This is a genomic window from Gemmobacter sp. (assembly GCF_046292685.1).
In the GTDB taxonomy this organism is placed as follows: Bacteria; Pseudomonadota; Alphaproteobacteria; order Rhodobacterales; family Rhodobacteraceae; genus Wagnerdoeblera.
Window position 1 is genome coordinate 37,782 of the sequence record NZ_JBKBQM010000004.1, and the last position, 55,310, is coordinate 93,091.

53 protein-coding genes and 1 pseudogene are annotated in these 55,310 nt (G+C 70.7%); 27 read left to right on the top strand and 27 right to left on the bottom strand.

What is annotated here, in order from left to right; genetic code table 11:
• Positions 1–241: 241 nt before the first annotated feature.
• The gene (locus ACK4S2_RS01960) at positions 242–1,159 is read right to left on the bottom strand and encodes a LysR family transcriptional regulator (protein WP_409619788.1); all 918 of its coding nucleotides are present in this window, start codon (positions 1,157–1,159) and stop codon (positions 242–244) included.
• 91 nt (positions 1,160–1,250) lie between these two features.
• Between ACK4S2_RS01960 and ACK4S2_RS01965 the strand changes: the two genes are divergently transcribed.
• The 11 genes and pseudogenes from ACK4S2_RS01965 to ACK4S2_RS02015 all read left to right on the top strand — a co-directional run bounded on the left by ACK4S2_RS01965 (position 1,251) and on the right by ACK4S2_RS02015 (position 11,399).
• On the top strand, positions 1,251–3,320 hold the full coding sequence (locus tag ACK4S2_RS01965) for a xanthine dehydrogenase family protein molybdopterin-binding subunit (protein ID WP_409619790.1): 2,070 nt from the start codon (positions 1,251–1,253) through the stop codon (positions 3,318–3,320).
• On the top strand, positions 3,317–4,273 hold the full coding sequence (locus ACK4S2_RS01970) for a dihydrodipicolinate synthase family protein (RefSeq protein WP_409619792.1): 957 nt from the start codon (positions 3,317–3,319) through the stop codon (positions 4,271–4,273). The genes ACK4S2_RS01965 and ACK4S2_RS01970 overlap by 4 nt, the downstream gene beginning before the upstream one ends.
• Positions 4,274–4,293: 20 nt before the next feature.
• Positions 4,294–4,842 carry a 3-hydroxyanthranilate 3,4-dioxygenase gene (locus ACK4S2_RS01975; protein WP_409619794.1) on the top strand — a complete coding sequence of 183 codons (549 nt, stop codon included), beginning with the start codon at positions 4,294–4,296 and terminating at the stop codon, positions 4,840–4,842.
• Positions 4,843–5,024: 182 nt separating this feature from the next.
• The gene (locus ACK4S2_RS01980; protein ID WP_409619796.1) at positions 5,025–6,179 is read left to right on the top strand and encodes an ABC transporter substrate-binding protein; all 1,155 of its coding nucleotides are present in this window, start codon (positions 5,025–5,027) and stop codon (positions 6,177–6,179) included.
• A 135-nt stretch (positions 6,180–6,314) separates the two neighbouring features.
• Positions 6,315–7,229, top strand: a complete 915-nt coding sequence (locus ACK4S2_RS01985) for a branched-chain amino acid ABC transporter permease (RefSeq protein WP_409619798.1) — start codon at positions 6,315–6,317, stop codon at positions 7,227–7,229.
• Between the two features lie 3 nt (positions 7,230–7,232).
• Positions 7,233–8,228 carry a branched-chain amino acid ABC transporter permease gene (locus ACK4S2_RS01990; RefSeq protein ID WP_409619800.1) on the top strand — a complete coding sequence of 332 codons (996 nt, stop codon included), beginning with the start codon at positions 7,233–7,235 and terminating at the stop codon, positions 8,226–8,228.
• Positions 8,229–8,263: 35 nt separating this feature from the next.
• Positions 8,264–8,743: pseudogene (locus ACK4S2_RS01995) on the top strand (ABC transporter ATP-binding protein); the annotation flags it as partial.
• Between the two features lie 99 nt (positions 8,744–8,842).
• The gene (locus ACK4S2_RS02000) at positions 8,843–8,983 is read left to right on the top strand and encodes a hypothetical protein (RefSeq protein WP_409619894.1); all 141 of its coding nucleotides are present in this window, start codon (positions 8,843–8,845) and stop codon (positions 8,981–8,983) included.
• Positions 8,977–9,678 (top strand): ABC transporter ATP-binding protein, encoded by a 702-nt coding sequence (locus ACK4S2_RS02005; RefSeq protein WP_409619802.1) that lies wholly within the window; start codon positions 8,977–8,979, stop codon positions 9,676–9,678. The genes ACK4S2_RS02000 and ACK4S2_RS02005 overlap by 7 nt, the downstream gene beginning before the upstream one ends.
• A gap of 75 nt (positions 9,679–9,753) precedes the next feature.
• Positions 9,754–10,533, top strand: a complete 780-nt coding sequence (locus ACK4S2_RS02010) for an aspartate dehydrogenase (protein ID WP_409619804.1) — start codon at positions 9,754–9,756, stop codon at positions 10,531–10,533.
• Positions 10,533–11,399 (top strand): alpha/beta hydrolase, encoded by an 867-nt coding sequence (locus ACK4S2_RS02015; RefSeq protein ID WP_409619806.1) that lies wholly within the window; start codon positions 10,533–10,535, stop codon positions 11,397–11,399. Before ACK4S2_RS02010 ends, ACK4S2_RS02015 begins: the two co-directional genes overlap by 1 nt.
• Here the strand turns inward: ACK4S2_RS02015 and zapE are convergent.
• From zapE to mutY, 8 genes are all read right to left on the bottom strand, one after another.
• On the bottom strand, positions 11,388–12,479 hold the full coding sequence (zapE, locus tag ACK4S2_RS02020) for a cell division protein ZapE (RefSeq protein ID WP_409619808.1): 1,092 nt from the start codon (positions 12,477–12,479) through the stop codon (positions 11,388–11,390). The two genes, ACK4S2_RS02015 and zapE, sit on opposite strands and share 12 nt — an antisense overlap.
• A gap of 47 nt (positions 12,480–12,526) precedes the next feature.
• Complete coding sequence (locus tag ACK4S2_RS02025; protein WP_409619810.1) at positions 12,527–13,699, bottom strand: HlyD family type I secretion periplasmic adaptor subunit; 1,173 nt, start codon at positions 13,697–13,699, stop codon at positions 12,527–12,529.
• Entirely contained in the window at positions 13,696–15,951 is a 2,256-nt protein-coding gene (locus ACK4S2_RS02030; protein WP_409619896.1) for an ATP-binding cassette domain-containing protein, read from the bottom strand. Before ACK4S2_RS02030 ends, ACK4S2_RS02025 begins: the two co-directional genes overlap by 4 nt.
• Positions 15,952–16,064: 113 nt before the next feature.
• A complete protein-coding gene (locus tag ACK4S2_RS02035) occupies positions 16,065–17,387 on the bottom strand; it encodes a TolC family protein (RefSeq protein WP_409619812.1) in 1,323 nt (440 codons plus the stop codon).
• A 76-nt stretch (positions 17,388–17,463) separates the two neighbouring features.
• Positions 17,464–21,201 carry an Ig-like domain-containing protein gene (locus tag ACK4S2_RS02040; RefSeq protein ID WP_409619814.1) on the bottom strand — a complete coding sequence of 1,246 codons (3,738 nt, stop codon included), beginning with the start codon at positions 21,199–21,201 and terminating at the stop codon, positions 17,464–17,466.
• Positions 21,202–21,270: 69 nt separating this feature from the next.
• Positions 21,271–21,609 (bottom strand): BapA/Bap/LapF family prefix-like domain-containing protein, encoded by a 339-nt coding sequence (locus ACK4S2_RS02045; protein ID WP_409619816.1) that lies wholly within the window; start codon positions 21,607–21,609, stop codon positions 21,271–21,273.
• A gap of 341 nt (positions 21,610–21,950) precedes the next feature.
• A complete protein-coding gene (locus tag ACK4S2_RS02050) occupies positions 21,951–23,108 on the bottom strand; it encodes an alkane 1-monooxygenase (protein WP_409619817.1) in 1,158 nt (385 codons plus the stop codon).
• A 71-nt stretch (positions 23,109–23,179) separates the two neighbouring features.
• A complete protein-coding gene (gene mutY, locus ACK4S2_RS02055; RefSeq protein ID WP_409619819.1) occupies positions 23,180–24,220 on the bottom strand; it encodes an A/G-specific adenine glycosylase in 1,041 nt (346 codons plus the stop codon).
• Positions 24,221–24,317: 97 nt separating this feature from the next.
• Between mutY and ACK4S2_RS02060 the strand changes: the two genes are divergently transcribed.
• The 3 genes from ACK4S2_RS02060 to ACK4S2_RS02070 are packed head-to-tail and all read left to right on the top strand — an operon-like array spanning position 24,318 to position 26,614.
• The gene (locus ACK4S2_RS02060) at positions 24,318–24,851 is read left to right on the top strand and encodes a DUF721 domain-containing protein (RefSeq protein WP_409619820.1); all 534 of its coding nucleotides are present in this window, start codon (positions 24,318–24,320) and stop codon (positions 24,849–24,851) included.
• Between the two features lie 30 nt (positions 24,852–24,881).
• A complete protein-coding gene (locus ACK4S2_RS02065) occupies positions 24,882–25,490 on the top strand; it encodes a DsbA family protein (RefSeq protein WP_409619822.1) in 609 nt (202 codons plus the stop codon).
• Entirely contained in the window at positions 25,487–26,614 is a 1,128-nt protein-coding gene (locus ACK4S2_RS02070) for a CaiB/BaiF CoA transferase family protein (RefSeq protein ID WP_409619824.1), read from the top strand. Before ACK4S2_RS02065 ends, ACK4S2_RS02070 begins: the two co-directional genes overlap by 4 nt.
• An 87-nt stretch (positions 26,615–26,701) precedes the next feature.
• Here the strand turns inward: ACK4S2_RS02070 and aroC are convergent, their stop codons facing one another.
• Positions 26,702–27,802, bottom strand: a complete 1,101-nt coding sequence (gene aroC, locus ACK4S2_RS02075) for a chorismate synthase (RefSeq protein ID WP_409619826.1) — start codon at positions 27,800–27,802, stop codon at positions 26,702–26,704.
• Between the two features lie 123 nt (positions 27,803–27,925).
• Between aroC and ACK4S2_RS02080 the strand changes: the two genes are divergently transcribed.
• The 4 genes from ACK4S2_RS02080 (at position 27,926) to uvrC (ending at position 31,662) form a co-directional block, all read left to right on the top strand.
• Complete coding sequence (locus ACK4S2_RS02080) at positions 27,926–28,735, top strand: S49 family peptidase (RefSeq protein ID WP_409619828.1); 810 nt, start codon at positions 27,926–27,928, stop codon at positions 28,733–28,735.
• Positions 28,732–28,914, top strand: coding sequence for a hypothetical protein (locus ACK4S2_RS02085; RefSeq protein ID WP_409619830.1), 183 nt, complete (start codon positions 28,732–28,734; stop codon positions 28,912–28,914). The genes ACK4S2_RS02080 and ACK4S2_RS02085 overlap by 4 nt, the downstream gene beginning before the upstream one ends.
• Positions 28,911–29,471, top strand: a complete 561-nt coding sequence (locus tag ACK4S2_RS02090; protein WP_409619832.1) for a Rossmann fold domain-containing protein — start codon at positions 28,911–28,913, stop codon at positions 29,469–29,471. The genes ACK4S2_RS02085 and ACK4S2_RS02090 overlap by 4 nt, the downstream gene beginning before the upstream one ends.
• Before the next feature lie 304 nt (positions 29,472–29,775).
• Complete coding sequence (gene uvrC / locus ACK4S2_RS02095; RefSeq protein ID WP_409619834.1) at positions 29,776–31,662, top strand: excinuclease ABC subunit UvrC; 1,887 nt, start codon at positions 29,776–29,778, stop codon at positions 31,660–31,662.
• Positions 31,663–31,763: 101 nt separating this feature from the next.
• Here uvrC and ACK4S2_RS02100 read toward each other — a convergent pair whose 3' ends face one another.
• The 9 genes from ACK4S2_RS02100 to ACK4S2_RS02140 form a co-directional block, all read right to left on the bottom strand.
• Entirely contained in the window at positions 31,764–32,435 is a 672-nt protein-coding gene (locus ACK4S2_RS02100; protein ID WP_409619836.1) for an RluA family pseudouridine synthase, read from the bottom strand.
• Between the two features lie 67 nt (positions 32,436–32,502).
• A complete protein-coding gene (locus ACK4S2_RS02105) occupies positions 32,503–33,396 on the bottom strand; it encodes a homocysteine S-methyltransferase family protein (protein ID WP_409619838.1) in 894 nt (297 codons plus the stop codon).
• Entirely contained in the window at positions 33,397–34,020 is a 624-nt protein-coding gene (locus ACK4S2_RS02110; RefSeq protein WP_409619840.1) for a LysE family translocator, read from the bottom strand.
• 82 nt (positions 34,021–34,102) lie between these two features.
• Entirely contained in the window at positions 34,103–36,724 is a 2,622-nt protein-coding gene (locus ACK4S2_RS02115; RefSeq protein ID WP_409619842.1) for a chromosome segregation protein SMC, read from the bottom strand.
• Positions 36,721–37,833, bottom strand: coding sequence for an exonuclease SbcCD subunit D (locus ACK4S2_RS02120; RefSeq protein ID WP_409619844.1), 1,113 nt, complete (start codon positions 37,831–37,833; stop codon positions 36,721–36,723). Before ACK4S2_RS02120 ends, ACK4S2_RS02115 begins: the two co-directional genes overlap by 4 nt.
• Before the next feature lie 65 nt (positions 37,834–37,898).
• Positions 37,899–40,571 carry an HAD-IC family P-type ATPase gene (locus ACK4S2_RS02125; RefSeq protein ID WP_409619846.1) on the bottom strand — a complete coding sequence of 891 codons (2,673 nt, stop codon included), beginning with the start codon at positions 40,569–40,571 and terminating at the stop codon, positions 37,899–37,901.
• Between the two features lie 88 nt (positions 40,572–40,659).
• Entirely contained in the window at positions 40,660–42,015 is a 1,356-nt protein-coding gene (locus ACK4S2_RS02130; RefSeq protein ID WP_409619848.1) for an MATE family efflux transporter, read from the bottom strand.
• 94 nt (positions 42,016–42,109) lie between these two features.
• Positions 42,110–42,310 (bottom strand): hypothetical protein, encoded by a 201-nt coding sequence (locus ACK4S2_RS02135; RefSeq protein WP_409619850.1) that lies wholly within the window; start codon positions 42,308–42,310, stop codon positions 42,110–42,112.
• Positions 42,311–42,533: 223 nt separating this feature from the next.
• Positions 42,534–42,929 carry an ArsR/SmtB family transcription factor gene (locus ACK4S2_RS02140; RefSeq protein WP_409619851.1) on the bottom strand — a complete coding sequence of 132 codons (396 nt, stop codon included), beginning with the start codon at positions 42,927–42,929 and terminating at the stop codon, positions 42,534–42,536.
• A 338-nt stretch (positions 42,930–43,267) separates the two neighbouring features.
• Between ACK4S2_RS02140 and ACK4S2_RS02145 the strand changes: the two genes are divergently transcribed.
• The 5 genes from ACK4S2_RS02145 (at position 43,268) to ACK4S2_RS02165 (ending at position 45,780) form a co-directional block, all read left to right on the top strand.
• Positions 43,268–43,594, top strand: coding sequence for an AtpZ/AtpI family protein (locus ACK4S2_RS02145; protein ID WP_409619853.1), 327 nt, complete (start codon positions 43,268–43,270; stop codon positions 43,592–43,594).
• 2 nt (positions 43,595–43,596) lie between these two features.
• Positions 43,597–44,340, top strand: coding sequence for a F0F1 ATP synthase subunit A (locus ACK4S2_RS02150; RefSeq protein ID WP_409619854.1), 744 nt, complete (start codon positions 43,597–43,599; stop codon positions 44,338–44,340).
• 44 nt (positions 44,341–44,384) lie between these two features.
• Positions 44,385–44,621, top strand: coding sequence for a F0F1 ATP synthase subunit C (locus ACK4S2_RS02155; RefSeq protein ID WP_409619856.1), 237 nt, complete (start codon positions 44,385–44,387; stop codon positions 44,619–44,621).
• Between the two features lie 65 nt (positions 44,622–44,686).
• Positions 44,687–45,220, top strand: coding sequence for a F0F1 ATP synthase subunit B' (locus ACK4S2_RS02160; protein WP_409619858.1), 534 nt, complete (start codon positions 44,687–44,689; stop codon positions 45,218–45,220).
• Positions 45,221–45,225: 5 nt separating this feature from the next.
• On the top strand, positions 45,226–45,780 hold the full coding sequence (locus ACK4S2_RS02165) for an ATP F0F1 synthase subunit B (RefSeq protein ID WP_409619860.1): 555 nt from the start codon (positions 45,226–45,228) through the stop codon (positions 45,778–45,780).
• 55 nt (positions 45,781–45,835) lie between these two features.
• Here the strand turns inward: ACK4S2_RS02165 and ACK4S2_RS02170 are convergent, their stop codons facing one another.
• Positions 45,836–46,402 carry a TlpA family protein disulfide reductase gene (locus ACK4S2_RS02170; RefSeq protein ID WP_409619862.1) on the bottom strand — a complete coding sequence of 189 codons (567 nt, stop codon included), beginning with the start codon at positions 46,400–46,402 and terminating at the stop codon, positions 45,836–45,838.
• On the opposite strand from ACK4S2_RS02170, the gene argH reads away from it, so the two are divergent.
• Genes argH through ACK4S2_RS02185 form a run of 3 tightly spaced genes read left to right on the top strand, consistent with a single transcriptional unit; the run spans position 46,401 to position 48,124 of the window.
• On the top strand, positions 46,401–47,810 hold the full coding sequence (gene argH / locus ACK4S2_RS02175) for an argininosuccinate lyase (protein WP_409619864.1): 1,410 nt from the start codon (positions 46,401–46,403) through the stop codon (positions 47,808–47,810). The two genes, ACK4S2_RS02170 and argH, sit on opposite strands and share 2 nt — an antisense overlap.
• Positions 47,807–47,959 (top strand): hypothetical protein, encoded by a 153-nt coding sequence (locus tag ACK4S2_RS02180; RefSeq protein ID WP_409619866.1) that lies wholly within the window; start codon positions 47,807–47,809, stop codon positions 47,957–47,959. The genes argH and ACK4S2_RS02180 overlap by 4 nt, the downstream gene beginning before the upstream one ends.
• A 12-nt stretch (positions 47,960–47,971) precedes the next feature.
• Positions 47,972–48,124: a hypothetical protein gene (locus ACK4S2_RS02185; protein WP_409619868.1), complete on the top strand. Its 153-nt coding sequence runs from the start codon at positions 47,972–47,974 to the stop codon at positions 48,122–48,124.
• A 26-nt stretch (positions 48,125–48,150) separates the two neighbouring features.
• Here ACK4S2_RS02185 and ACK4S2_RS02190 read toward each other — a convergent pair whose 3' ends face one another.
• On the bottom strand, positions 48,151–48,771 hold the full coding sequence (locus tag ACK4S2_RS02190) for a thiamine phosphate synthase (RefSeq protein ID WP_409619870.1): 621 nt from the start codon (positions 48,769–48,771) through the stop codon (positions 48,151–48,153).
• A gap of 149 nt (positions 48,772–48,920) precedes the next feature.
• On the opposite strand from ACK4S2_RS02190, the gene ACK4S2_RS02195 reads away from it, so the two are divergent.
• Complete coding sequence (locus ACK4S2_RS02195; RefSeq protein ID WP_409619898.1) at positions 48,921–49,619, top strand: RNA methyltransferase; 699 nt, start codon at positions 48,921–48,923, stop codon at positions 49,617–49,619.
• 10 nt (positions 49,620–49,629) lie between these two features.
• Here ACK4S2_RS02195 and ACK4S2_RS02200 read toward each other — a convergent pair whose 3' ends face one another.
• The 6 genes from ACK4S2_RS02200 to rpsT form a co-directional block, all read right to left on the bottom strand.
• Positions 49,630–50,556: a bifunctional riboflavin kinase/FAD synthetase gene (locus tag ACK4S2_RS02200; protein ID WP_409619872.1), complete on the bottom strand. Its 927-nt coding sequence runs from the start codon at positions 50,554–50,556 to the stop codon at positions 49,630–49,632.
• Positions 50,557–50,586: 30 nt separating this feature from the next.
• Positions 50,587–51,030 carry a MaoC family dehydratase gene (locus tag ACK4S2_RS02205; protein WP_409619874.1) on the bottom strand — a complete coding sequence of 148 codons (444 nt, stop codon included), beginning with the start codon at positions 51,028–51,030 and terminating at the stop codon, positions 50,587–50,589.
• Between the two features lie 119 nt (positions 51,031–51,149).
• Positions 51,150–52,028 (bottom strand): TIGR01459 family HAD-type hydrolase, encoded by an 879-nt coding sequence (locus ACK4S2_RS02210; protein WP_409619876.1) that lies wholly within the window; start codon positions 52,026–52,028, stop codon positions 51,150–51,152.
• A gap of 88 nt (positions 52,029–52,116) precedes the next feature.
• Complete coding sequence (locus ACK4S2_RS02215; protein ID WP_409619878.1) at positions 52,117–53,037, bottom strand: manganese-dependent inorganic pyrophosphatase; 921 nt, start codon at positions 53,035–53,037, stop codon at positions 52,117–52,119.
• Between the two features lie 108 nt (positions 53,038–53,145).
• The gene (gene dnaA, locus ACK4S2_RS02220) at positions 53,146–54,501 is read right to left on the bottom strand and encodes a chromosomal replication initiator protein DnaA (RefSeq protein WP_409619880.1); all 1,356 of its coding nucleotides are present in this window, start codon (positions 54,499–54,501) and stop codon (positions 53,146–53,148) included.
• Positions 54,502–54,934: 433 nt separating this feature from the next.
• Positions 54,935–55,213, bottom strand: coding sequence for a 30S ribosomal protein S20 (gene rpsT, locus ACK4S2_RS02225; protein WP_409619881.1), 279 nt, complete (start codon positions 55,211–55,213; stop codon positions 54,935–54,937).
• Positions 55,214–55,310 lie beyond the last annotated feature (97 nt).

A 55,310-nucleotide genomic window follows, 5' to 3' on the forward strand; every position in this document is an offset into this window, starting at 1 on the left:
CTCTGCTGCGCGCGCGGGCGGCGGGGCGGGGGGGGGGGGGGGCGGGGGGGGGGGGGGGGGCCCGCCGGTGCCGGGGGCATCGAACCCCCGGCACCGGCGCTGGCGCGGGATGGCGCGGACAGGGGCGGCCTGCGGCAAGGGACGGCCTGCGGCAAGGGACGGCCTGCGGCAAGGGACGGCCTGCGGCAGGCGGGCGGCCTGCGGCAAGGGGCGGCTTGCGGCAGGCGGGCGGCGCAAGCCGTCAGGCCGGGGCGCCGGCGGCGGTGCCGCGCAAGGCGCGTGTCAGCGTTTCCAGAAACGCGGCCAGTGCGGGCGGTGGGCTGCGGTCGCGCGGGGTCAGGGCCGAGATCTGGCGCACGATCGCCGGGCCGGGCAGCGGCCGCGCGACCAGCCCGGCGGCCTGCGGCGCGATGCGGGCATAGCCCGGCAGCACCGCCACGCCGAACCCGGCCGCAACCAGCGCCAGCGCGGTGAAGATCTGCCCGACCTCCTGCGCCGGGCGCAAGGGGAAGCCGGCGGCGTCGAAGGCCATGTCGGCCAGCAGGCGCAGGCCGCTTTCGCGCCCCAGCGCAACGATGGGCGTCTGGGCCAGCGCGGCCCAGCCGGGCGGATCGGCGGCGGCGGCCAGCGGGTGGTGCGGCGGGGCGAACAGCATCAGCGCATCGCGGAACAGCGGGCGCGCGTCGAGGTCGGGCAGGCCGGGGGGAAAGGTGCCGATGCCGGCATCGACCCGACCGTCGCGCAGGCGCGCGACGATGTCGTCCGTGGGCAGGTCGGCCAGGGTCAGCGCGATGCCGGGGTGGCGCGCGGCGAATGCGGCCATGACCTGCGGCAAGAGCCCCGCCGCCAGCAAGGGCGGGGCTGCAAGGCGCAGGCTGCCGGCCTCGAGCCGGGCGAGGCCGCGCGCCTCGGCCTCGGCCCGGTCGAGCTCGGCCAGGCCCGCCGCCGCGCGGGTGGCGAAGGCGGCCCCGGCCGGGGTCAGCGCCACGCGGCGGGTGGTCCGGTCTACCAGGCGCAGGCCGAGCTGGGCCTCGAGGTCGCGGATCTGCGCGCTGAGCGCGGGTTGGCTGAGCCCCAGGCGTTCGGCCGCGCGGGAAAACCCGCCGGTGTCGCGGATGGCAAGCAGGCAATCGATCTGGCGCAGGGTGGGGCGGGTCATTGATTGGAAATCCTGATGAATTGATAACACGCGGGGTGCTGGACGGATAGATGCCGCCTGTGGTCTGCTGTGCAGGGCAAGCGGGGGCAGCATGGACGGGCAAGCGGCAGGCAAGGGCTGGATCGGGCAAGGCATGGCGCGGCGCGAGGATGCGCGGCTCTTGACCGGGCGCGGGCGTTTCGTGGCCGATCTGGTGCCGCAAGGGGCCTTGTGGGTGGAGTTCCTGCGCAGCCCCTATGCGGCCGGCGCCATCGCCGCACTGGATGTCTCCGACGCGCTGGCCGCCCCCGATGTGGTCGCCGTGCTGACCGGGGCGGATTGCGCGGGGCTGGGGCCGGCGGCGGTGAACCCGCTGCTGCCGGGGGCGGCGCTGTTTCCGATGCAGCCGATGGCGGTGGGCCGTGTGGCCGCACCCGGGCAGCCGGTGGCGGCCGTGGTGGCCCGCAGCGCGCTGGCCGCCCGCGATGCGGTGGAACGCATCGTGCTGGAGGTGGCGGAGGACGCGCCCGAGCCCGACCCGGTGCTGGACCTCTCGACCGGCGCCTTGCCCGAGGGGCCGGGCGTGACCGCGCGGGTGGATCATGCGCTGGTGGCGCCCTTGGCGCTGGAGCCGCGCGCGAGCCTGGCCGAATGGGATGGCGCGCGGCTGACCTGCCACCTGTCCACCCAGACCCCGCAGCGCTGCCGCGACGATCTGGCGGCGATGCTGGGGCTGGAGGATGTGCGCGTGGTGGCCCCCGACGTGGGCGGCGCCTTCGGCGGCAAGGCCAGCCTGATGCCCGAGGATGCGGTGGTGGCGCTGGCCGCGCTGCGGCTGGGCGGTGCGGTTGCCTGGCAAGGCACGCGGTCCGAGGAGTTCCTGGCCGCCACCCGCGGCCGCGGCATGGCAACGACGGGGCGGCTGTTGCTGGAGGGCGACCGGATTGCCGGGATCGAAGGGCGGTTCGAGGTGCCCCTGGGCCACTGGATGCCCTATTCGGCGCTGGCCCCCTTGCGCAACGCCAGCCGGATGTTGCCGGGCCCCTATCGCGGCGTGGGGGTGGCGCAGGTCAGCGCCCGGCGCACGGCCGAGGCGGCGGTGAACATCTATCGCGGTGCCGGCCGGCCCGAGGCGGTGATCCTGACCGAACGGCTGGTGGACAAGGCGGCGCGGGCGCTGGGCCTCGACCCGCTGGAGTTCCGGCGCCGCAACGCGCTGACGCCGGATGAGCTGCCTGCGCGGCACGGCCCCTGTTCGGGCGATTTTCCCGGGCTGCTGGAGGCGATTGCGCCGCATTGGGCGGCTGCGCAGGCGCGCAAGGCGCAAGGGGCCATCGCCGGGGCGGGGCTGGCGCTTTATACCGAGCCTTGCGGGCAGGGGTGGGAATCCGCCGCGCTGCGGCTGCAACCCGATGGCACGGTGCTGGCGCTGACCGGGTCCAGCGCCCAAGGCCAGGGCCGCGAAACCGCGCTGGCGCAGCTGGTGGCCGAGGTGCTGGGCATCGCGCCTGCGCAGGTGATCGTGGCGCAAGGCGACACCGATCTTGTGCCGCAAGGCATCGGGGCGCTGGCCAGCCGGTCCACCGCCATCGGCGGCAGCGCCATGCTGGAAGCGGCGCGTGCATTCCGCGCAAGGCTCGATGCCCACCGCACCAACGATCTGGCCGCCCTGGCCGCCCGCCTGCCCGAACCGTTGGAGGTGCGCACCACCTTTGCCGCCCCGGCCGAGGCCTGGGCCTCGGGCGTGGTGCTGGCCGAGATCTGCCTCGACCCCGACACCGGCGCCACCACGATTGCCCGCGTCACCTGGGTGGACGACGCCGGCACGGTGCTGAACCCCCTGCTGGTCGAAGGCCAGATGATCGGCGGGGCGGCGCAAGGCATCGGGGCGGCGCTGATGGAACGGCTGGTGACAACCGACGGCCAGTTGCAGACCGGCAGCCTGATGGATTACGCCGTGCCCCGCGCCGCCGACATGCCCCCCCTGCACCTGATTTCCCGCCCCACGCCCACGCCCGCCAACCCGCTTGGCGCCCGCGGCGTGGGCGAGGCCGGCTGCATCGGCATTCCCGCCGCGATCCTGAACGCGGTGATGGATGCCCTGCCTGCGGACACCCCCGACCTTTCGCTGCCGCTGACATCCGAAACGGTGTGGCGTGCCCTCAACGGACTGGAGCCATGAAATACACCCGCAAGGATGCCAAATCCCACGCCTTTGCCCATATGCGCGGCATCTGGGCCGCCGCGCTCATGCCCTTCCGCGATGACCTGAGCATCGACGAGGACGGGTTCCGCGCCAACATGGACCACTGGATCACCGACCTGGGGATCGACGGGTTCTTCATCGCCGGCAAGCAGGGCGAGTTCTTTTCCATGTCGGTCGACGAACGCAAGCGCAGCTTCGACCTGGCGGTGCAGGCGGCGGATGGCCGGGCACAGACGATCATGTCCTGTTCGGATCAGAACATGGATGTGGTGATCGACCTGGCGAAACACGCGCAGGCCTGCGGGGCGGATTACATCGTCGTCCACGCCCCCATCCTGCATTTCTTCAAGGCGCAGGACGAAACCCTGATCCGATACTACGAAACCATCGCCGCGGCGGTGGACATCGGCATCGCGCTGTGGAGCCACCCCGATTCGGGCTATCTGATGAGCCCCGCGCTGTGCAACCGGCTGGCCGACATCGATAACGTGGTGGCGATCAAGTATTCGGTGCCGCGCCCGATGTATGCCGAACTGACCCGGCTGGCGGGCGACCGGATCATCGTCTCGACCGCGTCCGAGGAGGAGTGGCTGGACAACATCCTGGAACTGGACTGGCGGCTTTACCTCTGTTCCTCGCCGCCCTACCTGATCCAGACGGCGGCCGACCGGCGGATGCGGCGATACACCGACCTGGCCTTTGCCGGGCGCGCGGACGAGGCCCGCGCCATCCGCGACAGCCTGGACCCGGTGCGCCGCGCGCTGCGCGAAACCCGGCCGCCCGAAAAGCCGCACGCCCACCAGAAATACTGGCAGACCCTGCTGGGGCAAACCGGCGGCCGCGTGCGCCCGCCCTGCCTGGAACTGACCCACGCGGAACGCGAAGCCACGCGCAAGGCGTTTGACGCCTGCGGCCTTCGCACCGCATGATGACCGGAGAGGAGATTCCCATGGCCCGCCTGCACGCCTTCAACTTTCAGAAGTGGATCGACGAACACAAGCACCTGCTCAAGCCCCCGGTGGGCAACCAGATGGTGTGGAAGGACAGCGCCCTGATGGTCACCGTGGTCGGCGGCCCGAACCAGCGCACCGATTACCACGACGACCCGGTCGAGGAATTCTTCTACCAGCTGAAAGGCGACATGCTGCTGAAGCTGCACGACACCGGCACCGGCGAATTCTACGACGTGCCGATCCGCGAAGGCGACATCTTCCTGTTGCCCGCCCATATCCGCCATTCGCCGCAGCGCCCGCAGGAAGGCTCCATCGGCCTTGTGATCGAACCGGCGCGGCCCGAAGGCGCGCTGGACGCGATCGAGTGGTATTGCTTCAACTGCAACGCCCGGGTGCACCGCGCCGAGGTCGATCTGGAATCCATCGTCGATGACCTGCCGCCGATCTATGCGGCGTTCTACGCCGACGAAAAGGCGCGCACCTGCCCGCAATGCGGCACCGTCCATCCGGGCAAGCAGGCGCCCGAAGGATGGGTGAAGCTGTGAGGGATTTGCCCTTGATCCGGCCCCGGACGTGCGGCAGGGTCGAGGGCAGGGCCTGATTTTCGAAAATGCGGCTGGAAACAATTTCAAGCTCGAATTATTCCGGCTTGAAATAAATCCGGCCTCAGGATACCGTATGCAGAAATCATCAGCGCCGACCAAGGCGCGACCACAGGGAGACGACCATGAAGAAACTGCTTGCAGCCGCCAGCATCCTTGCGCTGTCCACGCTGCCCGGCTGGGCCGAGGCCGTGAAGATCGGCGTCATCACCACGCTGTCGGGCCCGCCCGGCTACATCGGCGAACAGATCCGCGATGCGATGGCGCTGGCGGTGGAACAGGGCGGCGGCAAGCTGGGCGGAGTCGAGGTGGAGCTGGTCGTCGAGGATGACGGCCTGAACCCCGGCAACGGCCGCCAGATCGCCGAAAAGTTCGTCAACGACCAGGGCATCAAGCTGGTCACCGGCATCGTGTTCTCCAACGTCGCGGGCGCCGTGGTGCCCGACGTGGTGGACAACGGCGCCTTCTACATCTCGCCCAACGCCGGGCCGTCGAACCTGGCCGGGGCGGGCTGCAACGAAAACTACTTCGTCGTCAGCTGGCAGAACGACAGCCTGCACGAGGCCACCGGCGCCGCCGCGAAATCGCTGGGCTATAAAAAGGCCGTGGCGCTGGCCCCCAACTATCAGGCCGGCAAGGATGCCATCGCCGGCTTCAAGCGGCTGTTCGAAGGCGAGGTCGAGGAAATCTATACCCAGCTGGACCAGACCGACTTCGCGTCCGAAATGGCCCGCATCCGCGCTGCCAACCCCGAAGTGGTGTTCCAGTTCCACCCCGGCGGTCTGGGCATCGCGTTCCTCAAGCAGTATCAGCAGGCCGGCCTTCTGGGGCAGATCCCGATGGTGCTGTCGGAACCCTCGATCGACGGCGTGATCCTGAACGCGGTGGGCGAAGCCGCCATCGGCATCAAGGGCACCACCCACTGGAACGAGGATTTCGACAACGAGGCCTCCAAGGCCTTCGTCGCCGCCTGGCGCGCCAGGCACGGCGACCGGCCTATCACCTACTACGCCCAGCAGGCCTATGATACCGCGCTGCTGATCGGCTCGGCCCTGGCCAAGGCGACGCCCGACAACGCCGATGCCTTCCGCGAGGCGCTGCGCGCCGCCGATTTCGCCAGCACCCGCGGCGCCTTTGCCTGGGGCCCGAACCAGCACCCGGTGCAGAACTGGTACATGGTCGACATCGTCGCCGGCGACGGCGGCAAGCCCAAGGCGGTGACCGGCCCGCTGCTGCGCGAAATGGTGGGCGACATCTACGCCGAGCAGTGCAAGATGTGATCCGGCTTCGGGGGTGGCGGCCCGGCTGCCGCCTCCGGCTGCGGTTGCCGCCTTCACCTTGACCCAAATATCCCCGCCGGAGGCATCCGACCTTTCCGCAGGCGCCTCCGCCGGGCCATTTGTCGCGCCGGTGCCATGATCCTTGTGCTCGAACAACTGCTGAACGGCCTGCAATACGGCGTGATGCTGTTTCTGCTGGCAGCCGGGTTGACCCTGATCTTCGGGATCATGGGGGTCATCAACCTGGCGCACGGGTCGCTTTACATGATCGGGGCCTATGCCGGCACGCTGGCGGCCGCGGCGACCGGCAATTTCTGGCTGGGCATCCCGGTGGCGCTGGTCGCCGCCGGCGCTGCGGGGCTGGCGATCGAGGCGCTGGTGATCCGCAGGCTCTATGCCCGCGACCACCTCGATCAGGTGCTGGCCACCTTCGGGCTGATCCTGGTGTTCAACCAGCTCATCACGCTGACGGTCGGCCGCCAGCCGGTGTTCGTGGCCATTCCCGAAAGCCTGGCGGCCCCGGTCGAACTGTTGCCGGGGCTGTTCTACCCGCCCTACCGTCTGGTCATCATCGTTGCGGGGTTGCTGGTGGCCTTCGGGCTGTATCTGCTCATCAACCGCACCCGCATCGGCATGCTGGTGCGCGCCGGTGCCACCAACCGCGACATGGTGCGCGCGCTGGGGGTGGATATCCGGCTGCTCTACACGGTCGTTTTCGGGCTGGGTGCGCTGCTGGCGGGGTTTGCGGGCTATGTCTCGGGCCCGATCAGCGCGGTGCAGGTCGGCATGGGCGAACAGATCCTGCTGGCCACCTTTGTCGTGGTGGTGGTGGGGGGCGTCGGCTCGATCAAGGGGGCCTTCGTGGCGGGGTTGCTGCTGGGCATCGTGGACACGATGCTGCGCGCCTTTCTGCCGGGGCTCCTGCGCGGGGTGATGCCGGCGTCCGAGGCCGATGCGCTGGGCATCGGCATTGCCTCGATGGGCATCTACCTGTTGATGGCGCTGGTGTTGCTGGTCCGGCCCAAGGGCCTGTTTGCGGCGGGGGCATGAGGCATGGCCAATCCTGAAACCCGGGCCCTGTGGCGCAAGGTCGGCATCGTGGTGCTGGCGGCGCTGTTGCTGGCGGTGCCGATGCTGGCCGACGGGTCCACCCTGTCGCTGGTCACGCGCATCCTGATCTATTCCATCGCGGCGGCCAGCCTGAACCTGGTGCTGGGCTATGGCGGCATGGTCAGCTTTGGCCATGCCGCATTCTTCGGCATCGGCGGCTATGTCGTGGGGATGCTTTTCGTGCACCATGCCGAAGGTTCGCCGCTGCTGGGGTTCATTCCGGGGTCCAACCAACTGCTGGTCACCGTGCCGGCGGCGATCCTGGTTTCGGGCCTGCTGGCGGCGGCCATCGGGGCGCTGAGCCTGCGCACCGGCGGGGTGCAGTTCATCATGATAACCCTGGCCTTTGCGCAGATGATCTTCTTCCTGTTCGTCAGCCTCAAGGCCTATGGCGGCGAGGACGGCATCATCATCCGGCGCACCAACGAGTTCCTTGGCCTGAACATGCGCGACCGGGTGACGCTGTATTACGTGATGCTCGGGTTCTGGGCGCTGTTCATGCTGGCCTTTTGGCGGGTCATCCATTCCAGCTTCGGCACCGTGCTGCGCGGGATGAAGCAGAACGAGCGGCGCATGGCGGCGCTGGGCTATGCGCCTTACCGCTACAAGCTTTATGCCTTCGTGCTGTCGGGCATGGGCGCGGGGCTGGCGGGCGCCCTGATGGCCAACTTCCTGCGCTTTGCCAGCCCCGACATGCTGCACTGGTCGAAATCGGGCGCGCTGATGATGATGGTGATCCTAGGCGGGGTGGGCACCTATCTGGGCCCGATCTTCGGCACGGCGGCCTATCTGGTGCTGGAAACCTGGCTGGCGGCGAAAACCGAATACTGGCAGCTTTACCTGGGCCTGATCCTGCTGGCGGTGGTGCTGGGCACAAAGGGCGGCATCAGCGCCGGTCTGGCCTGGGTCGTGGCGCGCGTGACGGGGAGGCGGAAATGACCGGGCCGGTGCTGGAGGTTCGCGGGCTGGTCAAGCGCTTTGGCGGCTTGACGGCCACCGACCATGTATCGCTGACCGTGGAGCCGGGCGAGGTGCATGCCCTGATCGGCCCGAACGGGGCGGGGAAATCCACGCTCATCAACCAGCTGTGCGGCGAACTGGTGCCCGACGAAGGCTCGGTCCGGCTGGGTGGGGCGGATGTGACCGGCCTGCCGGTGCCCGACCGGGTGGCGCTTGGGCTGGGGCGCACGTTCCAGATCACCAACCTACTGGGCGAGATGAGCGTGCGCGAGAACATCGCCCTGGCCGTGCAGGCGCGCGAGGGGCACAACTTCCGCATCTGGGATGCGGTGGCGCGCCGCCGCAGCGTCTGGGCGCAAACCGATGCCTTGCTGGCCGGCACCGCGCTGGACCACCGCGCCCATGTGCCGGTGGCCGGCCTGAGCCACGGCGAAAAGAAGCAGCTGGAACTGCTGGTCGCGCTGGCGCGGCGCCCGCGCATCCTGCTGCTGGACGAACCGATGGCGGGCCTTGGTGCCGCCGAAAGCCATGACATGATCGGCCGCCTGCGCGAGGTGGCGCAAGCCACGCCGATGCTGCTGGTGGAACACGACATGGAGGCGGTGTTCGCGCTGGCCACGCGGATTTCGGTGCTGGTTTACGGGCGCATCATCGCCTCGGGTTCGGTCGAGGACATCCGCGCCAACCCCGAGGTGCGCGAAGCCTATCTGGGCGCGGAGGACGAGCTGTGCTGAACGTATCCGGGCTTTCGGCCGCCTATGGCGCCAGTCAGGTGCTGTTCGACGTGTCGCTGGACATCGCCGAAGGCGAGGTGGTGACCTTGCTGGGCCGCAACGGCATGGGCAAGACCACCACGGTGCGTTCGATCATGGGGCTTGTGGCGCCGCGCGGCGGTCAGGTGCAGTTCGAAGGCCGCAGCGTGGCCGGCCTGTCGCCCGAACGCATCGCGCGCATGGGGGCGGGGCTGGTGCCCGAAGGCCGGCAGGTGTTCCCGACGCTGACGGTGCGCGAAAACCTGGTGGCGACGGCGGCCAACCGGCTGGGCCGGGCCAACCCCTGGACCCTGGCGCGGGTTTACGAGCTGTTCCCGCGGCTGGGCGAACGCGCGGGGCAACTGGCGGGCACGCTGTCGGGGGGCGAACAGCAGATGCTGGCCGTGGGCCGCGCGCTGATGACCAACCCGCGGCTGCTGATCCTGGACGAGGCGACCGAGGGGCTGGCGCCGGTGATCCGCACCGAAATCTGGCATGTGATCGAGCGGTTGAAGGCGCAGGGGCAGTCGATCCTGCTGATCGACAAGAACCTCGGGGTGCTGAAGCGGCTGGCCGACCGGCATTTCATCATCGAAAAGGGGCGCACCGTCTGGTCCGGCACACGCGCGGATCTGGAGCGGGATGCGGCGATCGTGCAGGGGTATGTCGGGCTCTGACCCTGCGGCGCGGCGTGGTGCGGCCGGGGGCCGGCGACCCGCGGGATCGGGTGTTTCAAGGCAAGGGGCAAGGCGATGCGGCTGGTTCTGGTAGGCTGGGGGGCCATTGCGCAGCGGGTGGCGGGGATGCTGCCGGCCGGCGTGGTGCTGGCCGGCGTCGGCCTGCGGCCCGGGTCGGGCGCGGTGCTGCCGGCGGGGGTCGCGCGGGTCGAGGCGCCCGAGGGGCTGGCCGCGCTGGCGCCCGGGCTGGTGATCGAGGCCGCGGGCCGCGCGGCGGTGGCGCCCTGGGGCATGGCCGCGCTGGCGGCGGGGGCGGATTATGCGCCGGTTTCCACCTCGGCGCTGACCGATGCGGCGTTGCTGGCGGGGCTGGTGGCGGCCGCGCGGGCGGCGGGGCGGCAGGTGCTGATCCCGCCCGGGGCGCTGGGGGGCATCGACGCGCTGGCCGCGGCGGCGCGGCTGCCGCTGGCGCGCGTGCGCCACGAGATCGTCAAGCCGCCGGCCGCCTGGCGCGGCACCGAGGCCGAGGCGCTGTGCGACCTGGGCGCGCTGGCGGCGCCGGTGACCTTCTGGCAGGGGCCGGCCGCCGAGGCCGCGGCGCGGTTTCCGCAGAATGCCAATGTGGCGGCGATTTCGGCGCTGGCCGGGCTGGGGATGGCGGGCACCGAGGTGGCGCTGGTGGCCGACCCGGGGGCCGCGCGCAACGCGCACCGGCTGACCGCCACGGGCGATTTCGGCGCGCTGTCGGTGGTGCTGGAAAACCGCCCGATGGCCACGAACCCCAAGACCTCGGAACTGACCGCGCTGAGCCTGGTGCGGCTGATTGCAAACCGTATCGACCCCCTGGCGATCTGATGAACCTTGCTGCCGAAGCCGCCTGGCCCCGCGACCGCCTGGATGCCGATTACACCGCGCGCCTGACCTGTTCCGAGGCCGATTTCCACCGCATCGTCGGCGATTATGCCCGCCTGTCGGCGGCGGCGCTGGCGCTGCCCGGCGCGCGCAGCGGGCTGGTCTACGACCCGGTGTCGGGCGAGGCGCTGGACCTGTTCGGCACCGTTCCGGGCGAGGCGCGGCCGTGCTTCGTGTTCATCCACGGCGGTTACTGGCGGGCGCTGTCGCGCGGGGCTTCGGCCTTCATGGCGCCGATGCTGGCGGCGCGGGGCATCGCCTGTGCCGTGCCCGATTACACCCTGGCCCCGGCGGTAAGCCTGACCGAGATCACCCGCCAGTGCCGCGCGGCGCTGGCCTGGCTGTGGCAGAACGCCGACAGCCTCGGCATCGACCGGGGGCGCATCGTGGTCGGCGGGTCCAGCGCCGGGGGGCATCTGGCGGCGGCGGTGGCCGCCGGGGGCTGGCAAGCCGCCGCCGGCCTGCCGCCCCAGCCCCTGCACGGGCTGATGCCGGTGTCGGGGTTGTTCGAGCTGGCACCGCTGGCGTCGAGCCATGTGCAGGACTGGATGCGCCTTACCCCCGCCGAGGTCGCGGGCCTGAGCCCGCTGCGGCATCTGCCCGCCGCCCCGCTGCCGGCCGTGGTGGCCCTGGCCGAAGCCGAGACCCCGGGCTTTCACCGCCAGAGCGCGGCCTATGCCGCCGCGATCGGCGCGCCGGTGCTGGAGGTGCCGGGGCGCAACCACTTCGATGTGATCCTGGACTGGACCGACCCTGACAGCGCGATGTCGCGCCGCCTGCTGGCGCTGTTGCAGGCGTCAGTCGCCTGAGCCTGCACCCCAGTCGGCGCCCTGCATCTCGCGCAGGCGGCTGGCGGTGCGTTCGAACTCGAAGGCGCCGGCGCCTTCGAGATAGAGCCGTTCGGGCACATCGGCGGCGCTGGCAATCAGCCGCACGCGGCCTTCGTAAAGCGCGTCGATCAGGGTGACGAAGCGCTTGGCCTCGTTGTAGTTGGTGGCCGAAAGGCGGGGAATGTCCTCGACCATCAGCACGCGCACGGCGCCGGCGATGGCCAGATAGTCGGCCGGGCCCAGCGGGCGGCCGCAGAGATCCCAGAACGAGGCGCGGGCGACACCGTTCTGCACATGATCCAGCACCAGATCGCGGCCGTTGACGACCAGCCGCAAGGGCGCGCCCGGGCCGCCGCCGGTCAGATCGTGCCACATCGCGGTCATGGCGGCGTGGGCGGCGGCATCGGCCGGGGTGAAATAGACCTGCGCCCCCTGCAGGCGGTGCTGGCGGTAATCGGTCGGGCTTTCCAGGTGAACGACCTGCATGCGGCTGTTCAGGAAGTCGATGAAGGGCAGGAACAGCGCGCGGTTCAGCCCGTTCTTGTAAAGGTCTTCGGGCGGGCGGTTCGAGGTGGTGACGATCACCACCCCCGCATCGGTCAGCAACTGAAAGAGCCGCCCCACGATCATCGCATCGGTGATGTCGGTGATCTGCATTTCGTCGAAGGCCAGGCAGCGCAGGTCGCGCGCCACGGCGGCGGCCACGGGGGCCAGCGCATCATCGACCCCGGTCTTGCGCACCTCGTGCATGGCGCGGTGGATTTCCTGCATGAAGGCGTGGAAATGCACCCGCCGCTTGCCCGGGATGCCGAGGTTTTCGGTGAACAGGTCCATCAGCATCGACTTGCCGCGCCCGACCCCGCCCCACAGGTAAAGCCCGCGCGGCACCGCCGGCGCCTTGCGCAGAAAGCCCGCCAGCAGCCCGCGCGGGCGGGTGGGGTTGGCCTCGAGCCAGAGGCGCAACTCCTCCAGCAGCGGCAGCACCGCGTGCTGTGCCGGATCGGGGCGCAGGGTGCCGGCGGCAACGCGGGCGTCGTAAAGGGCGGGCAGGCTGGTCATGCCCGCGGCTTAGCGCGGCGCGGCGCCAAGGAAAAGGGGCTGCCGGCCTAGCGTTCGCGCAGCGCCTCGCGCGATTTGTATAGCGGCTTGAGCAGATAGTGCAGCACGGTCTTGGACCCGGTGTGCAGTTCCACCGCGGCCTGCATCCCGGGGCGGATTTCCAGGTTGCGTTGCCGGTCGGTCAGGTGAGACAGGTCCACCGACAGGGTCACGCGGTAATGCGGGTCGCCATCCTTGGCGCGTTCGTCCTTGAACGTGTCGGCCGAAACGAAGCTGACCGCGCCCTTGAGCGAGCCGTAGATGGTATAGTCGTAGGCCGACAGCTTGATCGTGGCGGCCTGGCCGACCTTGACGTTGGCGATGTCTTCGGGGCGCACGCGGGCCTCGATGAACAGTTCCTCGTCCAGGGGGATGATCTGGAGGATCTCCTCGCCGGGGCGCACGACGCCGCCGATGGTGGTGACCTTGAGCGCGTTCACCACCCCGCGCATGGGCGAGGACAGCACGGTGCGGTCCAGCTGGTCTTGCGCGGCCTTCAGCGTCTGGCGCAAGGACGCCAGTTCCTTGAGCGTGTCGGAAAGTGCGCCGGCGCGTTCCAGCCCGGTCTGGGTGACCACCTCCTTGTGGCGGTTTTCGGCATCGGAATGGGCCTTGCGCGCGCGTGTCACCTCGATCAGCGACACGATTTCCTTTTTATGAAGGTCTTCCAGCAGCTTGCGTTCGCGGGCGGCCTCGTCCAGCACGCGTTTGGTGCCGTCGCGGCGGCTTTCGTAATCGGCCTGGCGCGCGGCCAGCAGCGCGCGTTCCGAGGCGACCATCGCCGGCACCCGTTCGGCCAGCGCGGGCGGCACCGCAAAATTGCGGGCGCCTTCGATTTCGGCCTCCAGCCGCAGGCGGCGCACCTCGAGCGTGGCGATCTGCTGGCTCAGGTCGTCGACCTGGCTTTGGAATTGCGTGCCGTAAAGCCGGGCCAGCACATCGCCGGGGTTCACCACATCGCCTTCGCGGACGTGCAGTTCGGCCAGGATGCCGCCTTCGAGGTTCTGGATGATCTGCGGCCGCGAGGACGAGACGATCTCGCCTTGCCCGCGCACGATTTCCTCGACCGTGGCAAAGGCGGCCCAGCCGATGAACAGCACCACGACCGCCGCCACCAGCCGGATGACAAGGCTGGGGCCGCGGCTCTGGTCGTCCAGTTCCTGATCGTAGGCGATGGTCATGCGCGGCGGGCCTCGGTGCCCGGGGCCTTGGGCGCGGGGCCCTTGCCGTTCATCAGATGGGCCAGCACGGCTTCGCGCGGGCCGTCCACCGTCAGCCGGCCGTTCTGCAGGATCAGCACCCGGTCGGTCAGCGCGAGGATGGGCACGCGGTGGGTGGCGATCACCGCGGTGCGCCCGGCCAGCCAGTCGCCCAGGCGGCTGACCACCGTGGCCTCCAGCGTCTGGTCCAGCGCGGCGGTGGGTTCGTCCAGCAGCACCACGCGCGGATCCTGCAACCAGATGCGCGCCCAGCCGATGCTTTGGCGCTGGCCGACCGAAAGCCCTTCGCCGCCGTCGCGGATGGGCATGTCCAGCCCCTTGGGGTGGCCTTTGACAAAGGGGGCAAGGCCCGCGAATTCCAGCGCCCGGAACAGGCGGTCCTCGTCGCGTTCCAGCTGCGTCAGGTTCAGGTTGTCGCGCAGGGTGCCGGCGAACAGGCGCACCTCCTGCCCCAGATAGCCGACGTTGCGGCGCAGGTCGCGCGGGTGGATCTGGGCCATTTCCACACCGTCGAGCATCAGCCGCCCGGCTTCGGGCGCATAAAGCCCGGCCAGCAGCTTGAGAAAGGTGGATTTGCCCGACCCGTTCGGCCCAAGCACCGCGATGCGCTGCCCGGCGGTGATCGCCAGGCCCGGAATGTCCAGGGTGGCGGCGCCGTCGGGGTCGTAGCGGAAGGTCACGCCCTTCAGCTCCCAGCCGCCGGCGATGGTCTTGCGGCGCAGATACTGGCGGTCGGCCGCTTCGACCTGGTCGGCCCTGGCAATGGCATCCAGCCCCTGCAGCGCGGTCTTGACGTTGGACCAGCGCGCCAGCGTGGCCGACAGTTGCGACAGCGGCGCCAGCGTGCGCCCGGTGAGGATGCCGACGGCGATGATGGTGCCCACGGTGAATTCGCCGGCAAACACCATGTAGGCGCCGATCACCACGCAGACGATGTAGGTGGCCTGCTGCACGCCTTGCGCCCAGTAGGTCAGTGCCGAGGCCATGCGGCGCTGGTCCGAGGATTTCATCGAGGTCAGCGCCGACAGTTCGGCCCAGAGCCGTTTCACCCGGTCCTCGCCGCGCTGGGTGCGCAGGGTTTCGGCCTCGAAGATCGTTTCGTGCAGCAGCCGGGCGGTGTTGGCGCCGGCGCCGTGAGTTTCCTGCGTCAGGCGCATCATCCGGTCCTGCATCAGCAGACCGGGCACCACCATCAGCACGCCGCCCAGCACCAGCACCCAGACGATCGACCCGCCGATCGACCAGACCAGCACCAGAAACAGCAGGATGAACGGCAGGTCCACCACCGTGCCCACGGTCGAGGCGGTAAAGAATTCGCGCACCGAGCCGAATTCGCGCATCGACTGGAACAGCGACGAAGGCGTGGGGCCGCCGGGCGTGCGCTTCATGCCCAGCAGGCGGTCCATCAGCCGGCGCTGCACCGACAGTTCGATCCGCCGGCCGGCGCTGTCCATCAGGCGGGCGCGGGCGACCTCGAGAAACGCCTCCATCGTCAGCGCCAGCGCGGCCCCCAGCGCCAGAACCCACAGCGTCGCCTCGGACTGATGCGGGATCACCCGGTCGTAGACCTGCAGCGAGAACAGCGCCACCGCCACCGCCAGCACATTGGCCACGAACGAACCCAAGGCCACCTCGGCAAAGGCGCGGCGGTGGTGGCGGAATTCGCCCCAGAACCAATGCGGCGGTTTGCCGGTGCCGGCATGGGCGGCGGTCAGTTGCGCCAGCGAAGGCCGGGCGCGCAGGATCTGCCCGGCGAAATAGGGCTGAAACTCCGACAGGCCCACCTCGGCGCGCCGGTCGGGCAGGGTCGGGTCGTAGATCGTCAGCCGGGCGCCGTCCTGAGCCAGCACCAGCACCAGTTGCCCGCTGGTCATCTGCGCCAGCGCCGGCCACAGGTCGGCGGCGGGGGCAGGGGCCGCGACGGTTTCGGCCTGCATGCCTTGCGCGCGCAGGGCCTGGGCCAGTTCGGGCAGGCCGATGGCGGCATCAACGCCATGCGTCCGCGCCAGATGTTCGGTCAGGTCGGGCAGCGCCAGGTCGCGCCCGACCCATCCGGCCAGCACCACGGCCAGTTCCGCCCGCGCCCGGGCGCGCGGCGACAGGCCGGCCGGCGCCGGTTCGGCCGCCTTCGGGGCGCCCGGTGCGGGCTCTGGCCGGGCCGTGGCGGGCGCGGCCGCGGGGGCGGCGGTGGCGGTGGCGGCAGCCGCAGGCATGGGCACCACCTCCGGCGCCTCGGGCGGGCGACTGCCGGGCCGGCGCACTGCCGTGATCGAGGGGGTGCGCGCCTTGGCGGCTGCGTTCATGTCGAAGGAAAGGATCTTTTCGCTCACAGTCCTGCCCCGTCTGCCAGAAGTCCCAGGTCGCGTGCGATGTCCAGCCGGGCGCGGGCGCGCTCGTGGCGCATGTTCACCAGGTCGCGCTCCATCGCGGCCAGCGCCTCGTGCTGGGTCACCAGGTCCATCAGCGGGCGCACGCCAGCCTTGTACTGGTCTTCGAACCGCCGGAGGTTGGCGCGGGTCTGCGCGGCGAGTTCCTGTTGCGCGGCCTCCTGCCGGTCGAGTGCGGCGATGCGCAGTTCCAGCGCCTGCCGGCGGCGGGCGGCCTCTTGCCCGGCCTGGATCACGCGCGCGGCGGCGGCGTCGGCGCCGGCGGTCACCGCCTCCAGCGCGGCGGCACGGCCCGGGCGCAGGCCGTTGCCGAAGCCGCCGGTCACCCCGATCGCGCCGCCGTTGGTCAGGTTCGAGCTGGCGCTGACCCCCGGCATGTACCCGGCGCGGATCATCTTCAGCTCGGCCACGGTGCGTTCCTTTTCCGCCTCGGCCCGATGCACGGCCAGCGGGGTGACGGCCGGCATGCTGCCCGGCAACTGCGTGAGCCCCGCCGAAGCCGAAACCGGCGCCCCGGCCATGGAATCGAGTTCCGCCGCCGCCAGCATCGCCGCGTCGCGGTCGGCTTGCAGGGCGGCCTGCATTTCGATCAGCTTCTGGCGCAGCACGGTCTGTTCGGCCATGTTCGACACGCCGCCTTGCACGCGCAGCGCCATGATGCGGTCGAAGTCGGCGAGGCGCCGCAACGCCGCCTCGGCCACCGCGGCACGGCCGCGGGCGGCCTCGGCATCCACATACAGCGTCAGCGCCTGATGCACGCGGCGGTTGCCTTCGACCGCAAGGTTGACGGCGGCGACCTCGACATCGGCGACGGCGAATTCGCGTTCGGCCTTGCGACGGCCGTTGTCGAACAGCGCCTGTTCCAGCAGCAGCGAGGTGGCCAGCGTGCCCAGCGAGGAAAGGTTGACCGAGGGCCCGAGCGACGGCAGCCAGTTCTTGGACCGCGCCTCGGCCTGCAACTGCTTGACACGCAGTTCGCTGCGCGCGCTGCCGCTGTCGGCGGCGATCACCGCGCGGGCGATCCGGTCGTAGCTGGACCCGGGCGGCACGATGCTGCGTCGTGCCGCAAGCTCGGCGATCACGGCCGAGCCTTCGACCTTGCGTTCGGGGCGCGCCGCCAGCAGTTCGGCGCCCGGGCGGTCGGCCGCCTTGGTGGCCTCGGCCGCTTTCGGCGTGGCAAGGGTGCAGCCCGACAGCGCCAGCGCTGCCAGCATCGCCAAAGATGCGCCCCGCAACGGGGCTGGTCCCTGTGGGCCGGTCATGGCCTCTCCTCTGCCTCGGACGTCGCGCGTCTTGCTGTTGCCGGGCGGCAGGCTGGCCGCCGCCCGGAAGACCGCGTCAGTGCAACGCGGTGTGCACGGTCACGTCCTCGCCCACGATCAGCGAGGCCCCGGCATCGCCCAGGGTATAGACGTGGTAGCCGTGGCCATCGATCTCGACCCGTTCGCCGGTATCGACCGCGCCATAGGCCGTGACGGTGTCCTGCGCATCGCCATGCACGACCAGCGCATCGGTGCCGGCCGACAGTTCGCGCAGTTGCGCCTCGGTGATGACCAGGTTCGCCTCGGGGGCGAAGTTCAGGTCGATCTCGGCAATCTGGAACCCGTCCAGATCCACCCGGGCGAGGTCCAGCGTCAGCTGCCCGTCGTCGCCGATCAGCACCAGGGTATCGGTGCGGTTGCCGGCCTCGTCGGACTGGCCCACGACCAGCAGGCTGCCATCGGGCAAGGGCTGGTCGAAGAAGTGCATGTGCCCGGCGGTGGGGTGGGCGCAGGCCGTGGTGTCCAGCAGGGTCGCCCCGGCGCCCCCGACCAGCGAGAGCGAGACATCGGCGCTGTCGGTGCCCAGCCCCAGCAGGCCGGTAGGCCCGTGCAGCGCCGCGGTGATGCCTGCCGCCTCGGGGGCGACGGTATCGACCACGATCATCGCGCAGGCGCTGGCGCGGTTGCCGGCGGCATCCGTCACCGTCACCGTCGCGGCCGAGCGGAAGTCGCCGCCCGCGATCTCGCCCGGGCCGAAGGCAACCGACCAGGTGCCGTCGGGGTTGACGGTGGCGGCGCGCCGCACGCCTTCGTAATGCACCGTCACCGCTTGCGCGCCGGGTTCGGCGCTGCCGGTCAGCACGAAGCCGTTTTCGATTTCGACCGCGTTCACGATGCCGTCGCCGGTGATCGTGGAGGCGTCGATCCGGTTGCGGGTCACCAGGGTATCCACGGTGAAGTCGTGGGTCACCCGGCTGATGTTGCCGTGGCCGTCATTGGCATCGGCCACCAGCACCGCCGGGTATTCGCCTTGCGGCAAGGCCCCGGCGGGCAGGGTCACCGCCCAGGCGCCGTGGGCATCGGCCACCGTGCCGGCGGTGACGGCGGCGCCGCCGGGCAGGTGCACCACGATGCGGATCGCGGCACCCGGGTCGGCAGTGCCGGTCAGGTTCACGCCGCCGGCGTTCTCGGCATGGTTGGCGACGTTGTCGGCCGTGACCGGGTTGACGGCCAGCGCCCCGGCATCGGTGTCGATCACCACGGCGTCATGGGTCACCGTGGTGTTGCCCAGGGCGTCGGTCGCGCTGACGGTGATGGGCTGGGCATATCCGCCTTGCGGGAACAGCCCTGCCGGGAAGGTCGCGGCCCAGTGGCCTTGCGCATCGGCCCAGACCGTGGCGGTGCCGCCCGGCACGCCGTCGAGCGTGATGGTCACCTTGGCCCCCGGTTCGGCGGTGCCGGCCAGTTCCACGCCATCGGCGCGGTCGGCAGCGTCGAACACGTGGCCGGTGCTCTCGGTCCCTTCGGTCAGGTCGAGGTCCGGCGGCGTGACGTCGATCATCGCGCGCGGGCCTTGAAGCTGATGCTGGACGCCGCCCGGCGTGGTGATGCTGACCTGGGCGCGATAGAGCCCGTCGGCCGGCAGCGTCGGGCCTTCGAACGCGGCACCCCAGCGGCCGTTGCTGCCGGCGGTCGCCTGCACGGTCATGCCGCCCAGCACGACCATCACGGCCGAGCCGGCCGGCGCCCAGCCCGTCACGCTCACCTTCTGCACCGCGTCGTTGCCGGTCACCAGCCAGGTGGCATTGGCATGATCCACCGAAGGCGCGACAGGCTCGGCCGGGCAGGTGGGCTGCGTCGGGCAAGTGGGCTGCGTCGGGCAGGTGGGCTCGGTCGGAACCGTGGGTTCCGTCGGGCAGGTCGGGTGCGTCGGCACCGTGGGCTCGGTCGGCACGGTCGGGTCCGTGGGAACCGTCGGTTCGGTCGGGACCGTCGGCGTGGTCGGCTCGGTCGGATGCGTGACGCAGGTCGGCTCGGTGGGCACCGTGGGGTCCGTCGGCACGGTCGGCTCCGTCGGAACGGTGGGTTCCGTCGGCACCGTCGGTTCGGTGGGCTCCGTGGGAACCGTCGGTTCGGTCGGGACCGTCGGGACCGTCGGCTCGGTCGGGTGGGTGACGCAGGTCGGCTCGGTGGGCACCGTGGGTTCCGTCGGAACGGTCGGGTCTGTCGGCACCGTCGGAACGGTGGGGTCCGTGGGAACGGTGGGCTCCGTCGGAACCGTCGGTTCGGTCGGAACCGTCGGCACGGTCGGGTCCGTGGGAACGGTCGGGTCCGTGGGAACCGTCGGCGTGGTCGGCTCGGTCGGGTGCGTGACGCAAGTCGGCTCGGTGGGCACGGTCGGGTTCGTCGGAACGGTAGGTTCCGTAGGCACGGTGGGCTCCGTCGGGATCGTCGGCTCTGTGGGAACCGTCGGCTCTGTGGGAACCGTCGGCACCGAGGGGTCGGTCGGCACGGTGGGCTCCGTGGGCACGGTGGGCTCCGTGGGCTCCGTGGGCACGGTCGGGACCGTCGGCGTGGTCGGTTCGGTCGGGTGCGTGACGCAGGTCGGCTCGGTGGGCGCCGTGGGGTCCGTCGGCACCGTGGGAACAGTCGGGTCCGTCGGGTCCGTCGGAACCGTCGGCTCTGTGGGAACCGTCGGCACAGTGGGCTCCGTCGGAACCGTCGGTTCGGTCGGGACCGTCGGCGTCGTCGGCTCGGTCGGGTGCGTGACGCAGGTCGGCTCGGTGGGCACCGTCGGTTCAGTCGGCACGGTCGGATCGGTCGGGTCCGTGGGATCCGTCGGAAGGGTGGGATCCGTCGGAACGGTGGGCTCCGTCGGGACCGTCGGTTCGGTGGGCACCGTTGGAACCGTCGGCTCGCTCGGGTCCGTCACGCAGGTCGGATCGGTCGGCGCCGTCGGATCGGTCGGGTCGGTGGCTTCCGTCGGGTCTGTGGCCTCGGTCGGGTCTGTGGCTTCCGTCGGGTCGGTGGCTTCCGTCGGGTCGGTGGCTTCCGTCGGGTCGGTGGCTTCCGTCGGGTCGGTGGCTTCCGTCGGGTCGGTGGCTTCCGTCGGGTCGGTTGCTTCGGTCGGGTCGGTGGCTTCCGTCGGATCGGTGGCCTCGGTCGGGTCGGTGGCTTCCGTCGGATCGGTGGCTTCCGTCGGATCGGTGGCTTCGGTCGGGTCGGTGGCTTCGGTCGGGTCGGTGGCTTCCGTCGGATCGGTGGCCTCGGTCGGGTCGGTGGCCTCGGTCGGGTCGGTGGCCTCGGTCGGGTCGGTGGCCTCGGTCGGATCGGTGGCTTCGGTCGGGTCGGTGGCCTCGGTCGGGTCGGTGGCCTCGGTCGGGTCGGTGGCTTCGGTCGGGTCGGTGGCTTCGGTCGGGTCGGTGGCTTCGGTCGGGTCGGTAGCCTCGGTCGGGTCGGTAGCCTCGGTCGGGTCGGTGGCTTCGGTCGGGTCGGTGGCTTCGGTCGGATCGGTGGCTTCGGTCGGGTCGGTGGCTTCGGTCGGGTCGGTGGCCTCGGTCGGGTCGGTGGCCTCGGTCGGGTCGGTAGCCTCGGTCGGGTCGGTGGCTTCGGTCGGGTCGGTAGCCTCGGTCGGATCGGTGGCCTCGGACGGCGCCGTCGGTTCGGTCGGTTCGGTCGGTTCGCTGGGCTGCGTCTGGGCCCCCGCGCCGCCGGCCGTGCTGAGCAGCGCCGCCCCGCCGAGCAAGGCCGCCGCGGCGCCGATGCTGCTGGTGCCGCCCACCGCGCCGATCAGGGCCGGGGTGAAGGGGCCCATGCCCGCCACCTCGTCGCTGCTGTCGCCGGCGCCCAGGAAGGTCAGGGCATCGTTCGGGCTCCACTTGCCCTAGGTTTCGGCGCGCCCGTAGACGGGCACCACCGTGTCGCCCGGGCCATCGGTCAGGCTGACCTGCGTGATGTCGCCATCGGTGGACAGGAACAGCCGGTTTGCCGGCCCGGTGGCGCCGAAATACCCCCGCACCGTGACCACCCGGCCATCGGCCAGGGTGATGTGCAGATCGCGCCCTTCGCGCACATAGCCCAGCACATCGCCTTGCGAGAGGTTCAACGACACATCGCCGCCTGCCGTCAGGTCGATGCTTGCGTTGCCGTCGTTGCCGGAGATTACACCTTTCCGAATTGCGCCCGCACGCGAACGCAAGACGAACTCAATCGCCTTCGCCATAGTTACTGCTCCGCCTCAAGTGCAGCGATGCGCTGCTTGTTCTGTGTTTTGCCGGAAAGATAGCCAGAAGCCGCCACAATCGCTAGCGGGATTTTCTGCGGCGGCATCGGCGGGCCAAGATTTTCGCCCGCAGAACGAATCGCCGGGAAATGCGTTGCGTGCCGGCAACACGACCCCGGCGAGCTGCGGAAACCTGCCGCAGGTTTGCGGCCGAATCCGCCCAGTCGTTCGGCAGGTCCGGCCCGGAGCGATGCTGCAGCGCAGCGCAGCGGCGCGCGACACGAAGGCCGGGTTTGCGGCCGCCCGCGTCAATGTGGCGCTTTCAAGGCAATTTCAAGGCATCAGGACGCGCCGCGGGGGGCGGGCAGGCGGCCGCGGTTGTAGTCGGACCAATCCTTGATGTCGGGGTAGAATCGGCGCCGCCAGGCGCGCACGCGCGGGTTCATCACCCGCCGCCACAGAGGCGGCACCATCGCCAGCGCCGTCATCGCCGGGTAACCCAGCGGCAGTTGCGGCGCCTCGTCGGGGCCATAGGTCTGCAACAGCGGAAAGCGGCGGTCGGGCTTGTAATGGTGGTCCGAATGCCGTTGCAGGTTGATGAGAAACCAGTTCGAAACCTTGTGGCTGGCGTTCCACGAATGCCGCGGCAGCACGTGTTCGTAGCGCCCGTCGCCCAGGTGGCGCCGGGTCAGGCCGTAATGCTCGATGTAGTTGGTCAGCTCCAGCTGCCAGACGGCCGAACCCGCCTGCACGGCAAACAGCCCCACGCCGGCCCACCCGCCGATGCCGTAAGCCAGCCCCAGCATGGCCCCCTGCAAGGCGAGATAGCGCCAGAACGGGTTGCTGCGGTGCCAGACCGGCAGGCCGCGCCGCGCCAGCATCCGGGCTTCGGCGCGCCAGGCCGAAACCGGGCAGGTCAGCAGAACCCGCAGGAAAAAGCGGTGGAAGCCTTCGTTGTAGCGCGCCGAAACCGGGTCGCGCGGGGTGCCGACGTAACGGTGATGCACCAGCAGGTGTTCGCTGCGGAAATGGCTGTACAGCACCATCGCCAGCAACAGGTCGCCCAGGGTGCGTTCGACCCGGTTCTTCTGATGCAACAGCTCGTGTGCATAGACGATGCCGACCGCGCCCGAAATCACCCCGAGGCCGAAGAACAGCCCCAGCTTTTCCGCCAGCCCGTCCAACCCGCCATGCGTGACCCACCACAGGCAGCCGAACACCACCGCCGCCTGGATCGGAAACCAGATCAGCGTGATGAGCCGATACCAGAACAGGTCGCGGTCGGGCTGCGCGGGGTCGGGGTTCGTTTCGTCCAGCCCGCCGGCGATGTCCAGGATGCTGACCATGCCCCAGCCGAACAGCGGCAACAGCAGCACCGCCCAGCCGCCCGCCAGCGCCGACACCAGCGCGATCGGGATCAGCAGCAGCGACACCCAGAACGGCAGCGCCGCACGCAGGCGGCCGGGGTCGCGGGCAGGGCGGGGCAGGGTGGCAGTCATCGGTCGCATCCTTTGCTGCGCGCAACCCTAGCACGGGAAAGCGGCAGGAAAACGGCCCCGATCGTCGCGGCTCAGGGCAGATGGGGCAAGGCCGCCTCCCACGCCTTGCGCATCACGCTGGGCAGGGTTTCGGGCCGGAAACCGGGCACGAAGGCACCGCGATGTGGCCGGGCATCCTTTGCCACCTGCGCCACCTGCACCGACAGGATCAGGTGGAAATGGGTGAAGGTGTGGGTGACGGCCGCGTTCAGCGCCAGCCAGTCGGCATCCAGCGGCGGCTCGGCCGGAGCCGGGGCCTCGGCCCAGTCGTTGCCGGGCCAGCCGGGCATCCCGCCCAGCAAGCCGCGGGCCGGGCGGGTTTCCAGCAGCACCGCGCCATCGCTGCGCTGCGCGACAAAGACCGTGCCGCGGCGCGTGGGCTTGGGGGCCTTGCCCAGCTTGCGCGGCAGGTCGGCGGCAAGCCCCTGCGCCTGCCCCTCGCAATGGCCGCGCACCGGGCAGACGCTGCAGGCCGGGTTGCGCGGGGTGCAGATCGTGGCGCCCAGATCCATCATCGCCTGGGCATGGTCGCCGGGGCGGGCCTGCGGGGTCAGCCGGCTTGCCAGCGCGGCCAGCTGCGGCTTGCTGCGCGGCAAGGGATCCTGCACCGCGAACAGGCGCGCGACGACGCGTTCCACGTTGCCATCGACCACGACCGCCGGGCGGTCGAAGGCGATGGCCGCCACCGCCGCCGCCGTGTAAGGCCCGACGCCGGGCAAGGCGCGCAAGCCTGCCTCTGTCGTCGGAAAGCCGCCCATTGCCGCCACCACCCGGGCGCAGGCCAGCAGGTTGCGCGCCCGGGCGTAATAGCCCAGCCCGGCCCATTCGGCCATCACCTCGGCATCGGGGGCGGCGGCCAGGGCGGCAACATCGGGCCAGCGGTCGGTAAAGCGGCGGAAATACTCTCGCACGGCCGCGACCGTGGTCTGCTGCAACATCACCTCGGAGAGCCAGACCCGGTAAGGGTCGGGCACCACCCCGGCGGCACGGTCGGCCGGCGCGACGCGCCAGGGCAGGATGCGGGCGTGCCGATCGTACCAGGCCAGCAGGTCGGCGCCAAAGGTGTCTTGCATTTTTCGGTCTCCTGCGGCGCAGTCACGCGCTAGTCACTGGCGCCTGCCCGCGCGGCCGATAGAATAGCGCCGACACCAGCAAGGAAAACCCCAAGGCATGGCCCGACCGTCCGACCCCTCTGCCCCACCGCCCGGCCGCCGCATGCGCGGGTTCGAGCCGGCGGGCGGGCTGATGGCCCGGCGCATCCAGAAGGCCGGCGAATCGCGCGGCTTTGCCGTGACGCGGCTGCTGACGCACTGGCCCGAAGTGGCGGGCGCCGACATGGCCGCGGTGACGCTGCCGGTCAAGGTCGGCTACGGGCGCGAAGGCATGGGGGCCACGCTGACGCTGCTGGTGGCGCCGGCCCATGCCCCGATGGTCGAGATGCGCAAGGAACGCCTGCGCGAGCGGGTGAACGCCGTTTACGGCTACAACGCCATCGCCCGCATCCACCTGACCCAGACCGCCGCCACCGGATTTGCCGAAGGACAGGCGGCCTTCGACCACGCGCCGCGCACCGGCGATGCCCCGCGCGCCTTGCCGGAACCCGGCCCCGAAGCCCGCGCCGTCGCCGATGGCGTGGCCGATGCCGGTCTGCGCCGGGCGCTGGAACAGCTGGCCCAGAACGTGCTGGCGCGCAAGCGCCCCTGACCCCGAAATCCGATCCAGAAAGGAACCCCGATGCATCGCAGAACCCTGCTTGGCGCCCTGGCCGCCGGTGCCGTTGCCGCCCACCTGCCGCTGGCCGCCCGTGCCGAAACGCCCGAGGTCTGGGAGGTGGCAATCGGCCCGGCCGATGCCAAGGTCACGCTGACCGAATACGCCAGCTACACCTGCCCGCATTGCGCGAATTTCCATGCCAAGGTGTTCAAGGATCTCAAGCGCGACTACATCGACACCGGCAAGATCCGCTTTGTCTACCGCGAGGTCTATTTCGACCGCTACGGGTTGTGGGCCGCGATGGTTGCGCGCTGCGGCGGCGAGATGCGGTATTTCGGCATCCAGGACTTGCTTTATTCCCAGCAGCGCGAATGGTCCTCGGCCGGCGACCCGGTGGCCATCGTCGAGGCGCTGCGCAAGATCGGCCTGACCGCCGGGCTGACCAAGGAACAGCTCGACGCCTGCCTGTCCGATGGCGCGATGGCCGAGGCGATGATGGCCAAGTTCCAGAAGGATGCCGAGGCCGACAAGATCGACAGCACCCCGTCGCTGGTCATCAACGGCGAGAAATACAGCAACATGTCCTACGCCGACCTCAAGGCCATCCTGGACAAGAAGCTGGCCGAATGACCACCGCACCGCTGGCCGGCCTGAAGGTGGTGGAGCTGGCGCGCATCCTGGCCGGTCCCTGGGCCGGGCAGACGCTGGCCGACCTTGGCGCCGATGTCGTCAAGGTCGAGGCGCCGGAAGGCGACGATACGCGCCGCTGGGGCCCGCCCTTCGTGGACCGGGGCGGCGACCGTTCGGCCGCCTATTTCCACGCCGCCAACCGCGGCAAGCGGTCGGTCGTGGCCGATTTCCGCACTGCCGAAGGCCAGGCGCTGGTGCGCCGGCTGGTGGCCGATGCCGATGTGCTGATCGAGAACTTCAAGGTCGGGGGGCTGGCGAAATACGGGCTGGACTACGCCAGCCTCAAGGCGGTGAACCCGCGGCTGATCTATTGCTCGGTCACCGGCTTTGGCCAGACCGGGCCCTATGCACACCGGGCGGGCTACGATTTCATCATCCAGGGCATGTCCGGGCTGATGAGCGTGACCGGCGAACCGGGCGGCCAGCCGCAGAAGGTGGGCGTGGCGGTGACCGACATCTTCACCGGCGTCTATGCGGTGGTCGGCATCCTGGCCGCGCTGCACCGGCGGCAGGCGACCGGGCAAGGCGAATACATCGACATGGCGCTGCTGGATGTGGCCACCGCCATCATGGCCAACCAGGGCATGAACTATCTGGTCTCGGGCAAGCCGCCGGGGCTGATGGGCAACGCGCACCCGAACCTGGCGCCCTATGCGGTGTTCGACTGCGCCGACGGCTGGATCATCCTTGCCACCGGGAACGATGCGCAATACCGCCGGCTTTGCGCGGTGCTGGGCCTGGGCGACATGGCCGATGACCCCGCCTTTGCCACCAATGCCGATCGCATCGCCCACCGCGACGAGATGACCCGCCGCCTGACCGAAGCCACGAGGGGCTGGGCCAAGGCCGACCTGCTGGCGGCCTGCGAGGCTCAGGGCATTCCCGCCGGCCCGATCAACGACCTGGCCGAGGTCTTTGCCGACCCGCAGGTGCAGGCGCGCGGGCTGGTGCTGGACATGGACGGGATGCCGGGCTTGCGCACGCCGATCACCTTTGCCGGTGCCGCGCTGGCCACCGGGCGGCCCGCGCCGGCGCTGGGGCAGGATCAGGCCGAGGCGGACTGACCGCCGCGCGCGCGGCCGGCGTGGCAGCGGGGGTTTTGCACCCCCGCACCCCCGCAGGATATTTTTGCAAGGTGAAGCCGCGCAGCGTCAGCCGATCCGGCCGCGCAGGCCGCCGGTCTGGCCGCGGTCCATCAGCAGATGGTCGAGCAGGACGCAGGCCATCATCGCCTCGCCCACCGGCACGGCGCGGATGCCGACGCAAGGGTCGTGGCGGCCCCTGGTGACCACCTCGGTTTCCTCGCCTGCCACGGTCACGCTGCGGCGCGGGGTCAGGATGCTGGAGGTGGGTTTCACCGCAAAGCGGCAGACCACGGGTTGCCCGGTGGAAATGCCGCCCAGGATGCCGCCGGCGTGGTTGGACAGGTATTCCGGGCCGTTCGGACCCATGCGGATTTCGTCGGCGTTCGTGCTGCCGGTCAAGGCGGCGGCGGCCATGCCTTCGCCGATTTCCACGCCCTTGACGGCATTGATGCTCATCATCGCCGCCGCCAGGTCGCTGTCGAGCTTGGCGTAAAGCGGCGCGCCAAGGCCGGGGGGCACGCCTTCGGCCACCACCTCGATCACGGCGCCGACGGAATCGTGCGCCTTGCGCAGGCGGTCGAGCTCTTCGGCCCAGGCGGCGGCGGCCCGGGCGTCGGGGCACCAGAACGGGTTGCGGTCGATTTCGGCGGCGTCGAAGCGCGCCCGGTCGATGGCATGGGCGCCCATCTGCACCATGTAGCCCGTGATCCGCAGCCCCGGCACCAGCGCGGCCAGCACCGCCCGGGCCACGCCGCCGGCCGCCACCCGTGCCGCGGTTTCGCGCGCGCTGGAGCGCCCGCCGCCGCGATGGTCGCGCAGGCCGTATTTCTGGTGATAGGCGATGTCGGCATGGCCCGGGCGGAAGGTGCGCGCGATATCGCCGTAATCCCTGGACCGCTGGTCGGTGTTTTCGATCATCAGCTGGATCGGCGTGCCGGTGGTGCGCCCTTCGAAGGTGCCCGACAGGATGCGCACCAGGTCGTCCTCGCGCCGCTGGGTGGTGTAGCGGCTTTGCCCGGGCTTGCGCCGATCCAGCCAGGGCTGGAGGTCGGCTTCGGTGACGGCGATGCCGGGCGGGCAGCCATCGACCGTGCAGCCAAGCGCCGGCCCGTGGCTTTCGCCCCAGGTGGTGACGCGGAACAGGTGGCCGAAGGTGTTGAAGCTCATGGTCTGCCCCTTGCTGGCGGATGCGGGCTTCCTAGCGCCTCGGGGCCGCCGGGGGAAGCGGCGCGCGCGAAAAACCCGCGCTGCCGCTTGCCGCGGGGCAGGCGGCCGCATACATCGACAGGCATGATGCGCTTCATCCCCTTCATCCCTCGTCCGCCGGTCGTGTCGGTTGTCCGGCTGGCCGGGGCGATCGGGGCCGCCGGCCGGTTCGGCGGCGGCCTGAACGATGCTGCCCTTGCCCCCGTGCTGGAGCGCGCCTTCAAGGCGGGCCGGCCAAAGGCGGTGGCGCTGGTCATCAACAGCCCCGGCGGATCGCCGGTGCAATCCTCGCTGATCGCGGCGCGCATCCGGCGGCTGGCCGAGGAAAGAAAGCTGCCGGTGCACGCCTTTGTCGAGGATGCGGCGGCTTCGGGCGGCTATTGGCTGGCCTGTGCGGCCGATGACATCTGGGCCGACGACAGCAGCATCCTGGGGTCCATCGGGGTGATCTCGGCCGGCTTCGGCTTTCCCGAGCTGCTGGCGCGGCAGGGGATCGAGCGGCGGGTTCATACCGCGGGGCGGTCGAAAAGCACGATGGACCCGTTCCGCCCGGAAAGCCCCGAGGATGTGGCGCGGCTGAAGGGCATTCTGGAGCCGATTCACGCCGCCTTCATCGCGCATGTGCAGGCCCGGCGTGGCGACCGGCTGGCCAAGGACGCGCCCGATCTGTTTGAGGGCGCCTTCTGGGCGGGGCGCGCGGCGGTGGCGCTGGGTCTGGCCGATGGCATCGCCCACCCGGTGCCGAAGCTGAAGGAAATCTACGGCGACAAGGTGCGGCTGGTAGTGCATGGGCCGCGGCGGGGCCTGATGGCCCGGTTCGGCCTGCGCGCCGGTGCCGAGGCGATTGCCGAGCTGGCCGAGGAGCGTGCCCTTTGGGCGCGGATCGGGCTGTGATCGTCAAGATCGTCACCCTCATGCTGGTGGTGCTGGCGGGGCTTGCCATTTTCGGCCGCATGCGGCTGGGCTTGCCGGGGCGCAAGGCGCCGCCGAGGCTGGCCGCCACCTGCCGCGATTGCGGGCGGCCGCGCATCGGCAAGGGCCCCTGTCCTTGCCAGTCGGAGAACCGGGGATGAAGGCGCTGTTGACCGGGCAAGGCGACTTGGCCGATCGGGTGGCCGGGGTGCTGGCGGCCGAGGGGTGGCTGTTGACCCGTGCCGCCGACGCGCCATCGGCCCGGCTGGCGGGGGACGAGACCCTGCTGGTTACCGTGGCGCCCGACCCCGCAGGCGACTGGGGGCCCGCGCTGGAGTCGGTCCTGCTGGCGCCGGTGCGGCTGGCGCAGGCGCTGGCGGCCGCCCAGCCCGACCCCTCGCGCGACGCCAGCGGCGAGCGGCGCGCGCCCGCGCAGGTCGTGCATGTGGTGCACCGGCGCGCGCTGGTGCCCGGTTGCGCAGACCCGGTGCAGGCCGCGGCGACCGCCGCTCTGGCAGCGGCCTTGCGCGAAGGCGCGCTGGCGCTGGCGCCGCGGCTGCGGGTCAACGGCCTGGCCGTGGACCAGGGCGCCGACCCCGCCCCGGCGCTGTCGTGGTTGCTGCGGGCCCATGCGGTGACCGGGCAGGTGCTGCACCTGGGGCCCGACCCCCGGCCCGTCACCGGCTGGCGCCGCGAGGCCGGCGCAGCGGACACTTGAAACCTGCGGGTTCCGCAGCCTGGCCTCTTGACTTGTCCACCGCTGCACGCGCAGTCACGCAACGGTAACGATTCTGTCATGCGGATCAATCGTTTGCCGAGGGTTAAGAAATTTATTCAATGTTTCCAGCAAGTTAAAAAATTGCCCAAAAAACGGGCAGATCAGGGAAACCGGCCGAAAACAACGGAAATCCGGCCAATCCAAAACCTTCTCCTCAGACTTATCCACAGAAACCGTGGACAGCTTTGCCCTTGAATCTGCGGCGCGGACAAGGCAGCCCACATCGCAAACCCGTGGAATCACCATGCAGGACGAAACCGCAGACCCCGCCGATCAACCCGAAGATGCAGCAACAGGCCATGCCCTGATCGCGCGGCTGGTGCGCGGGCTCGACGGCTCGCCCGGGGTTTACCGCATGCTCAATGCGGCGAACGAGGTGCTGTATGTCGGCAAGGCGCGCAACCTCAAGGCACGGGTGTCGAACTATGCCCGGCCGTCGGGCCATTCCGGGCGCATCGCGCGCATGATCCACGAAACCGCGGCGATGATGTTCCTGACCACGCGCACCGAGGTCGAGGCGCTGCTGCTGGAACAGAACCTCATCAAGCAGCTCAAGCCGCGCTACAACGTGCTGATGCGCGACGACAAGTCGTTCCCGAACATCCTGATCTCGGGCAACCACGACTTTCCGCAAATCGCCAAGCACCGCGGCAAGCGGTCGGCACCGGGGCATTACTACGGCCCCTTTGCCAGTGCCGGGGCGGTGAACCGCACGCTGAACCAGTTGCAGAAGGTCTTCCTGCTGCGCAGCTGTTCGGACACGGTGTTTTCCAGCCGCACGCGGCCGTGCCTGCTGCACCAGATCCGCCGCTGTTCGGCCCCCTGCACCGGCGAGATCGGCAAGGAGGATTACGCCGCGCTGGTGTCCGATGCGCAGCGCTTTCTCGAAGGCAAGACCACCCATGTGCAGGCCGAACTGGCCGCCCAGATGCAGGCCGCCGCCGAGGCGATGGAGTTCGAACGCGCCGCCGCCTTGCGCGACCGGATCCGGGCGCTGACGAACGTGCAGTCGGCGCAAGGCATCAACCCGCGCGGCGTGGCCGAGGCCGATGTGGTGGCCGTGCATCTCGAAGGCGGGCAGGCCTGCGTGCAGGTGTTCTTCATCCGCGCGCATCAAAGCTGGGGCAACCGCGATTTCTACCCGCGCACCGGGGCCGGGGCCGAGGAGCCGGAGATCCTCCAGGCCTTTCTCGCGCAGTTCTATGACGACCGCGAACCGCCGCGGCTGATCCTGACCTCGCATCCGGTCGAAGACCCCGACCTCCTGGGTCAGCTGCTGTCGGACCGCGCCGGGCGCAAGGTCGAGCTGGCGCTTCCCCAGCGCGGCGAAAAGGCCGAGCTGGTGGAAAACGCCCTGCGCAACGCGCGCGAGGCGCTGGGGCGCCGGCTGGCCGAAACCACCGCGCAAGGCAAGCTGCTGGCCGGCCTGGCCGAGGTCTTCGCGCTGGAGGCCCCGCCGCGCCGGATCGAGGTTTACGACAACAGCCACATCATGGGCACCGATGCCGTGGGCGGCATGATCGTGGCCGGGCCCGAAGGCTTCCTGAAGGGCGAATATCGCAAGTTCAACATCAAGGGCACCGACCTGACCCCGGGCGACGATTTCGGCATGATGAAAGAGGTGCTGACCCGCCGGTTCGAACGCCTGCTGCGCGACGACCCCGACCGCGAAAGCGGCGCTTGGCCCGACCTGCTGCTGATCGACGGCGGCGCCGGGCAGGTTTCGGCGGTGGCCGGCGTGCTGGCCGGGCTGGGGGTGGACGACGTGCCCTTCGTCGGGGTGGCCAAGGGCGTGGACCGCGACGCCGGCAAAGAGGAGTTCCACCGCCCCGGCCAGCCGCCGATGGCCCTGCCGCGCAACCACCCGGTGCTGTATTTCATCCAGCGTCTGCGCGACGAGGCGCACCGCTTTGCCATCGGCGCACACCGGGCGAAACGCGCCAAGGCGGTGGGCGCAACGCCGCTGGACGAGATTCCGGGCGTGGGGGCCGCGCGCAAGCGGGCGTTGCTGGCGCATTTCGGCTCGGCCAAGGCGGTGTCGCGCGCCGGCCTGCCCGACCTGATGGCCGTGGACGGCATTTCCGAGGCGATGGCACGCACCATCCACGATTTCTTTCACGATCGCGGGTAGCGGACCGGCGGGCAGGGGGCAGGGGGCGCTCGCGCCCCCTCTGGCCCGTGCCGGGCCATTCACCCCCGAGGATATTTGGGTCAAGGTGAAAGGCGCCGCGGTCAGAACGGGCAGGGCGCGTTGAAGGTCTGCATCACTCCGGTGTCCGGGTGGCGAAAGCGCAGCGATTCGGCGTGCAGCATCAGGCGCGGATGCGCGCGCGCGGCGCCCGAGGCATAAAGCGGGTCGCCCAGGATCGGGTGCCCCAGTTCGGCCATGTGCACCCGCAGCTGATGGCTGCGCCCGGTCAGCGGCATCAGCCGCACGCGCGTTTCACCCTCGCCGACCCGAACCACGCGCCAGTCGGTCTGCGCCGGGCGGCCGGTTTCGAAGTTCACGTGCTGGCGCGGCCGGTTCGGCCAATCCACGATCAGCGGCAGGTCGACGCGCCCCTGCCGCCCGGACATTTCGCCGGCAAGCCGGGCGATGTAGGTCTTCTTGATCGTGCGCGCTTCGAACTGCTTGCCCAGGGCGCCCTGCGCAGCCCGGGTGCGGGCAAAGACCATGACGCCCGAGGTGTCGAGATCGAGCCGGTGCACCAGCAGAACATCCGGCCAGACGGCGCGCAACCGTGCAATCAGGCAATCGGCGCGGTCCGCGCCCCGGCCCGGCACCGACAGCAGGCCGGCCGGCTTGTCCACCACCAGGATCGAGTCGTCGGCGTGCAGCACCCGCAGCGGCACGTCCGGGGGGGCATAGACAAAGCCCGGCTCGTTCTCCTCGGCACCCTGCATCTTCACCTTGCCCCAAATATCCCCGCCGGAGGCGCAGGCCGGCCGCCCCGTGCTGCGCGCGGGCGTTTCACACCACCCGATGCCCGGCCGCCAGCAGCCGCCGCCGCAGTTCGGCGATGTGATCGGGCCCCACCTCGCAGCAGCCGCCGACGATACTGGCGCCCATGCCGACCCAGGCCATCGCCATGTCGGCGTAGCGCGCAGGGGTCAGGTCGTGGCGGTGTTCCAGCGTGTCGACGGTGGGGGCATCGGTCTTGAACGCCTCGGAGATATGGGTGAAGCCATTGGCATAGGCGCCGAACGGCAGCCCGAGGTCGCGCAAGGCCGCAAGCGCGGCCGGCATCGCCTCGGGGACCGAGCAGTTGGCCAGCACCGCCGCCGGCCGATAGCGTGCGACCAGCGGGGCCAGCGCCGCCACCGGCTCGCCCGAGCGCAGGCGGCTGCCGTCGGCATCGTCCACGGTGACCGACAGCCAGACCGGGCGGCCCTGGCCTTGCGCGCCTGCCAGCGCGCCTTCGGCCTGTTGCACCGAGCTCATGGTCTCGGCCAGGAACAGATCCACGCCCGGCGCCAGCAAGGCGCAGATCTCGGCGTATTTCGGGGCGGCCTCGGCCACCGGAGGGCAGGTTTCGGGCCGGTAGGAGGCCACCAGCGGCCCCAGCGACCCGGCGATGCGTCCCGCGCCGTGGGCGGCGCGTGCGGCCTGCGCCTCGGCCAGGGCGGCAGCGTGCAGCCGGGCGAATTCATGGTCCAGCCCGAAGCGTTCCAGCCGGTCGTGGTGGATGGCATAGGTGTTGGTGGTGGCCACCGTGGCCCCGGCGGCGAAATAGTCGGCGTGAATCGCCTGCACGAGACCGGGGTGGTCCATCATCACCCGCGTGGCCCACAGCGGCGTGGGGGCCTGCCCCGACCGCCGCACCAGTTCCTGCCCCATCCCGCCGTCCAGCAAGGTGATGTCCATTCAGCCCTCCGTCGCAAGGCGGAGCGCGAGCCCGGCGAACAGCACCGCCGCCAGCCGGTTGACGACCCCCATCCGCCGCGCCAGCGCCTGCCCGGCGAAACCGGCGGCGGCACCGTAGCCCATGGTCACCAGCGTGCCGGTCAAGGCGAACACCAGCCCCAAGGCCACGATCTGCTGCCATACCGGCGGCCCGCCCGCCACCACGAACTGCGGCAGGAAGGCCAGCACGAACAGCACCGGCTTGGGGTTGAGCATGTTGGTCAGCAACCCCTTGCGCCAGGCGCGCCACAGGCTCGCATGCCCCTTCGCCGGGCCCGCGGGGCCGGCGCGCCACGCCTTCCACGCGAGCCACACCAGATAGGCCGCCCCCGCCCAGCGCAGGGCGTCCACCGCCTGGGGGTGTGCTGCGATCAGCGCCGAAACCCCGGCCGCGGCCAGCCCCACATGCCACAGCACGCCGGTGCCGGCACCGAACCCGGCCGCCGCCCCGGCGCGCGGCCCGCCCTGGATGCCGCAAGCCGTGGCCAGCACCATGTCGGCCCCGGGGGCAAAGTTCACCACCAGCCCGCCGACCAGAAAGGCCGCGAACTGTTCGGGCGACAGAAAGGCCAGCGCGTCGATCATGGCGGGGCTCCGGTGCGTCGGCGCCAGTGATCGGCGCGCAAGGGGCCAAGGTCAAGGGGCCTTGCGCGCGCCGGCGCCCCGGTCACGCCGGTTCGATCCGCACCTGCGCCCGTTCGCCGCCCAGGGCGGCAAAGGCGCGCTGGCGGCAGGTCAGCACCAGGATCTGCTGGTCGCGGGCGGTGCGGTGCAGCGCATCGAACATCGCCTCGATCCGGTCGTCGTCCGAATGCACCAGCGCGTCGTCCAGGATGACCGGAACCGGGCGGCCCGCCGCCGCGAACAGCCGGGCAAAGGCCAGCCGCGTCAGGATCGCCACCTGTTCGCGCGTGCCGCCCGACAGGATCTCCATCGCCTCGGCCTGGCCGTTGCGGGTCAGCGTGGCGGGCAGCAGGTTGGCATCGTCGAGCCCGAGGCGCGCACCGGGGTGCAGGATGGCCAGCAAGGGTTGCAATTCGCGCAGCACCGGCGCGAAATAGGCATCGCGCGCGCGGGTGCGCGCCTCGTCCAGCGCAAGGCGCAGGCGGTTCAGGGCGCGGACCTCGGCGTCATAACGCGCGGCGCGGGCCTCGGCCTCGGCCCGCGCCTCGCTCAGCGCCGAAAGCCTCTCCTCCAGCCCTTCCTCGGCCAGGGCGGCAATGGTGGCGTTCAGCGAGGCGAGGTCTTCGCGCGCGCGCTGTTCGGCGCTGCGGGCCTGTTCCACCGCGCCTTTCGCCCGGGCAAGCCGCGCCGCGCAGGTGGCAAGGTCGGGGGCCGCGGCGCGCAGCGTTGCCAGCGCCGTTTCGGCCTGGGCCGCCGTTTCGGCCAGCGCGGGGGCGAGGGGCGCCAGTTCGGCGATGCGCGCGGCCAGGGCCTCGGCGCTGCCGGCTTCGGCCTCGGTCGCGGCCAGTTGGCGGGCGGCGCTGCTGCGCTCGGCCTCGGCGGCGGCGCGGATCTCGCCGGCCTGGGCGGCCAGGGCCTGCGCGGCGCGCGCTTCGGCGCGGGCGGCATGCTCGGCCGCCTCGGCCGCGGCCAGGGCGGCGGTCAAGGCGGCGGGGTCTTCGGCGGTATCGGGGGCATCGGCCGCCTCGGCCAGGGCCCGGGCCAGCGCGGCGCGCAGGTCCTCCAGGCCTTCGGGGGCAACCTCGGCCAGCAGGGCTGCGGCCTGCTGCGCCTCGGTCTCCAGCCGCACCGCCTCGGCCCAGCGGGCGCGGGCGGCGGCCAGGCTTTCGGCCTGCGCCTCGGCCAGCACGCGGGCCAGGGCCGCGCCCGCCTGGGCGACGGCATCGCTGCTGCGGGCGCTGCCCGGGTCGATGCGCAGGGTGCCGAAGCCGGGCAATACCAGCTCGGCCGCCGACAGGATCGGCACCGGACCCGGGGGCAGCGGCGCGCCGTCCAGCTGGGCCGGGGCACCGTCGGGCCGCGCCTCGACCGTGACGGCCTGCGCCTCGGCCCGCGCGCGGGCGAGGTCCAGCGCGGCTTGCGCCTTTTCGGCCGCGTCCAGCAACCGCGCCGTCACCGCGATGCGGGCGCGTTGCGCGCGGGCCTGATCCAGCGCGGATTGCAACCCGTTCGCACGCTCGAGGCGGCGCTGCAGCGCGGCCGCCTGGTCGCGGGCCAGACGCGCCGTCTGCGCGCGGGCGGCCAGCTGCAACCGCTGGCGCAGCGCGCCGGTCTGCTGCGCCAGCGCCTCGGCGCGCGCGGCGGCGGCACCGTCGCGCCGGGCCAGGTCTTCGGCCCGGGCGCGGGCCTCGGCGGCGGTCGCCTCGGCCCGGCTGGCGGCGGTGCGGGCCTGATCCAGCCGGCGGGCAAGGCTCTCGGCCGCGGCCATGTCCTGCTGCAGGCGCTGATGGTCCAGCCGCGCCAGCCGCAAGGCCGCTTCGGCCTGTGCCACCGATGCCTGATGCGCCTCGGCGGCCTGATGGGCGGCGGTCGCCTCGGCCAGGGCCTGCGCCCGGGCGGCGGCATCGGCCGGGTCGGCCAGCCGGGCCAGGTTGCGCGCCACCTCGGCCCGGCGGGCAAGGTCGCCCGACAGCCGGTCCACCCGCGGGCGCAAGGCGGCCTCCTCGGCGGCCAGGGCTGCGGCCTCGTCCAGCGCGCGGGCCCATTCGCCGCCGGCCTTTGGGCGCAAGGTGCCAGTGGCCAGCCGCGCCAGCGCCTCGGACACGCGGTCCAGCACCGCATCCATCCGCCGCCCGCCGGTCATCATGTCGATCTCGCCGGCCACCGACGACAGCAGGTCGCGCCGCGCCAGCAGCCCGCGTTCGCGCAGCCGCCGTTCGTCGGTGCTGTTGCCTTCGGGCTCCAGCCCCAGCAGGCCCTGCCGCACCCAGAGCAGGCCCGAGGGCCCCGCCAGCCCGCCGCCGGACAGCGCATCGACCCAGGCTTCGGCCTCGTCGGCCTGGGCGATCAGCCGGCCGCCGGCGTCGGTGACGCGGGCCTGCGGGCGCTGCATCCAGCGTTTGGCAATGCGAAAGCGGCCTTCGGGCAGCTCGACCTCGACCATCACTTCGGGGGCGCCGCCGGCATGGGGTTGCAGCGCCTTGATGGCGGCGTTCCGGCTGCCGTGGCGTTCGAAGAACAGCGCGTGCAGCGCGTCGAAAAAGGTGGATTTGCCGAACTCGTTGGGTTCGGACAGCACGGTGATGCCGTCGCCGATGCCGGCAAGGCTGGCCCGCTGTTCGGCAAAGCGGCGCACATTGACCAGTTCGATCGCGCGCAGCTTCATGCCTGCACCTCTTGCGCCAGGGCATAAAGCCGCGCCAGCGCCGCTGCGGCGGTGTTGCGTTCGGCCGCGGCCAGCGCGGGGTTGCCGGCCTCGGCCAGCAGCGCCTCGGCCGCCTGCCGCAAGGCGCCGGCGCGGTCGATCCGGTCCAGGTCGTCGGGCTGCGCCTCGACCGCAAGCGCCGAAAGGTCGGCGGCGAACCAGCCGAAATCGGGGGCGCGGGCGGCAAGGGCGGCCTCCAGCGCGGCCCGGTCGGCCAAGGGCAGCCGCCCGGTGACGCCCAGGCGGATCAGATGGTCGCGGGCGCGGGTCTGCGGCAGCAGCGCGGCAAGGCGCGCCGGCGCATCGTCGCCGGGCAGCAGGTCCAGCACCGGGCGGCGCCAGCGGAACTGCGCGGTTTCCACCGGCGTCACCTGCGGCGCGCCCTCCAGCGCCACCAGCAGCGCCGCCCCGGGGGCGTCGTGCTTGAACCCGTCGGGCTCCGGCGTGCCGGAATACCAGGTGGCGGGCCCGACCTGCATCTGCCCGTGCCAGTCGCCCAGGGCAAGGTAATCCAGCCCCGAGCGGGCGGCGCGGTCGGGCGGGATGATGCCGGTGGCGCCTTCCTCGCCGGAAAAGTCGGTGATTGCGCCGTGCCCCAGCCCGATGCGCCGCGCGCCGGCGGGGGTGGCGGCGTCCATCGCCTCGGTCAGGTCGCGGCCGGGGCGGCGCTGCGTGCATGGCGCCGGCAGCAGCCAGACGCCGGGCGCCAGTTCCACCGGCGCCGGCGTGGTCAGCGCGCGCAGGTTGGCCGGCCCGTCGGCGGCGATGCGGCGCCACAGTTCCGAGGCCGCGAGGCTGTCGTGGTTGCCGGGCAGCAGAACCCAGGTCAGGTCCGCCTCCTCGCCCATCGCGCGCAGCGCCTGGCGCAGCGTGTCGGGCGCCGGGGTTTCGGCATCGAAGGTGTCGCCGGCCAGCAGCACCACCCCGGCGCCGCCGGCCCGGGCCGCGGCGGCCAACCGGGCGATGGCGCCGTGGCGCGCCTCGCGCAGGCGGTGGCGGATCGTCTCGGGGTAGCCGCCGAAGGGCCGGCCCAGATGCAGGTCGGAGCTGTGCAGAAAGCGAAAGGTCATGCGGCGGGTCCAGGGGCACGAGAGGGCGCGGGCACCGCCCAGCCTTGCCCGGATTCGCCGCCGCTTCAACCCCTTGCCGCCCCGGTCCCCGCGCCCGCCTCGGCCCCGCCCGCGCGCCGCAGGCCGAGCCGGATCTGCTTTTCGATCTCGATGATGGCAAAGAACGCCGCCCCCACCGCCAAGATCAGCACCCCGTCGGCCAGCGGCACCGCCACCGTGCCCAGCACCGCCTGCATCGGCGGCAGATAGGTCACCGCGAACTGCGCCGCCGTGATCGCCACCACCACCGCCCAGACCACCGGCGTGCCGCGCACCCCCGCCCATGTCAGCGAGGTGCCATGAATGTTGCGGATGAAGAACAGATGGAAGATTTCCAGCACAACCAGCGTGTTCATCGCCATGGTCTGCGCCAGCGCCAGCGGATACCCCTTGCCGATGGCATAGCTGAACACCGCGAACACCGCCGCGGTGAACAGCCCGCCCACCAGCACCACATGCCAGACCAGCTCGCCCGACAGGATCGGCGCCGCCCGCGGGCGCGGCGGGCGGGTCATGGTGCCGGGCTCGGTCGGCTCGAAGGCCAGCGCCAGGCCCAGCGTGATGCTGGTGATGAGGTTGATCCACAGGATCTGCACCGCCGTCACCGGCAAGGCCAGCCCGGCCAGCAGCGCCAGCACCACCACCAGCGCCTCGCCCGCGTTGGTGGGCAGGGTCCAGCTGATGACCTTCTTGAGGTTGTCGTAAACCGTGCGCCCTTCGCGCACCGCCGCCGCGATGCTGGCGAAATTGTCGTCGGCCAGCACGAGGCTCGCGGCCTCCTTCGCGGCCTCCGAGCCCTTGAGGCCCATGGCGATGCCGGCATCGGCGCGCTTGAGCGCCGGGGCGTCGTTCACACCGTCGCCGGTCATCGCCACCGACAGGCCGCGCGCCTGCAAGGCGGTGACCAGCCGCAGCTTGTGTTCCGGGCTCGTGCGCGCGAACACATCCACCACCGCGGCCTCCTGCGCCAGTTGCGCATCGTCCAGCTTGTCGAGGTCGGCGCCCGTCAGCACGCGCGCGGGGTTTTCCAGCCCGATCTGCGCCGCGATCGCCGCAGCGGTGCCGGCATGGTCGCCGGTAATCATCTTGACGCGGATCCCGGCGGCGCGGCACTCGGCCACGGCGGCAATCGCCTCGTCGCGCGGCGGGTCGATCAGCCCGACAAGGCCCAGCAGCGTCAACCGCCCGTCGAGGTCGTCCTGGCCGATCCGCTCGCCGTCGAAGGCGCGCACGGCCAGCGCCAGCACCCGTTGGCCGCGTGCCGCCATCGCATCGGCGCGGTGGTGCCAGCGGGTCAGGTCGATGCCCGTGCACATCATCAGCACCCGTTCGGGCGCGCCCTTCACATGCACCAGCCGCTGCCCGCCCGGCCCTTGCGACAGCACCGCCATATAGCGGTGGCGGCTGTCGAAAGGCACGGCATCCTGCCGCACCCAGCCGGCGGCATCCGCGACGCCGGCGCGGGCGGCAAAGGCCAGCAGCGCGCCTTCCATCGGGTCGCCCTCGACGCTCCAGACCCCGCCGCGCAAGGTCAGAGCGGCGTCGTTGCACAGGCGCGCCGCCAGTGCGAGGCCGCCCAGGTCGCCCGACGCCGGGGCGATGCGGCCTTCGGGCCCGTAGCCCGCCCCCTCGATCGCAAAAACCCCTTCGGGCGTTTCCGCCGCGGTCACCACCATCTCGTTGCGGGTCAGCGTGCCGGTCTTGTCGGTGCAGATCACCGAAACCGACCCGATCGCCTCGATCGCCGGCAACCGCCGCACGATGGCGTTGCGCCGCGCCATCGCCTGCACGCCGATGGCCAGCGTCACGGTCATCACCGCCGGCAAGCCTTCGGGAATGGCGGCAACGGCCACGCCGATCACCACCATGAACAGCTCGCCGAAATCCTGGTGGCCGACGAAATACCCCCAGGACAGCAGCAACCCCGCCACCAGCAGGATCAACAGCGACAGCCAGCGCGCGAAATGATCCATCTGCGCGACCAGCGGGGTGGTCAGCTGTTCCACCTTGTCCAGCATCCGGCCGATGCGCCCGATTTCGGTGGCCGGGCCGGTGGCCACCACCAGCCCCCGCGCGGTGCCTTGCGTGACCAGCGTGCCCGACCACAGCATCGACCGCCGGTCGCCCAGCGGGGCCTCGGCGGGCACCGGGCCTGCGTCCTTGTCCACCGGCACGGATTCGCCGGTCAGGATCGCCTCTTGCGCGGCCAGTCCGCGCGCCTCGAGGATGCGCAGGTCGGCCGGCACCTTGTCGCCCGCTTCCAGCAGCACGATGTCGCCCGGCACCAGATCGGCCCCGGGCACGCTGGTGCGCCGCCCGTCGCGCAGCACGGCGGCGCGCGGCGCCAGCATGCCGCGAATGGCGGCCATCGCGCTTTCGGCCTTGCCTTCCTGGATGAAGCCGATGGCGGCATTGGCCAGCACCACCGCCAGGATCACCCCGGTATCCACCCAGTGATCCAGCCCCGCCGTGATCGCGGCGGCGGCCAGCAGCACATAAATCAGCACGTTGTGGAACTGCGCCAGAAATCGCAGCAGCGGGCCGCGCGCCTTGGCCTCGGGCAGGCGGTTGGGGCCGTGGCGGGCCAGCCGCGCGGCGGCTTCGGCGCTGCTCAACCCGGCGGGGTCGGCGTGCAGGGCGGTCAGGCAGGCCTCGGCCGTCTGGCTGTGGGCTGCGGGCGGGGGGGCGAGCGGGGTCATGCGTTTTGCCTTTGCCGTCCGGGGCTTCGCCGGGCAGCATGGCACGGTCGGGCCGTCAGGGCCAGCCTTCAGGACGGCCTGCGACGGTTTAGGCCACCCGCGGCGCGCGCATCCAGAACCGCACCAGCAGCGCAGCGGCCGTCAGCGACAGGCCCAGCACCAGCCCCAGCCACAGCCCCACCCCGCCCCAGCCCAGCCCGAAGGCCATGCCGTAACTGGCCGGAATGCCGATGACCCAGTAGCACAGCGCGGCAATCAGCATCGGCACGCGCGTATCGCGGATGCCGCGCAGCAGCCCCAGCGCCATCACCTGCGCCGCATCCGCCACCTGAAAGGCCGCCGCGCACAGCAGCAGCAGCGACCCATAGGCCACGATCCGCCCCGCATCCGGGTCGCCCATGTCGAGGAACAGCCGGATCAGCGGCTCGGGCGCCAGCACGAAGGTGGCGATGATGAACAGCCCGATGCCCTGGCTCAGCACCAGCGCCACCGCCGCCCCGTCGCGCAAGGCGCGGGCGTCGCCTTCGCCTTCGGCCCGGCCGGTGCGGATGGTGGCGGCGTTCGACAGGCCGACATGGATCATGAAGGTGACGGCGGTGATTTCCAGCGCGATCCCGTGGGCGGCCAGTTCCACCGTGCCGATCCAGCCCATCATCAGCGCCGCGGCGTGGAACAACCCGCCTTCCATCAGGCTGGTCAGCCCGATCGGCCAGCCCAGCCGGAACACCAGCCGCATCGCCGGCCAGTCGGGGCGCCAGAGCCGCTGCAGGATGCGGAACCGCCGCAGCCCGGGGTGCAAGGCGCCATAGCCCGCCACCGCCACCAGCGTCACCACCTGCACCAGCACCGAGGCGACGGCCGCCCCCGCCAACCCCAGCTCGGGCGCGCCCCAGTTGCCAAAGATCAGCGCCCAGTTCAGCGCCGCATTCACCGCCACGCCCAGCAGCGTCACCGCCAGCACCACCCGCGTGTGTTCCAGCGCCGACAACCAGCTTCGCAGCACCATCACCATCAGCGCCGGCACCATGCCCAGCCCGGCGATGCGCAGGTAGTCCTGCGCCAGCGCCGAAACCTGCGCATCCTGCCCCAGCGCCAGCAACAGCGGCCCGGAAAACCAGAACACCGGATAGATCGCCGCGCCATACCCGATGGAAAGCCACAGGCCCATCCGCGTGTCGCGCCGCACCCGGGTTTCGTCGCCTGCCCCCATCGCGGCCGCCACCAGCGGCATCACCGCATGGGCAAACCCCGACCCCAGCATGAACAGCAGGAAAAAGCTCGACGCCCCCAGCACCCCCGCGGCCAGCGGCAGCACGCCATACCAGCCCAGCATCACCGTATCGGTGACATGCAGCGCCATCTGCGCCACATGGCTGCCGATCAGCGGCAGCCCCAGCACCAGCAGCGCGCGGGCATGGGCGTGATAAGGCAGGCGGGCAGGCATCGCATTCCCCCGGGGGTTGCAGGACAAGCGCCAAGCGCTAGCAAAGCTTGCCGCCGGGGGCAAGGTCGGGAAAGGCGCTCCTTCCTGGCCGGCATCAGCCCCGCAGGCTGTCCGCGATTCGGGTGCGCAGCCACAGCGTGCGCGGCGCGCCATCGTCGCGGCCACCGGCGCGGCGGCGCCGGCGCATCGCCTCCAGCCGATCGTCCACCCCACCGCGCAGGTCGCCCGCCGGCGAAACCGGCATGCGATCGGTCGCGCACCAGGCTTCGAGGCTCAGCTCCAGCGCCTCGGGCACCCCCACCCTTGCCGAGGCAGGCCAATTCGGGCTGCGACTCCGTCGATCCCGGCAAGCCGGCGCGGGCGCGCCCGCCGGAACCTCGTTCCAGCCCCTTGCCATCCCCGACGGCACCCGGATCACCGGCCAGATGCGGTGTTCCGGCGGCGCAGCGGCAGGCAGGGGGTGCAAAGGCCGTCGCGTTGACCGGCAAGGCGCTGACCGGCGGGGGGGGGCGGCAGGGTCAGGGGGCGGCGGCCGGGTCGCGGTCCGGGGGCAAGGCGCCTTCGGGCCGCGCGGGCGTGTCGCAGGCCTCGCCGGCCAGTTCGGCGGCAAGAAAGCGTTCGAACCCGTCGAGGTCGACCGGCTCGAACTGCCCGAAGCCCTGCATCCAGACCGAGGCGGCGCGCAGGCCATCGGGTTCGAGCTTGCACCATTTCACCCGTCCGCGCTTTTCCTGGCTGATGAGCCCGGCCTCGGCCAGGATCTGCAGGTGCTTGGAGATCGCCGCCAGCGACATGGCAAAGGGTTCGGCCACGTCGGTGACGGCCATGTCGTCTTCCAGCAGCAGCGACAGGATGGCACGCCGGGTCGGGTCGGCGAGGGCGGCGAAGGTCAGCGAGAGCGGATCGTCGGTCATGCGGGGCGGCCTGCGCGGCTAGGGGGGCGCTGCCCCCCGAAGGCGCGTGGCGCGCCTTCTCCCCCCGGGATATTTGGGGCAAGGTGAAAGGGCTGCGCCGGGTTCGGGGCGGAAAGGCCGGGGCCAAGGCTAGGGTGCCGCGCGGCAAAGGTCAACCGGCGGGTTGAATGTGCGCCGGGCGCCGCAACGCAGCCCAAGCGGTTGCCGCGCCGCGGCGTGGTGGCGCAAACGCATTGAATATCAATGGCTTGACGTGAGATGTCGCGCCGAGATGCGCGCTTGACTCCGGTCTGGCCCGTCACTAGGTTGCGCCCGACTGCAAGAAGGGGCCCCTGGGCATGGCAGACGATCCCGATCCCGGCCGCATCGACGCGCTGGAACGCCGGATCGCCGCGATGAAGGCGGGGGAAAAGCGGACCCCGACGGCAATGAAGGGCCTGGGCCAAGGCGAAGCGGCCTGGCGCATGGTGATCGAGCTGGTCGTGGGCATGGGGCTCGGGCTGGCGATCGGGTTCGGGCTGGACGTGCTGTTCGGGACGAAGCCGGTGATGATGGTGATCTTCGTCCTTCTGGGCCTTGCGGCCGGGATCAGGACGATGCTCCGCACGGCGGCGGAGCTGGGCAAACAGGCAGAGGCTTCCTCTGCGGGCGAAAAGAGGGACTAGACGTGGCGGCTGAAGGCGGTCTGCAGATTCACCCGATGGACCAGTTCATCGTGAAGCCCCTGTTCGGGGACGGTCCGGTGATGTGGTATACGCCCACCAACGTCACGCTGTGGCTGCTGCTGGCGGTGCTGGCCATCGGCGCGCTGATGGTGCTGGGCACGCGGCGCCGCGCGGTGGTGCCGACCCGCAGCCAGTCGGTGGCCGAGCTGGTCTACGGCTTCATCCACGACATGGTCGAGGATGTGGCGGGCCATGACGGGGTGAAATACTTCCCCTACGTGCTCACGCTGTTCCTGTTCATCCTGTTTGCGAACGTGCTGGGCCTGATCCCGATGTCGTTCACCACCACCAGCCATGTGGCGGTGACCGTGGTGCTGGCGCTGTTCGTGTTCCTGGGCGTCACGCTCCTGGGCTTTGCCCGCAAGGGCGTGGGCTTTCTGTCGATGTTCTGGGTGTCGTCGGCGCCCTTGCCGCTGCGGCCCGTGCTGGCGCTGATCGAGGTGATTTCCTACTTCGTGCGCCCGGTGTCGCATTCCATCCGTCTTGCGGGCAACCTGATGGCCGGCCACGCCGTGCTGAAGGTGTTCGCGGGCTTCGCCTCGGTCGCGCTGGTCTCTCCGGTTGCCATCGGTGCCATGACCGCGATCTACGCGCTCGAACTGCTTGTGGCCGTGATCCAGGCCTACGTGTTCACCATCCTGACCTGCGTCTATCTCAAGGACGCGGTGGGCGACGCCCACCACTGACGGTCAGACCCCTTACCAGCCATTCCAACCACAGGAGAACGATCATGGAAGGCGAACTCGCACAAATGGGCAAATTCATCGGTGCTGGCCTTGCCACCATCGGTCTGGGCGGCGCCGGCATCGGCGTGGGCCACGTTGCCGGCAACTTCCTCGCCGGCGCCCTGCGCAACCCCTCGGCGGCCGCTGGCCAGACCGCGACGCTGTTCGTCGGCATCGCCTTTGCCGAAGCGCTGGGGATCTTCTCGTTCCTGATCGCGCTGCTGCTGATGTTCGCGGTCTGATCCGGGCCGGGGGCGCGTGACGCGCCCCCAACCCAGACCGACCCCGACACAACCAGGAGACGATCATGGCAACGGATGCGCATGGCGCAGCCCATGGCGCCGAACAGGCCGCCGGCATGCCGCAGCTGGATTTCTCGACCTGGCCGAACCAGATCTTCTGGCTTCTGGTGGCGCTGGTCCTGATCCATCAGCTGCTGACCCGCGTGGCGCTGCCCCGGATCGGGGCGGTTCTGGCCGAACGCAAGGGCACCATCACCAACGACCTCGCCGCTGCCGAAGAACTCAAGCAGAAGGCGAAGCAGGCCGAGGCCGCCTACACCCAGGCGCTGGCCGACGCCCGCGCCGAAGCCGCCAGGATCGTGGCCGAGGCCCGCGCCGAAATCCAGGCCGACCTCGACGCGGCAACCGCCAAGGCGGATGCCGAAATCTCGGCCCGCGCGGCCGAATCCGAACGTCGCATCGCGGAGATCCGCGCTTCGGCGATGGAAAGCGTGACCGAAGTGGCCAAGGACACCGCGAAGGAAATCGTCGCGGCCCTGGGCGGCAAGGCCGACGCCCGCAGCGTCACCGCCGCGGTCAACGCCCGGCTGAAAGGATAAGGACGATGCGCTATATCCTTCCGTCGCTTCTGCTGGCCGCGCTGCCGGCGCATGCGGCCTCGGGCCCGTTCTTTTCGCTGGCCAACACCAACTTCACCGTGCTGATCGCCTTTGTGATCTTCATCGGCGTGCTGGTGTATTTCAAGGTGCCGGGCATGCTGACCGGCATGCTCGACAAGCGCGCGGCCAAGATCCAGCAGGATCTTGACGAGGCCCGCCGCCTGCGCGAGGAAGCCAAGGCCCTGGTGGCCAGCTATGACCGCAAGCTCAAGGAAGCGCGCGATCAGGTGGAACGCATCGTCGCCAATGCGCAGGCCGATGCCAAGGCCGCCGCCGAGGCCGCCAAGGCCGATCTGGCCCGCTCCATCGCGCGCAAGCTGCAGGCGGCCGAAGAACAGATTGCCGCGGCCGAAGGCTCGGCGATCCGCGAGGTGCGCGAACGCGCCATTGCGGTGGCCATCGCGGCGGCCGGCGATGTTCTGGCCAGGCAGACCACCGGCGAATCCGCCGCGGCACTGATCGACGCCTCGATCGCCGAAGTGGGCAAGCGGCTGAATTGACCGCCCGAGACAGACCGGACAAGGCCCTGCCGACCCCGGCGGGGCCTTGTTGCCTTCAGCGCGCCGCCAGATGCGCCAGCACCGCCCGTGCGTCGGCGCCGTTCCAGTCGGCTTCGCCGATCAGCCGCGCCACCTCGCGCCCCTCGCGGTCCAGCAGCACGGTCACCGGCAGGCCGACGACGCCCATTTCCCGCGCCAGCGCCGATTTCGGGTCCAGCAGCACCGGCAGGTTGACGATGCCCGCCTCGGCGCGGAACTTGTCGATGGCGGCGGGCGGGTTGCGCCCGGTGGCCACGGCCACCACCGCCACATCCGGCGCCATCGCCGCAGACAGCGCATCCAGCGCCGGCATTTCCGCCCGGCACGGCGCGCACCAGGTGGCCCAGAAGTTCAGCACCACCACCCGGCCTTGCCAGTCGGCCAGCCGGTGTTCGGTGCCATCGCGCCCGGCAAAGGTCGCGGTGCCGGCCGCGACCGGCGCGGCATGGACCACCAGCTTGCGCATGTCGCCCGTGCGCAGCGCCTCGGGCACGGCTTCGGCCGCTGCCGGGTTTGCACCCAAGGCCAGGGCCGTATACACAGCCGCCACCAGATACCCCTTGAACCCCGACAGGCCCGCCATGACCAACCCCTCGCCCGATGCCAAAGCCGCCGCCAATGCCATGTGGGGCGGGCGCTTTACCGCCGGGCCCGATGCGATCATGGAGGCGATCAACGCCTCGATCGGCTTCGACCGGCGGCTTTACGCCCAGGACATCGCGGGCAGCCGCGCCCATGCCGCCATGCTGGCAGCCACGGGCATCCTGACGGATAGCGATGCAACCGCGATCCGGGAAGGGCTGCTCACGGTGTTGTCAGAGATCGAGGCCGGAACCTTCGACTTCCGCACCGATCTGGAAGACATCCACATGAACGTGGAAAGCCGCCTGCGCGACCTGATCGGCCCCGCGGCGGGCCGCCTGCACACCGCGCGCAGCCGCAACGACCAGGTCGCGGTGGATTTCCGGCTGTGGGTGCGCGACCAGTGCGATGCCGCCATCGGCGGCATCGAGGCGCTGATCCGCGCGCTTCTGGATCAGGCCGAGGCCGGGGCCGACTGGGTGATGCCTGGCTTCACCCACCTGCAAACCGCCCAGCCGGTGACCTGGGGCCACCACATGATGGCCTATGTCGAAATGCTGGGCCGCGATCTGGGCCGGTTCCGCGATGCCCGCGCCCGGATGAACGAATGCCCGCTCGGCGCGGCGGCGCTGGCCGGCACCAGCTTTCCCATCGACCGGCACATGACGGCGGCGGCGCTGGGCTTCGACCGGCCCACGGCCAACAGCCTCGATTCGGTGTCCGACCGCGATTTCGCGCTGGAGTTTCTGGGCGCCGCCAGCATCTGCGCCATGCACCTCAGCCGCTTCGCCGAAGAGCTGGTGATCTGGTCCTCGGCGCAGTTCCGCTTCGTGCGCCTGCCCGACCGCTGGACCACCGGGTCCAGCATCATGCCGCAGAAAAAGAACCCCGACGCGGCCGAGCTGATCCGCGCCAAGATCGGCCGCATCCTGGGCGCCAACATCGCCTTGTTCACCGTGATGAAGGGGCTGGCGCTGACCTATTCCAAGGACATGCAGGAAGACAAGGAACAGGTGTTCGACGCCGCCGATTCGCTGATGCTGGCGCTGGCGGCGATGACCGGCATGGTCGCCCACATGCAGGCCAACCGCCCGGTGCTGGCGGCGGCGGCGGCCTCGGGCTTTTCCACCGCCACCGATCTGGCCGACTGGCTGGTGCGCGCCCTGGGCCTGCCCTTCCGCGAGGCGCATCACGTCACCGGCGCGCTGGTCAAGCTGGCCGAGGACAAGGGCTGCGATCTGCCCGACCTCAGCCTCGACGAGATGAAATCCGCCCATCCCGGCATCACTGCCGAGGTGTTCGGCGTGCTGGGGGTGGAAAATTCGGTGCGTTCGCGGCAATCTTACGGCGGGACCGCCCCCGATCAGGTGCGCGCCCAGATTGCCCGCTGGAAGGAACGCCTGGCGTGAAAGCCGCCCTTGTCCTGCCCCTGCTGCTGGCCGCCTGCGTTGCCGAACCCCGGTTGAACGCGGGCATTTCCATCGGCACCGGGGGCGTTTCGGTTTACCCCAGCGTGTCGGGCCGCGTCGGCCCGGCGCGCGTTGCCATTTCGCCCTGAAGGATTTTCGCCATGACCCGTCTTGTCGCCCTTGCCCTGTCGCTCGGCCTGCTGGCCGGCTGCGGCGCCGACGGCCCCCCGGTGCCGCCCACCAAGGCCGAAACCGCGCCGACCGGCCTGCGCGTTTCGGGCGAGGCGCGCATCGGCATCGTCACCGGGTTCTGACCCCGCGGGCTGCCGGCCGCGGCGGCTCAGCCCATCGCGGCGATCAGCGCCTTCAGCGCCGCGGCCGGGTCGTCGTGGCGCCACACCTCGTCGCCAAAGGCGAAGAAGTCGGTGGCCGGCGCCAGCGCCGCCACCAGATCGGGCGTCAGGGCCCCCTCGGCCACCACCGGCACCTCGATCATCTCCGACCACCACTGGAACAGCTCGGGCTCGGCCCGGCTGCCGTCGCCCAGGGCCGTGGCGCCCACGGGGCCGAAGCTGACGTAATCCGCGCCGGCCTCGGCGGCGTTCATGCCCTCGTGCCGGGTGGTGCCGCAGAACGCCCCGATGATCGCATCGGCGCCCAGATCCTTGCGGTGCTTGCGGATGTTGCGCGCCCCGTCGGTCAGGTGCACGCCGTCCAGCCCCAGCCGCGCGACCATCTGCACATGCCGCTCGATCACCAGCGGCACATCGCGCGCATGGGCCACCAGCCGCAGCGTATCGGCGGCGCGGGCGATGTCGTCTTCGTCGCGCGTGGCCAGCGCCAGCCGCAGGCAAGCCACCTCGGCGGCATCCAGCACCGCCGCCAGCCGGTCGGGAAACAGGTCCAGGTTCATCGTCGGCGGCGAGATCAGGTAAATCTGCGGGCGGTCGGCGTCGGCCATGCGGGCGGTCCTTTGCGGTTTTCCGCCTTGTAGCGCGCCCGTGGGCGAAAGGCCACCGGCAGGGCAGGGCCGGCCGCCCTTGCACCGCGGGCCCGCGCACCCTATCACCCCTCCGTTCCGGCAAGGAGACCGCCTTGGACCAGCCCCTGATGATCCTCGTGCGCCCGCAGATGGGCGAAAACATCGGCGCCGCCGCCCGCGGCATGCTGAACTTCGGGCTCGACCGGATGCGCGTCGTCGCCCCGCGCGACGGCTGGCCGAACCCCAGGGCGGTGGCGATGGCTTCGGGCGCCGGGCGCCTGCTGGACCACGCCGGGCTGTTCCCCGATACGGCCGCCGCCGTGGCCGACTGCCACTATGTCTTTGCCACCACCGCCCGCCCGCGCGAACTGACCAAGCCCGTGCTCACCCCGGAGGAGGCGATGGCCCAGGCCCGCGCCCTGGTCGCGGCGGGCAAGCGGGTCGGCATCCTGTTCGGCCCCGAACGCACCGGGCTGGAAAACGACGACATCGCCTTGGCCAACGCCATCGTCACCGTGCCGGTCAACCCGGATTTCCCCTCGCTCAACCTCGCGCAATGCGTGCTGCTGGCCGGCTACGAATGGCGCCGCCAGACCGACGGCACCATCCCCGTGCCCGACATCGACCTGGCCACCGCGATCGAGCGCCAGCACCTCGGCGACCATTACGAGGAAACGCTGGAGGCGGCCGGGTTCTTCTTCCCCGAAACCAAGGCCGCGAACATGAAGCGCAACCTGCGCAGCATGTGGGCGCGCCTGCCCCTGACCCGCGCCGATGTGCAAACCCTGCACGGCCTGCTGCGCCAGGTGGTGCGCCGGCTGGGCTGACGCCGGCGGCCTACACGGTGGCCAGAATCTCCCGCGCCCGGGCGCAGTCGGCCTCCATCTGCGCGATCAGCGCCGGCAAGCCGTCGAACTTCAGCTCCGGCCGCAGGTATTCGACAAAGCCCACCGACAGGTGCTGACCGTAAAGATCGCCCTTGAAGTCGAAGATGTAGGTTTCCAGGTTGGGCAGGTTTTCCCCGAACATCGGCCGCACCCCCAGCGAGGCCGCGCCCAGATAGCTGCCCTTCTGCGGCCCGGTCAGCACATCGACCTTTACCGCATAAACCCCGATCTTCGGCAGATGCAGCCCCGCCACCGACATGTTGGCGGTCGGATAGCCCAGTTCGCGCCCGCGCTTTTCGCCGTGCAGCACCGGGCCTTCGATGCGGTGCCAGTGGCCCAGCATGGCATGGGCATCGCGGGGCCGCCCTTCGGCCAGGGCCGCCCGGATCGCGGTCGACGAAATCTCCACCCCGCCGACCGCCACCAACGGCGCCACCGTCACCTCGAACCCCAGCTCCGCCCCCAGCGCCACCAGATCGGCGGCGCGGCCGGCGCGCCCCTTGCCGAAACAGAAATCGGCGCCCACCACCACATGCCGCACGCCCAGCCCCTCGGCCAGCACGTCGCGGGCAAAGGCCGCGGGCGACAGGCCCGCCAGCGCAGCATCGAACGGCAGTTCGTAAAGCTGTTCCACCCCCAGCCGCGCCAACCGGTTGGCCCGCGCCTCGGCGTTCATCAGCCGGAATGGCGCGGCACCGGGGTTGAACACCTGCCGCGGATGCGGCTCGAAGGTCACCACCCCCAGCGGCGCATCCGGGCGGCGTGCCCGGTCGATCACCGAACGGTGGCCCAGGTGCACCCCGTCGAAGTTGCCCATGGCCACCGATGCGCCCTTGTCGGCGGCATCCAGCCCTTGCCAGTGATGATGCGTTCTCATCTTCCCCCGGGGTGGCGGGGGCGCCCGCCGTCAGTCGAACTTGCGGCTGGGCGCCAGAACCAGCGCCTCGCCTTTCAGCACCACCGTATCGCCCACCGCGCAGCGGGTTTCAAGGGTGACCCGCCGGCGCGCATGGTCCACCGCCGTCACCGTCACCTCGGCCAGCACGGTGTCGCCCGGGCGGACGGGCGCCATGAACTTCAGGCTCTGGCCCAGATAGACCGTGCCATGCCCCGGCAGCTGTTCGCCGATCACCGCCGAGATCAGCCCGGCGGTCAGCATGCCATGCGCGATGCGGCCCTGAAAGATCGTGTCGCGGGCATAGGCGTCGTCCAGATGCACCGGGTTGCGGTCGGTCGAGACTTCGGCGAACAGCTCGATGTCGCGGTCGGTCACGGTCTTGCGCAAATGGCGCGACATGCCGATCTCGATATCCTCGATGCAGATCGTCCCGCGCGGCATGTTGTCCAGCATCCTGCGAATCCTCCAAGCGATGCTTGGGACGCTAGCAGATGCTGCGCCGCAGCACAATGGCGCAGCGTAACTTTGCGACGCTTATTCGCCCCTCGGCGCAATATTGTTGCCTTGCCGCTTCAGCGCAACTGCCCGATCGCCCAACGCGGCGCGGCCTTCTGCGCGGTCAGCCATTGGGCCAGCAACGCCGGGTCCGGTGCCGCCGCATCGGGGCCAAAGGCTTCGGCCGCCAGCCCGCCGGTCACGAACAGGCAATCCAGCCCTTCGCCGGCAGCACCCGCCACATCGGTCCCGATGCCGTCGCCCACGCACAGGATGCGGTCCTCGGGCACATCGCGCCCCAGCGCCGCCAGCCGCCGCCGGGCGAGGTCGTAGATCGGCGGATGCGGCTTGCCGAAATACAGCACCCGCCCGCCCATCTGTTCATAGATCTGCGCCAGCGCCCCGGCGCACCAGAGCCGCCGGCCGCCCCAGTCCACCACGATGTCGGGGTTCACGCACAGCATCGGCATCCGGTTCTGCGCCGCCAGCATCAGGCCGGCGCGGTAATCCTCGGGCGTCTCGGTCAGGTCGTCGGCAAGGCCGGTGCAGACGATGCCCTCGGCCTCGGCCGGCGCCACCCGCGCCACCGTGCCCGCCGGCACGTCCTGCGGCAGGTCGTCGAAAAAGGTCAGGTCTTTCTCGGCCCCGATGTGCCACACCTTCCGCCCCACCGCGCCCGAGGCCATCGCCCATTGCGCCGCATCGCCCGAGGTGGCGATCTCGTCCCAGGCATCGCGCGGCACGCCCAGCCGCTGCAACTGGCGCATCACATCCGTCCTGGGGCGCGGCGCATTGGTCACCAGCACCACCGCGCCGCCGCCTGCCCGGAACGCCTGCAAGGCGGCGACCGCCGGCGCAAAGGCCACAACCCCGTCGTGCACGCAGCCCCACAGGTCGCAGAACAGCGCATCATAGTGTGCGGAAACCGCCGCCAGTTCTGGAATGATCCGGGTCATCGCCTCTCTCCGGCTCCCGGGCCTGCCGGGTTCATTTTCTGTCCGAAAATATCCCGGGGGTCCGGGGGCAGAGCCCCCGGCTCCGCGATCAAAGCTTCAGCGCCGGGATGATCTGCTTCTTGCGGCTCATGATGCCCGGCAGCACGACCGTATCGCCGGTGACCTTGCAGCCGAAGCTCGCCTCGGCCATCGCCTTCACCAGGTCGTTGGGCACCAGCAGGGTGGCTTCTTCCTTGATGATGTCCACCACGAACAGCAGCACCTGGTCGGCGCCGTCTTCCCTGGCCACGTCCACCATGCTGGCCATCAGGCTGTCCTTGCGGTCCAGCACGACCTTGGGCGCGGTGGTTTCCAGCACGCTCACGCGCAGTTCCTTGCCGGCGACGTTGTATTCCTTGCTGTCCATCCGCAGCAGCTCGGCATCCGAAAACGCCGACACGTCCGACTTCGCCTCGAACATCGCCGCCGCCAGCTCGGGAATCGACACGCCCAGGTCGGCGGCCAGCGCCTCGGCCACGGCCTTGTCATGCGCGGTGGTGGTGGGGCTGCGGAACGCCAGCGTGTCCGACAGGATGCACGACAGCATCGCGCCCTTGATCCCGCGCGGTGCCTTGGCCACCGCATCGCCCATCAGGTCGTGCATGATGGTGGCGGTGCAGGCCAGCGGGCGGATGGTGATGTCGATCGGGTTCTTCGTCTTGATCCCGCCCACCAGCATGTGATGGTCGATGATCCCCTGAATCTTCGCCTCGTTGATCGAGGGCGGCAGCTCGGCCGGGTTGTTGGTGTCGACGATCACCACCTTGTCCTCGGCGGTCACGTCCGCGATGATCTCGGGCTTGTCCAGCCCCCAGTGGCGCAGCACGAAGGCGGCTTCGGTGTTCGGTTCGCCCAGCAGCACCGGCTTGGCGGGGGTGCCTTTCGCTTCGCTCAGGTACCAGGCCCAGACGATGGGCGAGCCGGTGGAATCGGTGTCGGGCGACTTGTGGCCGAAAACAAGCGTGGTCATGGAACTGCCTTCGCAAAGCGGGTGGGTTTCGGGCGCCTTATAGGCGCCCGCGCCGCGCTTGTCACCCTGCGCGGCAAAGGTCTGCGGCAATTTTTCTGCGCCGCAGCATCAGCCTTCCAGCTGGCGGCGCAGCATCGCCAGGTCGTCGGCCAGCTGGCTGTCGGTGGCCATCAATTCCTCGATCTTCTTCACGCCGTGCATGATGGTGGTGTGGTCGCGCCCGCCGAACCGCCGCCCGATTTCGGGCAAGGACCGCGGGGTCAGCTGTTTGGCCAGATACATCGCCACCTGCCGCGGCCGGGCCACGGCGCGCAGCCGCTTGGGCCCGATCATGTCGGACAGGCGGATGTTGTAATGCTCGGCCACCTTGCGCTGGATTTCCTCGATCGTCACCTTGCGGTCCGAGGCGCGCAGGATGTCGGCCAGGCAGTCCTGCGCCAGTTCCAGCGTGATCTCCCGCCCGACGAGCGAGGCAAAGGCAAACAGCCGCGTCAGCGCGCCTTCCAGCACGCGCACGTTGGTGGTGATGCGGTTGGCCAGAAACTCCAGCACCCCCGGCGCGATGCGCAGGCCCGGATACTGGCCGCGATAGAACTCCACCTTGGTCTGCAGGATGCCCAGCCGAAGCTCGTAATCGGTCGGGTGCAGGTCCACGATCAGCCCGCATTGCAAGCGGCTGGCGATGCGGTCTTCCAGCCCCTTGATCTCGCCCGGCGCGCGGTCGGCGGAAATCACGATCTGGCGGTTCTGGTCCACCAGCGCGTTGAAGGTGTGAAAGAACTCCTCCTGCGTGCTGTCCTTGCCGGCGATGAACTGCACGTCATCCACCATCAGCACATCGACCGAGCGGAACAGCTCCTTGAACGACATGATCTGCTTGTCGCGCAGCGCCTGGACAAAGCGGTACATGAACTGTTCGGCGCTCAGATACAGCACCCGCGCCGCGGGGTTGCGCGCGGTGATCTCGTGCGCGATGGCGTGCATCAGGTGGGTCTTGCCCAGGCCCACGCCGCCATACAGGAACAGCGGGTTGAAGCTGACGGGCCCGCCTTCGGCCACCCGGCGCGCGGCGGCATGGGCCAGCTGATTCGGCTTGCCCACCACGAAGGTGTCGAAGGTGAAGCGCGCATCCAGCGGGCTGCTGGCCATATCCTCGTCATTGGCGCGGGCGGGGGCGGCCGCCGCGGCCGGGGCAGGGCGGGCCACCGCCGGTGCTGCCGTCTGGCGCGCCACGGCAAACTCCACCCGCGTCACCGCCGCACCCGAGCCCAGCAGCTCGCGCCGGATATGGTCGGCGAAATTGCGCGCCACCCAGTCGCCGTGAAAGCTGGTCGGCACGGTGAACCGTGCCACACCGTCGGTCAGGTCGGCAAAGCGCAAGGGCTCGATCCAGGTCAGGTAGTTGTTGCGGCCCACCCGCTTGAGAAGTCCCTCACGCACCTGCCCCCAAGTTTCTTCGGTCATCTGTCCCGTTCCGAACGCGGTTGTTGTTGTTGTCACCCGGGGCGTTCGCCCTTCGTTAGCCACAGACGATCCGGCCACCGGCCCGGCGGGGGGCAACCCGTTGCCGGGCCGCCAAACGGCGCACAACGCCCCGCCCAGCCGTTGCCGGCCGTGGCAAGGTGCGCAGGCAATGCGCGTTTGTTCAACAAAAGCAAGGGCTTGCGTGAAAGTTGGCAGCACAGCCCTTGCGATCTGCATGTCCCCCCCCAGGGAACGATGTGAATCGCTCAGGCAAACTAGCGTCCTCGCGGCGGCGGCTGCAACCGAACTTCGCTGTTGACTCGGTCTTTCCCGAAACCGAATCCGCGCCCCTCGGCAGCTTTGCCACAGTGACGCGGCGGCAAGCAAAAAGGCGCCCCGCAGGGCGCCTTTCCGAATCTCCGTTCGGGCGGGTTCAGGCGTTGGCCGGAACCGACAGCGCCTTCACGCGCGCCGACAGGCGCGACATCTTGCGCGCCACGGTGTTCTTGTGCAGCACGCCCTTGGTCACGCCGCGCGCCAGCTCCGGCTGCACAGCCTCCAGCGCCGCCTTGGCCGCATCGGCATTGCCGCTGGCGATCGCTTCTTCCACCTTGCGCAGGAAGGTGCGGATGCGCGAGCGGCGCGCCTTGTTCACGGCATAGCGGGCTTCGGACTGGCGGGCGCGTTTTTCGGACTGGGGCGTATTGGCCATGTTTTCGGGTCTTCCGGGTCTGTTGCGGTTTCGGTTGCGTCACAGACCCCGGGCCGGACGATTCGTCCGGCGACTTGCTTGCCTAAGCGGGCCCACG

Coding starts and splice junctions, on each gene's coding strand:
- ACK4S2_RS02035 (WP_409619812.1), bottom strand. CDS start 17,387: ATGACCGGCCCACAGGGACCAGCCCCGTTGCGGGGCGCATCTTTGGCG.
- ACK4S2_RS02090 (WP_409619832.1), top strand. CDS start 28,911: ATGAAGGCGCTGTTGACCGGGCAAGGCGACTTGGCCGATCGGGTGGCC.
- ACK4S2_RS01975 (WP_409619794.1), top strand. CDS start 4,294: ATGGCCCGCCTGCACGCCTTCAACTTTCAGAAGTGGATCGACGAACAC.
- uvrC (WP_409619834.1), top strand. CDS start 29,776: ATGCAGGACGAAACCGCAGACCCCGCCGATCAACCCGAAGATGCAGCA.
- ACK4S2_RS02060 (WP_409619820.1), top strand. CDS start 24,318: ATGGCCCGACCGTCCGACCCCTCTGCCCCACCGCCCGGCCGCCGCATG.
- ACK4S2_RS02215 (WP_409619878.1), bottom strand. CDS start 53,037: ATGACCACGCTTGTTTTCGGCCACAAGTCGCCCGACACCGATTCCACC.
- ACK4S2_RS02185 (WP_409619868.1), top strand. CDS start 47,972: ATGACCCGTCTTGTCGCCCTTGCCCTGTCGCTCGGCCTGCTGGCCGGC.
- rpsT (WP_409619881.1), bottom strand. CDS start 55,213: ATGGCCAATACGCCCCAGTCCGAAAAACGCGCCCGCCAGTCCGAAGCC.
- ACK4S2_RS02200 (WP_409619872.1), bottom strand. CDS start 50,556: ATGAGAACGCATCATCACTGGCAAGGGCTGGATGCCGCCGACAAGGGC.
- ACK4S2_RS02040 (WP_409619814.1), bottom strand. CDS start 21,201: ATGGGCCCCTTCACCCCGGCCCTGATCGGCGCGGTGGGCGGCACCAGC.
- ACK4S2_RS02115 (WP_409619842.1), bottom strand. CDS start 36,724: ATGAAGCTGCGCGCGATCGAACTGGTCAATGTGCGCCGCTTTGCCGAA.
- ACK4S2_RS01980 (WP_409619796.1), top strand. CDS start 5,025: ATGAAGAAACTGCTTGCAGCCGCCAGCATCCTTGCGCTGTCCACGCTG.
- ACK4S2_RS02140 (WP_409619851.1), bottom strand. CDS start 42,929: ATGACCGACGATCCGCTCTCGCTGACCTTCGCCGCCCTCGCCGACCCG.
- ACK4S2_RS02120 (WP_409619844.1), bottom strand. CDS start 37,833: ATGACCTTTCGCTTTCTGCACAGCTCCGACCTGCATCTGGGCCGGCCC.
- ACK4S2_RS02065 (WP_409619822.1), top strand. CDS start 24,882: ATGCATCGCAGAACCCTGCTTGGCGCCCTGGCCGCCGGTGCCGTTGCC.
- ACK4S2_RS01970 (WP_409619792.1), top strand. CDS start 3,317: ATGAAATACACCCGCAAGGATGCCAAATCCCACGCCTTTGCCCATATG.
- ACK4S2_RS02050 (WP_409619817.1), bottom strand. CDS start 23,108: ATGACTGCCACCCTGCCCCGCCCTGCCCGCGACCCCGGCCGCCTGCGT.
- ACK4S2_RS02125 (WP_409619846.1), bottom strand. CDS start 40,571: ATGACCCCGCTCGCCCCCCCGCCCGCAGCCCACAGCCAGACGGCCGAG.
- ACK4S2_RS02045 (WP_409619816.1), bottom strand. CDS start 21,609: ATGGCGAAGGCGATTGAGTTCGTCTTGCGTTCGCGTGCGGGCGCAATT.
- aroC (WP_409619826.1), bottom strand. CDS start 27,802: ATGAGCTTCAACACCTTCGGCCACCTGTTCCGCGTCACCACCTGGGGC.
- mutY (WP_409619819.1), bottom strand. CDS start 24,220: ATGCAAGACACCTTTGGCGCCGACCTGCTGGCCTGGTACGATCGGCAC.
- zapE (WP_409619808.1), bottom strand. CDS start 12,479: ATGACCAGCCTGCCCGCCCTTTACGACGCCCGCGTTGCCGCCGGCACC.
- ACK4S2_RS02130 (WP_409619848.1), bottom strand. CDS start 42,015: ATGCCTGCCCGCCTGCCTTATCACGCCCATGCCCGCGCGCTGCTGGTG.
- ACK4S2_RS01960 (WP_409619788.1), bottom strand. CDS start 1,159: ATGACCCGCCCCACCCTGCGCCAGATCGATTGCCTGCTTGCCATCCGC.
- ACK4S2_RS02015 (WP_409619806.1), top strand. CDS start 10,533: ATGAACCTTGCTGCCGAAGCCGCCTGGCCCCGCGACCGCCTGGATGCC.
- ACK4S2_RS02105 (WP_409619838.1), bottom strand. CDS start 33,396: ATGGACATCACCTTGCTGGACGGCGGGATGGGGCAGGAACTGGTGCGG.
- ACK4S2_RS02025 (WP_409619810.1), bottom strand. CDS start 13,699: ATGACCATCGCCTACGATCAGGAACTGGACGACCAGAGCCGCGGCCCC.
- ACK4S2_RS02000 (WP_409619894.1), top strand. CDS start 8,843: ATGGAGGCGGTGTTCGCGCTGGCCACGCGGATTTCGGTGCTGGTTTAC.
- argH (WP_409619864.1), top strand. CDS start 46,401: ATGACCAACCCCTCGCCCGATGCCAAAGCCGCCGCCAATGCCATGTGG.
- ACK4S2_RS02210 (WP_409619876.1), bottom strand. CDS start 52,028: ATGACCCGGATCATTCCAGAACTGGCGGCGGTTTCCGCACACTATGAT.
- ACK4S2_RS01985 (WP_409619798.1), top strand. CDS start 6,315: ATGATCCTTGTGCTCGAACAACTGCTGAACGGCCTGCAATACGGCGTG.
- ACK4S2_RS02205 (WP_409619874.1), bottom strand. CDS start 51,030: ATGCTGGACAACATGCCGCGCGGGACGATCTGCATCGAGGATATCGAG.
- dnaA (WP_409619880.1), bottom strand. CDS start 54,501: ATGACCGAAGAAACTTGGGGGCAGGTGCGTGAGGGACTTCTCAAGCGG.
- ACK4S2_RS02145 (WP_409619853.1), top strand. CDS start 43,268: ATGGCAGACGATCCCGATCCCGGCCGCATCGACGCGCTGGAACGCCGG.
- ACK4S2_RS02080 (WP_409619828.1), top strand. CDS start 27,926: ATGATGCGCTTCATCCCCTTCATCCCTCGTCCGCCGGTCGTGTCGGTT.
- ACK4S2_RS02160 (WP_409619858.1), top strand. CDS start 44,687: ATGGCAACGGATGCGCATGGCGCAGCCCATGGCGCCGAACAGGCCGCC.
- ACK4S2_RS01990 (WP_409619800.1), top strand. CDS start 7,233: ATGGCCAATCCTGAAACCCGGGCCCTGTGGCGCAAGGTCGGCATCGTG.
- ACK4S2_RS02155 (WP_409619856.1), top strand. CDS start 44,385: ATGGAAGGCGAACTCGCACAAATGGGCAAATTCATCGGTGCTGGCCTT.
- ACK4S2_RS02070 (WP_409619824.1), top strand. CDS start 25,487: ATGACCACCGCACCGCTGGCCGGCCTGAAGGTGGTGGAGCTGGCGCGC.
- ACK4S2_RS01965 (WP_409619790.1), top strand. CDS start 1,251: ATGGACGGGCAAGCGGCAGGCAAGGGCTGGATCGGGCAAGGCATGGCG.
- ACK4S2_RS02190 (WP_409619870.1), bottom strand. CDS start 48,771: ATGGCCGACGCCGACCGCCCGCAGATTTACCTGATCTCGCCGCCGACG.
- ACK4S2_RS02170 (WP_409619862.1), bottom strand. CDS start 46,402: ATGGCGGGCCTGTCGGGGTTCAAGGGGTATCTGGTGGCGGCTGTGTAT.
- ACK4S2_RS02165 (WP_409619860.1), top strand. CDS start 45,226: ATGCGCTATATCCTTCCGTCGCTTCTGCTGGCCGCGCTGCCGGCGCAT.
- ACK4S2_RS02100 (WP_409619836.1), bottom strand. CDS start 32,435: ATGCAGGGTGCCGAGGAGAACGAGCCGGGCTTTGTCTATGCCCCCCCG.
- ACK4S2_RS02030 (WP_409619896.1), bottom strand. CDS start 15,951: ATGCCTGCGGCTGCCGCCACCGCCACCGCCGCCCCCGCGGCCGCGCCC.
- ACK4S2_RS02010 (WP_409619804.1), top strand. CDS start 9,754: ATGCGGCTGGTTCTGGTAGGCTGGGGGGCCATTGCGCAGCGGGTGGCG.
- ACK4S2_RS02110 (WP_409619840.1), bottom strand. CDS start 34,020: ATGATCGACGCGCTGGCCTTTCTGTCGCCCGAACAGTTCGCGGCCTTT.
- ACK4S2_RS02195 (WP_409619898.1), top strand. CDS start 48,921: ATGATCCTCGTGCGCCCGCAGATGGGCGAAAACATCGGCGCCGCCGCC.